The organism is Flavobacterium alkalisoli (genome assembly GCF_008000935.1).
GTDB lineage: Bacteria > Bacteroidota > Bacteroidia > Flavobacteriales > Flavobacteriaceae > Flavobacterium > Flavobacterium alkalisoli.
The window spans coordinates 2,821,965-2,879,635 of the sequence record NZ_CP042831.1 but is presented as its reverse complement, the minus strand read 5'-3'; the positions used below and the strand labels follow the sequence as shown (position 1 = coordinate 2,879,635).

Below are 57,671 nucleotides of genomic sequence, written 5' to 3'. Positions count from 1 at the left end.
TCCTTACACCCGGTTCAACATTTTGTGCACCAAGCATAAGTAGTTCTTTTGCTAGTATCTCTTCAAAACCAAAAAAGGTTTTGGCAATCATTATATAATTATTTTCCATAATCCCGTCTCAAATTCTTGGCAAAAATAAACTAAATTTGCGGGTACATTTAATGAATATGCAAAAAGAAACAAATAACTGGTTTGCATCCTGGTTCGATACACCCTATTACCACATACTTTATAAAGACCGTGACTATGAAGAGGCTCAACTCTTTATGGATAATATTACACACTATTTAAACCTGCCCGAAAACGCTAAAATACTTGATTTGGCCTGCGGAAAAGGACGTCATTCCATATACCTTAATCAGTTAGGTTATGATGTAACGGGTGCCGATTTGTCAGAAAACAGTATTGCGATAGCATCAAAACACAGTAATGAGAAACTTCATTTTAAGGTTCATGACATGCGTGAACCTTTTGAAGAGAAGTTTGATGCCATATTCAACCTGTTTACCAGTTTTGGTTATTTTGAAAACGATGACGATAACCTAACCACACTAAAAGCAATACACAACAGCCTTACCGAATATGGTTTTGCAGTTATAGACTTTATGAATACTCATAAAGTAATTGCTAATTTAGTACCTCAGGAAACAAAAACTGTGGACGGTATAAATTTTCACATTAAACGATATGTGGAAGACAATCATATTATAAAGGAAATAGATTTTGAAGATAAAGGGCAGCATTTTCATTACACTGAAAAAGTAAAAGCCCTTACTCTTGAAGATTTTGAAACCATGATGGAAGAAGCCGGCATTTACCTGCTTGACATTTTTGGCGATTACAAACTGCATAAGTTTTTCAAAAATGATTCTGAACGTTTAATTATGATCTTTAAATAACCCTATGATATATTATTTATTGCCATTACTATCGGTAATTTTAGGTTATGCCATGGCTTTGATATTAAAGCCAAGTAACCGTAAAAATCTTAAGCTGTTATTAGCTTTTAGTGGTTCTTTTCTTTTATCGCTTACGGTTATGCACCTGCTTCCCGAAGTTTATGAGGGCAGTTTGCATGCACATCACGGGCACGACCATGAGCATCACAATAGTCCCATAGGACTATTCATTATGGCAGGTATTGTTTTCCAGATAATACTTGAATATTTCTCTAAAGGTGCAGAACACGGACATGTACATGGCGGTCACGACCACGACCATCAAAAAATGCCATGGTTATTATTTATAAGCCTTTGTATTCACGCATTATTAGAAGGTATGCCTGTTAGCCATCATAATGATATGGCTTGGGGAATTGCCATTCACCATTTCCCTATCGCTATTATATTGACGGCTTTCTTTATGAACAGCGGACTTAACAAAACAATTGTTATGCTGTTTATGGTGGTATTTGCTTTAATGACACCACTTGGTACACTTCTTTCAGAACAATTACATTTTATAGAACATTACTTTACCGAAATATCGGCAGTTGTAATAGGTATACTTTTCCATATTTCATCTACCATTATTTTTGAAAGTAACGAAGGGCACAAGTTTAACCTTGCCAAACTTTTAGTAATTATACTGGGAGTTATAATGGCTTATTTTATGTAAATTTACCTGAAAACACAGTAATTCATGTCTTTTACAAAAACTACGGAGCAAAGTTCAAAATATGAACATCTTGAAAAGATGTCGGTAATTCAGTTGCTTCAAAACATCAATAACGAAGATAAAACCGTACCTCTGGCTGTAGAAAAAGCATTACCTCAAATTGAGGCTTTGGTACAGCAGATTATTCCTCGAATGAAAGATGGCGGTCGCCTGTTCTATATTGGCGCAGGTACCAGCGGAAGGCTTGGTATTGTTGATGCATCGGAATGTCCTCCTACTTTTGGTGTTCCTTTCGACTGGGTTATAGGCCTTATTGCCGGAGGTGATACTGCCATAAGAAAAGCAGTTGAATTTGCCGAAGATGACCGCGAACAGGCCTGGAAAGATTTATCTGAATATAACATTAACGACAAAGATACCGTAGTAGGTATAGCTGCATCGGGCACTACCCCTTATGTTATTGGCGGACTTGAAATGTGTAATAAAAACAAGATCCTTACCGGATGTATTACCTGCAATGAAGGTAGCCCTTTATCGCAAACAGCACAATTACCTGTTGAAGTTGTAGTAGGCCCTGAGTTTGTAACCGGAAGTTCCCGAATGAAAGCAGGCACTGCACAAAAACTGGTATTAAACATGATATCTACTGCCGTGATGATTCAGTTAGGCCGTGTTAAGGGTAATAAAATGGTAGACATGCAGCTAAGTAACCATAAGCTTGTAGACCGGGGTGTACGTATGATTATGGATGAACTTAATATTCCTCGAGAAGAAGCTGAAAGCCTGCTGCAGGAACATAAAAACGTAAGAAAAGCGATAGAGCATTATGGCAACAAATAAAAAAATACTGGTAAAGGGATTAACTTATTTAGGCTGGGCATTACCCATGTTTTTTTTAGGGCCTGTAGTAATACACAGTTCGTTCAAAAATCAGGGACACCCCTTCTTTATTCCTGTACTGGGATTAGGGATAATTACCTGTATTGGCGCCATGATATTAATGTTTTTAGGCCTTAAAACCATCATGAAAAGTCTTTTTGAAAATGAAAAATAAAATGAGATTTCTATTACTGTCATTACCTTTTACTTTTATATCCTGCTACCAACAGGAGCGTAACTGTAGCGACTTTAAAACCGGCAAATTTAAATTTGAACAGGAAATAGATGGTAAAACACACACAACTATATTTGAAAGAACCGAAGAATTAGAGATTGACACTTACGAAGGTAAGAGTGATACTTCTTCCATCCGATGGATAAACGACTGTGAGTACATCGTACAGAAAATGAACCCTAAAAATATGCAGGAAAAAAAGGCCGTGCATATGAAAATACTAACTACAAAAGGCGATTCTTATACTTTTGAATATTCTTTTGTGGGAGATACCAATAAACAAAAAGGAACCGTAACAAAACTTAACTAAACCTATGGAAGTATTTTTAAATCCAAATGCGTGGATTGCATTATTAACCCTTACATTTCTTGAAATAGTATTAGGTATAGACAATATCATTTTCATATCTATTGTAACAGGAAAACTACCGGAACAAGAAAGAAAAAAAGCTACCCGTTTGGGTTTATTCCTGGCTATGTTTATGCGTATTGCCCTTTTGTTTGGTGTTACGCTTCTTATAGCTATGAAAAAACCGGTTTTCAGCTTTGACTTCGGATGGTTTAGTGCCGATGTTACCGGGCAGGCTTTAGTGCTGTTAGTTGGTGGTTTATTCCTTATATATAAGAGTACAAAAGAAATTCACGAAAAAGTAGACCATAAAGGCGAAGAGGAAAAAAGCCTTGGCAGTGCTGCAAAAAAATCATTCACTAATGTTATTATTCAAATATTAATGATTGATATTATTTTCTCGGTTGATTCGATTCTTACCGCTGTAGGTATGACTAACGGAGTTGAAGGTGCATTAATAATAATGATTACAGCAGTTGTAATATCTGTAGGTGTCATGATGTTGTTTGCGGTTCCGGTAGGAAACTTTGTTAACGCAAATCCATCAATACAAATACTGGGGCTTGCATTCCTTATCCTTATCGGGTTTATGCTAATTACAGAAAGTATGCACCTTTCTCATGCACAATTGGCAGGAGAACATGTTGGTGCCATACCTAAAGGGTATCTATATTTTGCTATCGCCTTTTCGGTTTGTGTAGAATTCCTTAATATGAAAATGAGGAAGAAAAAAGAATAATAAAATTATTTATCCTCTTAATTATAAAAGCTGTCACAATGACGGCTTTTTTTTATAAAAATCATAATTATTTGATTTACAGCAAAATATTTCACTATTAGTTAAAAACATTTTTATATTTTTAACAAACAATTAACTAATAGTCAAACAAACCATAACTATGCTGAAAAATAAAATAATTACAGTTATACTATGTATAGTCTGTTGTCAAAAAGGATTTTCTCAGGAATTTGATGAAATATTTACTAATGTTGAATCTGTTAATTACATATACATATCAGGTTCATTTTTAATAGATGATGAAACAAGTGTCATACCGCTCATTAATTTTGATTCATGTGAGGAAGTTGCTACTCATTTTTCAGTAACTACTCAATACGAAAACGGAAAAGTTATAGCTATTGGTGACGAATATTTGTTTTTAGATAACAATATTGTTCTGGGTGATAACCTGCAGTTTTTAATTAATGTAATAGACTGGCTCAATCCAGGTACAGGCAGAGTTACTCTTAAAGAAGAATTTATTGGTAATAATAACACTACAATACTTCAAAACAGCTTTTCTGAAAATAATTACATATTTAATACGTTCACAGGTAACATAACAACCTCTGCCCTTTTAAATACTGATATATTAATTTTAGCTAACGACTGGAATGAACTCGAACTTTATTCAACTGCTGAATTAGAAGTACTAGAGAGTTTTGTAGCTAATGGAGGCTCTCTATTATTAGCAGGAAATCCAGGTCTTTATATTGGGGAAATTGAACAATATTCAATGAATCAGGTTGCTAACTTGTTCGGCTTTGAAATAACGGAAAGTGAAACAACCTCTTACGAATTTCAGATTTTTTATCCCGAAACATTAAATCCATACTGTACTTCACCTTACTTTAATACTAATATTCCTCGTGGTGATAATCTAAGAATATTCAGAATGGCAGTTTCTACAATTGGAGAGTTTACCGAAAATAATGGAGGAGTAAACAACACTAGCCAGTTAATTGATGAATGGCTTGATACTATTAATGAAATTTATGGTAGAGAGTATTGTATGAGATTTGAACTTATACCTAATAATGATCTTTTGATTTTTGAAAACTCAGAAACCGATCCTTGGGAAACAATACCTGATGGTGCTGCTGGATGTACTGATGTTGAAGTAATACTTAACAATCAGCAAAGTATAATTGATGAAATTATAGGTGCCGAAAATTATGATTTAAGCCATGTTATTGCAACTTTTCCATATCAGGGAGGCGGATGTGCTGCTGACTTTAAACGTGCGATATCAGGAGATTTAAATATTTCTGTATGCAGGCATGAAATTGGTCACCAGTTTAGTCAGGCACATACTATAAATAATGAAAGTAATAACTATGAGCCCGAAAATGGCAACTGGACAATTCAGGGGGGAAATGATTATGGTTATGCTCACGGAGTATCATATCATCAACTCGCTCAGTTTTTATTAACAATTCCGTCTGTAGGTACTCAAATCCCCACAGGTAACACCATACCAACAATAAATGTTGGCCCTGATGTTGTAATCCCTATAAGTACTCCTTTTGCAATAACCGCAATAGCTGAAGATCCCGATCCTAATGATAATTTAACTTATGTATGGGATAACTTTAATCCTGCCCCACAACAATTTATACCAGTGCCGGACGATACAAAAGGGGCTTTATTCATGCGCTTAACTCCCGGTCCGATTCCTTCAAGAACATTTCCAAAAATCAGTGATGTAATAGCTAATAATAACAGTAATGCTCAGGAACAGTTACCTACACATCCACGCAATATGGATATAAGGGTTACAGTTAACGACAACCATAAAATGGAATATAACGGGCAAATGATTAATGCCAGCGGTATCAATTCTGATGATATAAGAATTATAGTTGCAGATGCAGGACCTTTTCAGGTGACAAGTCAAAATACTGATGGTATAGTTTATGCCGGAGGATCAACCCAGATAATAACATGGGATGTAAACGGTACAGATGTAGCCCCCGTTAACACACAGGATGTGTCAATTACCCTTTCTGATGACGGAGGTTATACCTACCCTGTTACCCTTTTAAGTAGTACTCCTAATAATGGTAGTGCAACAGTAGTATTACCTGATATTAATATTGAGAATGCAAGGATAAGAGTGGCCGCAAATAATAGTATCTATTTTGATATTAATACTGTTGATTTTAAAATTCAATCCACTTTATCTGTAGAGAAAGCACCTTTAGATTCTTTGGTAAACATCTACCCTAACCCAAGTAAAGACTATTTTATTATTGAGTTTACTACTCCTGTTAATTTTGATGCTAAACTATATGATGTAGCAGGGCGTACAGTAACACAACAATTTAACCAGGATAAGTTTGATGTGAGGAGTTTATCTCAGGGAACCTATATACTTGAAATTACAGATTTAGAAACTTCACAAAAAACAATACGAAAGATATTTATAGAAAGATAAAAAAAAGCAGCCTGATGGCTGCTTTTTTTTTTAATCGAGTGATAACGTTATCTGTCCGTCATCATCAAGTGTTATGGTATTGCTTTCATCAGTAAGATCTACTTCATCCTTCACTTCCATTTCCTCGGCAATTTCCTCTTCAGGCTCTTCATAAGGCAATGATTCCAACAGATTGATTTGCTTTACCTTATCTGCCGTTAACTGATTACCTAAGGCTTTTATACCTTTTACAGCTATAAAGTCCTCAAGATTTACTTCAATGTTATCTTTCTGCACTCCTTTTACTTTGGAGAATATAACCTCTGCAACCGGCCTGTAATCAGTAGATACTATTTCCAGTTGCGAATTAGGATGTTCAGTTATAAATATTTCTTCTTTGTTTTCGTTCTCTACCAAAAAACGTTTCACATAGTAGCGTGATTTTTCGCCATCATAATAAATAGCGGAAATCGGCTTTTTAGGAATCCATTTTTCAAGTACTATCATTCCTTCCTCAAAGTGAGTGGAAAGTTCAGGAACAATGGTTTTTAGCTTACCTGACTGATTAATGATAAGCAGCCTGTCATTTGGCCTGAATTCACCAAGCAACTCTCCCCTTCCGTCTACATTAAGACGCTGCACGGTATCATCAAACCAAATCCTTCTTGGTTTAAGGGTTGAAATACCTTTCTCCTTAAGCTCAATTCTCTTAATAGGATATTTGGTAACCGTATTTCCTCTGGATGCCCTTCCTTTTATGGCTAGTGTAGCAAAGTCAAGATCAAGTTTCAGCTTTTTAATGCTTCCTACCTGCCTTAATAATATGGTAACCACTTCTGCCTCTCCGTTAGGGTTTCCTGAAAAATACAGTATCTGCGATCCTTTAGTTCCCTGAGTTAAATCATAGGCTTTATCCCTGGTAATACTGGTAACATTAAAACGCTTAACATATGATGGCCCCGACTTACCATCTCGGTAAATCATATTGTATATGGTGCGCTTATCGTTCTTGTTAAATACCGCTACATAAATAATGTCTTTACCCACAAAGGTCTTAACATCTACTTTTGTAATCATCATGTTACCATCACGAAGGAAAACAATTACATCATCAATATCCGAACAATCAGCAACATATTCGTCCTTCTTAAGTCCGGTACCTATAAATCCTTCTTCACGATTTACATATAACTTGGTATTACGTAAAACCACTTTGGTAGCTTCAATATTATCAAAGCTTCTCAGTTCTGTTTTACGCTCCCTGCCTTTGCCATATTTATCCTTAAGGCTTTGGAAATAATTTATAGCAAATTCAATTATATGATCTAAATGGTGTTTTACCTGTTCTATCTCACCTTCTAAGGCTTCAATCTTTTCCTGAGCCTTGTCTATGTCAAACTTAGAGATACGTTTAATACGTATTTCGGTAAGCCTCACAATATCTTCTTCGGTAACGGCACGTTTAAGGTGTTTGGTAAAAGGCTTTAAACCTTCATCAATAGCCTTAATTACACCTTCCCAGGTTTCCTCTTCCTCAATAAGACGGTAAATCCTGTTTTCTATAAATATACGCTCAAGCGACTGGAAATGCCATTGCTCTTCCAACTCGTCTAGCTGAATCTCAAGTTCTCGCTTAAGCATATCCACCGTACGGTGTGTAGAAATCTTAAGCATGTTGCTTACGCCTATAAACAGTGGTTTGTGGTCTTCAATAACACAGCCAAGCGGCGCTATAGAAGTTTCACAGGCGGTAAAGGCAAATAATGCATCTATGGTTTTATCAGGAGATACTCCGGCAGGCAGGTGTATAAGTATTTCTACATCTGCTGCTGTGTTATCCTCTATCTTACGTATTTTGATTTTACCCTTTTCATTCGCTTTCAAAATACTGTCTATCAAAGAAGACGTATTAGTAGTAAATGGAATTTGGGTAATTACCAGTGTACTTTTATCCAGTTGCGATATTTTGGCACGTACCCTTACACGGCCGCCCCTCATACCGTCGTTGTAGTTCGAAATATCGGCTACACCACCCGTAGGAAAGTCAGGATAAATTGTAAACGGTTTGTTCTTTAATATTTTTATGGAAGCATCTATAAGCTCGATAAAGTTATGCGGAAGTACCTTGGTAGATAAACCTACCGCAATACCCTCTGCTCCCTGTGCAAGCAAAAGCGGAAACTTAACCGGAAGGTTTACCGGTTCATTTTTACGTCCGTCATACGATGCCTGCCATGTGGTAATTTTAGGGCTGTACAATACCTCTAAGGCAAATTTTGAAAGACGTGCCTCAATATAACGGGGTGCAGCAGCACCATCGCCTGTAAGGATATTACCCCAGTTACCCTGAGTATCTATAAGCAGGTCCTTTTGCCCTATCTGCACCATGGCATCACCAATACTGGCATCACCGTGAGGGTGATACTGCATGGTATGTCCTACCACGTTAGCCACCTTGTTGTAACGGCCATCGTCCAGTTCTTTAAGGGAATGCATTATCCTTCGTTGTACCGGTTTAAAACCATCTTCAATGGCTGGTACTGCACGTTCCAGGATAACATAGGAAGCATAATCCAGGAACCAGTCTTTGTACATACCCGTTACCTTGGTAATGGTATCCTGAGACTCCGGATTATCCGACTTTTCGTAAAAATGTTCGCCTTCTATAGGCTCTAAATTTTCTTCGTCCATGTATTTACTGCCTTAAGTCTTCATTTTCGCCAAAATATGTTATTCCGGCTTCTTTAAAAATATCTGCTAACTTATCAATCCTATCCGTAAAAAAAATATTGTATTTAAACCCTTCACTTTCAGCAGAAGTCGCACATGATAAGCAAACTTCAAGAAAGGCTATAATCTTCTCTTTAGTATCGTAAAACAAAATAAGATGTCGCGGTAAAAAACACATCCAACTGTAACCTTCAGGGTCTGATTCCTCTACAAATAAAAAATGATAGAGTTTTTCTGTTAATTCAGCATTTAAAATAACCCTGTCTATAAAATGTGAAGAATCAAGAAGTAATTCACCTTTCTCTATTATACCTCCTTTCTCATGCCACTTAAATCTCATCGGATATGATATTACCTCTATTTTACTTGCTTTTAAAAAAGGGGTTTTATTCCTATTTATCCACCACATCAAGTTCAACTTTAAGGTTATTGATAATAAACTCCTGCCTATCCGGTGTGTTTTTACCCATATAGAATTCCAGTAAGGTTTCTACAGAGGTAGCTTTATCCATAAGTACAGGGTCCAGCCTGATGTCCTGCCCTATGAAATGCTGAAACTCATCAGGTGAAATCTCTCCAAGTCCTTTGAATCGTGTTATTTCAGGTTTACCTTTCAGTTTTTCAATAGCATTACGTCGTTCTTCGTCTGAATAGCAGTATATCGTTTCCTTTTTGTTCCTTACACGGAATAAAGGGGTTTGTAATATATACAAATGGTTTTCCTTTATAAGCTCAGGGAAGAACTGAAGGAAGAACGTAATTAACAGCAGGCGTATGTGCATACCGTCAACATCGGCATCTGTTGCAATTACAATGTTGTTGTAACGCAGGTTTTCCATATCCTCCTCAATATCAAGAGCAGCCTGTAAAAGGTTAAACTCCTCGTTCTCATATACGATCTTCTTGGTCATGCCATATGAGTTAAGAGGCTTACCCCTTAAACTGAAAACCGCCTGTGTATTTACATCCCTTGATTTTGTAATAGATCCCGAAGCCGAGTCTCCCTCTGTAATAAATAAGGTACTCTCAAGGCTTCGCGGGTTTTTGGCATCGGTAAGATGCACCCTGCAGTCGCGTAGCTTTTTATTATGCAAACTGGCTTTTTTAGCCCTGTCCCTTGCTAATTTACGAATACCCGAAAGTTCCTTACGCTCGCGTTCTGCCTGTAATATTTTTCTAAGCAGGGCTTCTGCCACATCCGGGTTACGGTGCAGGAAGTTATCCAGCTTTGTTTTAATAAAGTCGTTTACAAAAGTACGCACCGTAGGCTGATTAGGCCCCATATCGGTAGAACCCAGTTTGGTTTTGGTCTGCGATTCAAATACGGGCTCCTCTACCTTAACGCTTATCGCGCTAACAATAGATTTACGAATATCGGCCGCTTCAAAGTTCTTGTTGTAAAACTCTTTTATAGTACGCACTATAGCCTCACGGAAAGCCCCAAGGTGTGTACCACCCTGTGTAGTGTTCTGTCCGTTTACAAATGAATAATACTCTTCACTGTATTGGGTTTTACTGTGCGTCATGGCTATCTCTATATCATCATCCTTAAGATGGATTATAGGATAGATCCTGTCGTCTTCGTTTATTGTTTCTCCAAGAAGGTCTTTAAGCCCTTCATCAGAGTAATATTTCTCACCATTGTAAATTATTGTAAGCCCTGTATTCAGGTAACAATAATTCTTAAGCATTTTTACAATGTACTCGTTACGATACTTGTAGTTTTTAAAAATTGTATCATCGGCCAAAAAGGTTACTTTAGTACCTTTTCGTTTAGTAGTTTCTGCAAGGTCTTCCTCCAGGGTAAGTTCACCTGCAGAGAATTCGGCAGCCTTAATCTGGTTATCCCTTACTGACTCTACCCTAAAATAGCTGGATAGCGCATTTACCGCCTTAGTACCCACACCATTTAGACCTACCGATTTTTTAAATGCTTTTGAGTCGTACTTACCACCGGTATTCATTTTAGACACTACGTCTACCACTTTACCCAAAGGAATACCACGACCGTAGTCGCGAACACTCACGGTCTTGTCTTTTACGGTAACCTCAATGGTTTTTCCGGTTCCCATAACAAACTCATCTATACAGTTGTCTATAACCTCCTTAAGTAGGATGTAGATACCGTCATCAGGTGAAGAGCCATCTCCAAGCTTACCAATATACATACCGGGACGCATACGGATATGTTCCTTCCAGTCTAATGAGCGAATGTTGTCTTCGGTGTACTGATTCTGCTCCAGCATAAAATTTATGGATTTTCTGCTAATATATTATATATAAGGGTAAAATGAAAGTGGTACGAAAGAAACTTATTAAGAGACTAATAACTTTTCGTGCATTATTTGTTTTTTAACTGTTATCCCCTGTTTATGCGGTATGCCAATACCGATTTTTCATTAATATACAGCATTAAATAACCGTTTGAGCCTGCCTCAAGCGGAACTTTAAATTCGGCAATATTGTCATTAAAAACAGGCTTTACCAACTTAAACTGTTTACTCTTGCTAAAAGCATATACAACAGTATCCTGTGGTTTTATATTCCTAATTTTAAACAGCAGGGTATTAGCTCTTCTGTCGGTAATCATTCCCTGTTGTGGGCTGAGCAATTCATATTTCCCTTTATGATAATTACCAAAATACAGTGGCAGTCCTGCAAAATCATTTTCGGTTTTATCGGTTAAAAGCCATTTCTTTTCATCGGGAAAATGGTTTAAAAAGAATATATCAGGATTCGTAAAAAAGTAGCTGTCGTTAAAATTATACTCAAACCTAAGTGGGCTGCCTGTAGCTGTTCCCGCTCCCCATGTTAAGTCTAAAAGTTTCCATTCACCGTTAATTTTTACGGCATTCCAGGCATGGTCTTTTGCGCCCGGTCCATCACCTATATGTGCTATATGCGACTTGGATGTTCCCGGTATTATTACCGCTTCAAGCCCTGTCCTTTCGGCTATAGCCACAAACAAGGCACAATACCCCTGACAAACCCCTTTTTGGGTCTTTAAGGTACGCTTAGCAAGGTCTTCATTAAGCTCCTTTAGTTTTTCAAGTTTTTCTGCCTCAGTACGATAAGAAAAACCTACAGGCCGTTCGTTAACACCATATTTGCCAATATCATAAACTACATGATGGGCTACCCAGGTAAATATAGCCCGGCCCTTTTCATCATCTTTGGTGAAATCAGCATTTATCCTATCTGCAAACTTATCGAGAGAAGAAAATGAATCAGGATATGCCCCTACTTTAGAGTCAACATGAGAAAAGTCCTGAGCATGTAAAGAAAAGCCCAGAAACAAAACAATTAACACTGTAAATCTAAAAAAAGGTTTTTTCATAGTCCTAAATAAAACAAGAATCCTGCCAGTTATTTATACTTATTCAGTATTGCCTTATCATACGTCGTCCAAAGACAGGCTTTTTGGTTAGCAGCCTTAAGAGCACAGTTTGTCCAGGTGTTACAAGTATAAAAAAGATTGTACTTGCCCTCCCCCTCGTAAAAAGCATCATATTGCCCATAACTGCGGTTGGCTATCCAGATTACCTCTCCGTTTTCATCATATTGAAAACTTCTCTCGATGTAATCAACCAACTTTCTGTAATCTTCTTTTGTTATGGTAAGCTTTACACAGTCATCATCCTGATTTACCGTTTTGTAAAACCTTGTATGCATTGCAGATGTACCCATATAAAATGCAGCCCTAAAGGCAGTACTTGCCTTTAAGTCACTCCATTTGGGGGTGTTAAGATAAAAACCTTTATCTCCCCAGCCAAAAGCCACATACTTAGCTAAGGTATCATTGGCTTTAGTTTCACTATAAAGTATTTGCCCTGTCCAGTCTTTTACATCATTCTTTACAGGCACTATAATATCGGTATGCACCCCGTTAGAGTTCACATACACAACAATATCTCCTTTTTCAGCATCAGTGTTTACCGGAATATAGGATAACACAAGAGTTGCAATTATGTAGACCGCTATAAAACATAACAATCCTATAATAAACTTCTTAATGATTTTAAAAATACCTTTAAGCGTTTTGCTCATAGTCAAAGTTGCGTATAATATCCTTTAACGCAGCATCATACTCTTTATTGGATATCTCTCCCGTCTCGACATCAAAATTTTCATCGAAGGAAGGCAACGAGAATGTAGCTTTAATATTACCGCCATACCACTTAAGGCTTATTTGTGCAGCTTCGAGCGAACTTGCACCACCTCTTTTACCAGGTGAAGTAGACATAAGCAATAAAGGTACATTAGCAAAGACTTCCTTCTTTTGACGAGAAGCCCAATCATATATGTTTTTAAAGGCAACAGTCATACCCGCATTATGCTCTGCCACAGAAATAACAAGAATATCTGCCGTCTCAATTTTTTCTAGAAACTTCCCTGCCAGTTCCGGCTTACCTATTTCCTTCTCCTTATCCACGCTAAATAAAGGCAGCTCATAATCGTTAAGATCCAGTATCTCAACGTCGCCTCCTTCAAACAGGTTTGCGGCATAGGTTGCCAGTTTTTTATTTATCGAATTTTTGCTGCTGCTTCCGCCAAAGGCAAGTATTTTCATAATAAAGGCTTTTATTGATTATTGATAAAGTTATTAAAACATTGGACATTTTTTTATTTACTTATGCCAAAATTATTATAAATAAAGACTTTTATATGCACTCACTCCTTTTGCCTTATATAAATATTACTATTAAAAGTTCCTTTTGAAAGTAGCTTAACAAACTCCCTTCGTGTAGGTTGTAAAAACACCTTAGTTGTATCCTTATTAATAGTAATATCTTTCACTATCGGTTTCAACATCTTACAATCTTCCTTGTCCGAAAAATAACTCCATATAAGAGTATCCTTTTGCATGGATAACATCCTTACATTCCAATAAACCGAATCTTTCTTATTAAGCACAAGGCTTCCCTTTATATGCTTTAGTTTATCATTCTCCGAAATACCAAAAACGGTATCTCTTATCATTGTGCTAAAATAAATGGTATCGCCTTTCTGTTTTGCCTCATAAACCGTTTTTAAACCATTCTCGACAAGAATAAGTTTTCCATCACTATAAACTACAGAATCTTTTAAAGAGCTTAGTTCTGATTTATTTATACTTCCTTTTATAGGGTATTCATAATAGATATACTTATCCGCTATACACAGGTCACGTTCCTGACCGGTAATTTTATACACTCCCCTGAATTTTAAAGGAAAAGAATTTAATTCAGAATCCATAACAGGCTGGGCATCCTTAAAATAAAACTCAACTCCATACAGTTCATGCATAGCAGATTCTTTGCAGGAAATAATTAATATAATAGTAAAGAATAAAAATGTAATTTTTTTCATCAATATTGAATTTCATCAAATATAAAAAAAGCCCTGCTGGTTTGCAGGGCTTTTTTTATTTCTGTTTTCTATATCATTATACGTTAAATCTAAAGTGCATTACATCACCATCCTTAACGATATATTCTTTACCTTCTACTCTTAGTTTTCCGGCTTCTTTTACTTTAGATTCAGAACCATAGGTTACATAGTCATCATAAGCAATAACCTCTGCACGGATAAAACCTTTCTCAAAATCAGAGTGTATAACACCAGCTGCCTGAGGAGCGGTATCACCAATATTAATAGTCCATGCACGAACTTCTTTTACACCCGCAGTAAAATAAGTTTGTAGGGTAAGAAGTTTATAAGCAGAGCGAATTAATGCACTTGCACCCGGTTCTTTTAGACCAAGGTCTTCAAGAAACATCTGGCGCTCTTCATAAGTTTCAAGTTCAGTAATGTCAGCCTCAGTACCTACAGCAAGGAACATAACCTCTGCATTTTCATCCTTTACCATTTCACGTACTTTCTCTACATAGGCATTACCTGTAGCAGCAGCACCTTCATCTACATTACATACATAAAGTACCGGCTTAGTAGTAATAAGTTGGAAAAGCTCCATTAACTCTTCCTCATCCTGATTTTGAGGCTGTACAGTTCTTGCCGACTTACCCTGTAAAAGTGCTTCTCTTATTCTTTCAAGCAAAGCTGCTTCTACCTGAGCTTCCTTATTTCCTGTTTTAGCAGTTTTCTTAGCTTTTTCAAGACGTTTCTCAACCGTCTCAAGATCTTTAAGCTGAAGCTCTATATCAATAGTCTCTTTATCTCTTATAGGATTTACACTACCGTCTACGTGAACTATATTGTCGTTATCAAAACAACGTAGTACGTGGATAATAGCGTTACACTCCCTTATGTTTCCTAAAAACTGGTTTCCTAAACCTTCACCTTTACTCGCTCCTTTTACAAGACCGGCAATATCAACAATTTCTACAGTTGCAGGAATTACACGCTCCGGGTTAACAAGTTCTTCAAGCTTTTGAAGTCTCGGGTCCGGTACGTTTACTACACCAACATTAGGCTCTATAGTACAAAACGGAAAGTTTGCACTTTGTGCTTTTGCATTAGATAAACAATTGAAAAGTGTCGATTTTCCAACATTTGGCAATCCTACAATACCTGCTTTCATTATTAAGTGATTTTTTAAGGGTGCAAATATAAGTTTTTGAAATTAAATAACAGGGCGCCCGCTGTCAATTTAATTCTAAGTTTTACCAATACTTTAGGTTTATCTAAAAATATATTTAACATCTGGCTATTAACTTTGTAAAATAACCTAAAGCTATGAGATTATGAAAAAGCTAATAACAATGATGGTGCTTACATTAGGTTTTACGCTTAATGCACAAAACACCAACGTAACAAAGGAAACCAAAACAACAACCGTCACGGTTGATGACGGTACAACAGAACCTAAGAAAATTGTAAAAACCCAAAAAACAGAAGCGGTACAGGATATCGAACTTAAAAATGCTGAATCCAGAGCATTAAACAAAGACATTAAGCCTACCCCTGTTAAAGTTACAGAAACCACTACTGTAGCCGGAGACTACATTCCGCCAACAGAAATTGGTAAGAAAATAAGTTATATATATGATGACAGGACTTATACCCTTGTAGCAGACAAAACCGGGTACCATATAATGAACCCGGCTAACAAGGATGTAGGTGTAATGAGAAGGACATCAAACAATAACTATATATATAGAACTAAAGACAAGATTTCTGTAAGCTATTTTGATGCTCAGGGAAATCTTGTTATTGAGACATATGATGATAAGTCAGACAATATTACCATAGAAAGGTATACAAGAGTAAAACAGTAAATTACCCAAAAATTGCTATTAAAAAATCCCCACAATAGTCGGGGATTTTTTATGCTTATCAAATTCTCGACAAAAACATTTAAATTCTAATTAATACATCATCTCTATCCTTTTTTTAATTATAAGCCAACAGGTTATATAATTTTGAATAAAAAAAGGACACAATGAAAAATACTATTACTTTACTGTCTGCTCTTTTTATGAGCATATTATCTCAGGCACAGGAACCAACATTTACATGGGTTACTACTCCTGAATTTGAATTAAGTTTTAATCCGGAAATGGTAGGCTACGTTAATGCCATAGACAATTCAGGAAACATATATATGGCTGGGTTCATGAATAACGGTACTCCTTGCTCACCGGAAATAATGGGAAATCTTCTGTACAATAAGTATGATACAGAAGGAGAAATAATTTTCTCCAAAACATTTAATGGTACAGGTGCTATTTTTAATTTAAAAATTGATACTGACGACAACACAATTATGGCACTTGGATTTCAGGATAACATAACAATTAATAATACTACTATCACCGCGCCAATACCTTTTCAGACAAAGTTATTACTAATAAAATTAGATAGTAACGGAGAACTGCTTTGGTATTATGAACCTGTTATGGAAAATGCCGAAGAATGGGATGTTGTAACAGACTTTAGAGGTATTACCACTGATAGTAATAACAATATCTATATAGCTTACGACAACTTTTTTAATTCCTTTATTACAAAACTAACATCTGAAGGTGATGAGCTGTTTACAATTACACAGAACAATGTAAACAGAATCACTTCTGTTAGCGTAGATCCAAGTGGTAATATTTATGCTGCGGGATCTTGTGCAACAATAAATGCAACTTATGCGGGTGTAGCGGTATCTCCATCAGGACAGAACTTTGCCTACAACACCTATGTTGTAAAATATAGCAGCACTGGTGAATACCAGTGGTTAAAATATGTAGAAGACATTACCTGTCCTACACCTCAGGTTGTTGCTTATAGTGATAATGAAATTTACTTCAGCTCATATCTTACCGGCAATCTAATGTTCGATGATATAACAACTGATGGAGGGAACGCTTTTGTTGATTTTTTCCTTGCTAAACTTAATGCTATAGGTACATACCAGTGGGTAAGAGAAGTTCCCGGAACCACAGGGAACGCAGAGTTAGGCAACAGAAATTACCTTAATACGGATAGTGAGGGTAACATATACATAAGCGGAAAAACAAGATGGGAAACCGACTGGGGCAATGGAATTGTAACAAATACAGAGGGTTTTAGCAGTGATGCTTTAATTTTAAAGTACACCCCACAAGGAAATCTTACACTTGTAAAAACTATAACCGGAAGTGGGGAAAGCAGGGTTGATAATATTGTTATAAATGACTCCGGAGATATTTTTGTTACAGGAATAAGCTATGGCACTACCCTTTTTGACAATATAGAGTATGAATTTGACGAGTTTACAAACTTTAGCTATATGGCAAAATTGAGTACCAACTCATTAGGTGTAGAACAAAACAATATTACCGGTGTTGCCATATATCCTAACCCATCTGCCAACTATATACATATTAATGGTATACAGGAAAACAGTAAAGGATCTATATACAATACACTAGGCCAAAAGGTAAAGGATTTTGAAATCCAGCCTAATGAAAGTATTGACATTAGCGATTTATCCAAAGGGACATACATTATAAAACCTGAAGGATACTCCTCTATCAAATTCATTAAAATTTAGAACTGCTAATCTGTATATACTGCCCTTTATGTTTTTGAAGAACATAAAGGGCTTTTTTTGTCTTACACGCTTTTTTTCACAATACTCAACATTATTTTATACCCTTTTTTAGCTAAATAAGTATTTAAAAAATACTATTTTTCTTATAATTTTTATTTTTTAATAAAATTAACAAACAAATAATACAATAAAGCCAAAATGTTAATTTAAGGTAAAAATTTAGTAAATTAACAATTAACACCTCTTAATCCATATTTTAAATAACAAATATTCAATTTTAGCATTTTATATTAATAATTTTAAAATCCTAAACTTTTTAACATATTTTGTTATTTATAACACAAAAAATCATTATCTAACTTTATAGTTATTTTTTGTTTAATTTCTTCATATTAAAGCTACAGTGTGATAATTAACACAAAATGTGCCTTAATTTTTTATAAATTTAAAACCCTTTTAACAAACTAAATATTAATCTATGAGAAAAATTACATTCTTAATTTTTTTATCATTAATTTCCATGTGTTCTTTTGCACAGTTGCCGGATGCACCCGAAGACTTTGAAGGAACATTTCCGCCTGCCGGATGGAATGTTTATGATAATGGTTTTGGAACCTTAAAAGATTGGGTACAGACACCAGGCGGTACAGCCGAACCATTCCCTGCCTACGAGGGCACTTACTCTGCAATGGTAGACAGAGAAAACGTGCCGGATACCGATCCGACACCACAAGACTGGTTAGTTACCCCTCTTGTAACTTTGCCTGATAACCCACAGTTACTTTTTTATTCTCGTTTGGGTGTAAATGGTGATCAGGGTGGTCTTTACCGTATAATGGTATCTACAGACCCAGACCCTTCTAACTTAGCCGCTTATACACAAATAACTCAGTGGACTGAAACACAAATCAACCCTGTACAGCAGGAATATACCGAAAAAACTGTACAACTTACAGGTCTTGGCGGGCAGTCTGTATATCTGGCCTTCGTAATGATAGGTGACGATGACGACAGATGGCTTATTGACTATGTAAGAATTGTTGAAGAATGTTTACCTCCCACTGCCTTAACAGTTGCTAATATCGGGCTAGACTCTGCAGAATTAAACTGGACAAGCCCGACAGGTGTTACTTCATGGGAAATTGAAGTAATAGAAGCCGCTTTACCTTCAACAGGTATAGGAGAAGTTTACTCAGACCTCCTTCCTTATACTGCAGAAAATCTTGATCCTGATACAAACTATAAATTTTATGTGCGTTCTGTTTGTGGTGTAGGAAACTACAGTGCATGGGCAGGTCCGCTAAACTTTAGTACGGCAGCCCTTGGCGAAACTTGCGGGGCTCCTATAGAAATAACGACATTGCCTTATTCTACTACAGATAACACCTCAAACTATGGAGACGACTACAGTGGTTCACCGGGGGCATCAGGCTGTGGTACAACAAACAATTATCTTAATGGTGATGATGTAGTATATGCTTATACTGCAACTGCCGATGGAGTAATTAGTATAAATATGACAGGTACAGGCAATGCTGCCGGTATTTTTGTTTATGATGATTGTGCAGATATTGGTGTTAACTGTTTAGCTGGTGGAGTGGGTAACGCTACAACACCTGTTTCCCTTCCAACAGTATCAGTATTATCAGGAACAACATATTATATAGTAATTTCTACTTGGGCTACACCTCAGTCTACACCTTATACATTAACAGTACAGGTTGTAAACTGTCCTCCTCCTACAAACTTATCTGCAACAAATATTGATAATGACTCAGCAGATCTTTCATGGAACGCAAATGGTTCAACAGAATGGGAAATTGTTGTTCAACCTGTAGGTACAGGTATACCTGCCGGATCGGGCACAGGCATCACTGTTAACAGTAACTATAATGTAACAGCTACAACCGGAGGTACTCCGTTTACAGAAGCTACTACATATGAGTACTATGTAAGAGGCGATTGTGGTAACGGTACATTTAGTGCATGGGCAGGTCCATATATATTTATGACAACTCAGCTTCCTGCAGCCATGGACTTTACTGATGGTTTTGAAGCTGCATCCGGATGGAGTTTAAGTAACGGTACAGCGCCTAACCAATGGGTAATAGGTAATGCCGTAAATAATGGAGGTAGTAACTCCTTATATATAACAAATGATGCAGGTGTTTCAAATTCATTTACAAATACTGTTACTTCAGTAGTACATGCATATAGAGATATCCAGATGCCTGCAACTGTAGATCAGTTACTTCTTTCTTATGACTGGAGAGCAGTTGGTGAATCTTGCTGTGACTATCTAAGAGTATGGGTAGTACCTGCAACATTTGTACCTACAGCGGGCACACAAATTACTGCGGCTGCAAGTGGAGGAACTCAGTTTGGTGGTAACCAAAACATGAACTCAAACTTCCTTACGGCAAACTATGTAGTTAATGCTACTGCTTATTCAGGTCAGGTAATGCGTTTAATTTTTGAGTGGAGAAACGATGGCAGTATTGGTGCTAACCCTCCTGCTGCGGTAGATAATGTTAACCTTTCGGTTATTACATGTCCTGCTCCTACTAACCTAGTTCTTAATGATCTGCAAATAGATCAGGCAACAATTTCATGGACGGGACCTTCATCAGTTTCACCTACTTTTGATTACTATCTATCAACAACAAATACACCTCCAACAGATGCTACAGTTCCTACTGATAACGTACCTGGAACAACTGCTGTTTTAGATCCTCTTGACGATTCTACAGGTTATTTTGTTTGGGTAAGAAGCAATTGCGGAACAGACGATTATAGCTTCTGGGTTGGACCATTAGCATTTAATACACCACAAGTCCCTGCCGACTTAAATTTCTTCGATGATTTTGAAGACGGCACGGTAGAATGGACATTAAATAACGGTACACAAACAAACAAATGGATTGTTGGTACCGCAACAAGTAATGGTACTGGAAGCTCTTTATACATAACTAACGATAACGGCGTATCAAATGCATTTACAAATAACAGCACTTCGGTAGTACATGCATATAGAGATTTACAAATGCCTGCTACTGCAGTAAGTGAAATAAGTGTTTCTTTCGACTGGAAAGCAGTAGGTGAATCATGCTGTGACTATTTAAGAGTTTGGATGGTTCCTATAACCTTCACACCTACTCCGGGAACTATGATTACCGGCGCTAGTGGTGGTACACAAATTTCTCCGGGTAACCTTAATATGAATGCAAACTGGACAACTGCTAATTATGTTGTAGATGCTTCCGGTTACGCACCAGGACAAATAGTTCGACTTATTTTTGAATGGAGAAATGACGGTAGTGTTGGTACAAACCCTCCTGCAGCTGTAGATAATGTTAATGTATCTGTAATAACTTGTCCTGCACCGGATGGTTTAGCAGTTTCTAATGTTACAGAAGATTCTGCTACAGTTTCTTGGAACCCACCTGCAGACTTACCTGATAGTTATGATTATTATCTTTCTACATCAAATACCTCTCCGGCTCCGGATGCGGTAGTAACAGATAACGTAGATCCTACAACTGTAGATTTAGATGGCTTAACCCCTTCAACTACATACTATATTTGGGTAAGAAGTAATTGTGGAACGGATGACTACAGTTTCTGGGTAGGTCCGTTAGTATTCAATACAACACAAATCCCTGCCGACACTAATTTCTATGATGATTTTGAAGGTCCTGTAGAATGGACTCTTAATAATGGTACTCAACCAAACCAATGGGTAGTTGGTACTGCGGTAAGTAACAGCCCTACAAGTTCACTTTACATTTCTAATGACAGTGGAACAAGTAATGCTTATACAAACAATTCATCGTCAACAGTACATGCATATAGAGATATCGCAATTCCTGCTACAGGTGTTGGTGAGGCTATTCTTCAGTTCGATTGGCTTGCAATGGGAGAAAGCTGCTGTGACTATTTAAAAGCATGGATAGTGCCGGTTACTTACACTCCTACTCCTGGTACAATGATAACAACTACAAATAGTGGGGGTATTCAGTACGGAGGTAACTTTAACCAAAGTAGTAGCTGGACTACAGAAACATATATATTTGATGCTTCTCCTTATCAGGGTCAAACTTTACGTTTAGTATTCGAATGGAGAAATGACGGTAGTGTGGGTACAAACCCTCCAGCGGCTGTAGATAATGTAATCTTACAGATCCTTACATGTCCGGCTCCTGTAGATTTACTTTCTTCAGGAATGCAGGGTACATCATTTGTAGAGCTTTCATGGACTCCTGTAGGAAGTGAAACACAATGGGAAGTTGTTGTACAGCCTATGGGTACCGGTAACCCGGGTCAAACTCCTGCAGAATCAGTAATTGTTACTGATAACCCTACTTATACACTTGATATAGAAGAAGGTGAATATTATGAATATTATGTAAGAGCTATTTGTAGCGAGTCAGATATAAGTCTATGGGCAGGACCACTTGTATTCTCTATCTTTAATCCACCTGGATGTGCAAATGTAGAGGTATTCGATCCTGAACTTGAGATATTACTTCCTAATAGTGAAATCGTAATTTGTCCGGAAGAAGACAACTGTATTCCTCTTACTGCAAATTACCTACAAACAGGAGAAACTTCTTCATACGAAATAGAAAGCATTGACTATGCTCCGCCGTTCCCGTTCACGGGTGGTACTCCGGTATCAGTTGGTACGGACGACGTTTGGTCTCCACTTGTACAACTTCCTTTTGATTTCTGTTTCTTTGGAGAAATCTATTCAGAGGTTCTTGTAGGTTCAAACGGAGTAGTGACATTTAATACAGGTAACCCAAGCGGATATTGTCCTTGGTCATTTAACCAAACAATCCCTAATACAGGATTCCCTATCCTAAACGCTATCTATGGTGTTTATCAGGATATCGACCCAAGCATTAATAACGACAACGTTGACCCGGATATTAACTTCCAGGTATTAGGTAACTACCCTTGTCGTGCACTTGTTGTAAACTTCTCTGAGGTAGCTCAGTTTAGCGGCGCTTGTAACAACGATCCTGCTATTGGCGGACAAACTACTCAGATTGTTCTTTATGAAATATCAAACGTAATTGAGATTTATATTGGTAACAGAATTCCTTGTACTTCTTGGCAAAATGGTGCCGGTGTTGTAGGTCTTCAAAATGCCGGTGGTACTGTAGCTTTTGTTCCGGATGGAAGAAACACAGGTCCTTGGACAGCAACTGAAGAGGCTTGGAGATTTACTCCAAACGGAACTTCAAACGTTGTTTTTGAGTGGCTTCAGGATGGTGTATCATACAGTGATCAGGAAGAGATTACTGTTTGTGTAACCGAGCCTACAACAATGACAGCGCGTGCTACTTATACAAACTGTAACGGTGAATTATTAGTTAGAGATACTAGTGTATTGCTTCGTTTAGCTGAAGAGATTGAAGAGCAGGACCCTAATGACCTTGCTGTATGTAATACTACAGGAAGTGCTACATTTAACCTGCCGGATAGTATGGTAGATATTATTGCAGGACTTGAAAATCCTGAAAACTTTACATTTACTTACTATTTAACTGAGGCAGCAGCAAATCTTGGAGGTGAAGATAATTTACCGGACTCTTACACTACAACTACTAACCAGACTATCTATGTAAGGGTACAGGAAAATGGCAGCGATTGTTTTACAGTTTGGTCATTTGATCTTATTATTGAAAACAACCCGCCTCAATTCACTTTAGACGGAGACTTTGACGTGTGTGAAGGCGAAACAGTTACGGTAACGGTTACTCCTATTAATTTTGACCTTACTGAAGCTACATATAGCTGGACATTTGAAGGTGCTGCATTACCAGATACAGGAAGCACTATTACCGCTACAGAAAGTGGTATATATGAAGTTGTGATAGACCGCAACGGATGTACTGCCAGTGAAGCCGTTCAGGTAACTATTACTCCTCTTCCTGTTGCAGATGTTATGACAGATGTTACTTCTTGTGACAGTTATGTGTTACCGGAATTAAGTGCAGGAAACAACTACTACACAGGTCCTGCAGGTTCAGGTGATATGCTTACAGCTGGTACTGAGTTAACATCTGGACAGATGGTTTATATCTATGCTCAGGTTGAAGGTACTGACTGTTCAGACGAGAGCAGCTTTACAATAACTGTTGTTCCTACTCCGGTACTTGGAATAACAGGTGGCTGTGAAGGCGGATTATATATTCTTGAGGTTTCTCTTGATGATAATTATACTGAAAACACGGTTACTATCGAATGGACAGGGCCTAACGGATCTACGATAGGCACAGGTCTTACAGTTACAGCTGAAGAGATAGGAGACTATATGGTAACAGTAACTCCTCTGGGTGGTGATATCTGTTCTTCTGTTCTTGTACAGAGTGTTGAAAGTATAGCATGTTTAATCCCTCGTGGTATTTCGCCAAATGAAGATGGTATGAACGATAACTTCGACCTTAGAGGATTTGGTGTAACCAAGCTAAGCATCTTTAACCGTTACGGTAAAGAGGTTTACAGTAAAACAGATTATACTAACGAGTGGTATGGACTTGACGAACACGGAAAAGAACTTCCTACAGGTACTTATTTCTACTCACTTGAGTTAAATGATGGTACCAGCAAAACGGGTTGGGTTTACATCAACAGAGAAGACTAAGATATAATAAAGGTATGGCAAAGGAGCCCTTATGGGCTCCCCTGTCTTCCTTTGCCTAACAAAAAAGAAAACACACACATGAGAAAAATATACCTTGCCGCTTTGGTGGCATTGTGTGGCCTTGCTGATGTTTCTGCACAGCAGGACCCGCACTATACGCAGTACATGTATAACATGAACGTGATCAACCCTGCCTATGCGGGCTCGAAGGAGAATTTGTCCTTTGGGTTATTGTACCGCAAACAGTGGGTTGACATCCAGGATTCCCCAACCACGGCAACCTTCTCAGGGCACAGCCCTGTAGGTAAGAATGTGGGATTGGGCCTATCTGTAATCAACGACCAGATCGGTCCTGTAAAGGAGACCAACACCTATGCGGACTTCTCCTACACCCTTAACTTAGGTGGAGAGCACCGCCTTGCCCTTGGCCTTAAGGCCGGAGCAACGTTCCACGATGTGGGGCTATACAGTGACATCGGTAACGGATATGTACCGGCGCCGGGCGACCCTGCCTTCAGTGAGAACGTTAACAACACCTATTTCAACATAGGTGCAGGATTCTTCTACTACACCCAGAAGTACTATGTGGCCTTCTCGGTACCGAACATGCTTAAGAGCAAGCACCTTGACCTTACCCAAAGCGGAACTGACCTTCAGTTCGGATCGGAAGTTCAGCACTACTTCCTAACGGGGGGTTACGTATTCCAGTTATCGGATAACGTAAAGCTAAAACCCTCTTTCATGTTAAAATCAGCCTTCAACGTATCGCCTTCTATAGACGGTTCACTGAATGCGCTGTTCTTTGAGCGCTTTGAGATCGGGGCCACCTACAGGCTTGATGACTCTTTTGGTGGTATGGTCAACTACAGGATTACCCCTAACCTTAGGCTGGGTTATGCCTATGACCATATTGTTTCCGACCTTAACATCACTACCCCAGCCTCGCATGAGGTAATGCTGTTATTCGATTTGAACTTCCCTAAGAAAGTATCACGTTCACCACGTTATTTCTAACCTAAAAGCGACCAAGAAAAATGAAGAACCTATATATCAGTTTAAGTTTTATGCTGGCAGCACAGTTTGCCATGGCACAGAGCAGGGAAACCGAGAAGGCGGACAAGCTGTATGCCAGGATGGAATATGTTGATGCCGCCAATGAATATATGAAGCTATCAGGCAAGAGCGACCCTTATGTTTACAGGCAGCTGGCCGAGAGCTACTACAATGTCTTTAACAGCAAGGAGGCGGTAAAATGGTATGCCAAGGCTACCGAGAGCCAGCAGGAAGCTGAGATCTATTACCACTATGCCCAGATGCTTAAGGCCGAAGGCAGGTATGAGGAGGCTAATGCGCAGATGCGTAAGTTTGCCCAGTTAAAGCCGAATGACGAGAGGTCTGTGGCCTTTATGAAAGACCCTGACTACCTTCCGAAATTAAGGAACCAGACAAGATTGTTTGATGAGAAGAAGCTGGACATCAACGATGAGAAGTACAGCTCCTTTGGTGCGGTACTTACCGATGACAACAACTTCTACTTCACCAGCGCAAGAAATACGGCAAGGAAGACCTACGGGGCTAACGAACAGCCGTTCCTTGATATGTACATGGCTACCTATAATGCCGACGGTACCCTTAGTGAGCCGACCCCTATTGCCGATGTGAACAGCAAATGGCACGACGGCCCTGCAGCGGTAAGCGCAGACGGTAACACGATGTATTTCTCCAGCGAGAGCTTTAAGGAGAGCAAACAGTTTGAGAGGGATAAGGACAACAACCTTAAACTGGGCCAGGTATACCTTTACAAGGCTACCAAGGCTGACGGCAAATGGGGTAACATCCAGCCGCTTCCTTTCAACGAGAAGACCTACTCAACAGGTAACCCTGCCATCAGTGCAGACGGCAAGACGCTTTACTTTGTTTCGAACCGTCCGGGAGGCCAGGGCGGCAACGATATCTGGAAGGTGGAGGTTAAGGGCAACAACACCTATGGTGAGCCACAGAACCTTGGGGATAAGATCAACACCCCAGCCAATGACAATTTCCCATACATCACCTCAGAGGGCAAGCTGTACTTCTCCTCAGACGGAAGGAAAGGCTTTGGAGCACTGGACGTGTTTTGGTGGACCTGAAGAAAGGAACAGAAGTAATGAACGTTGGCTTACCAATCAACTCAGGACAGGATGACTTTGCCTTCAGTTTCAATGACCGGAAGAACATCGGTTTCTTCAGCAGTAACAGGACAGGTGTTGACCAGCTTTACAGCGCAACGCCAATCTGTGGCGTTGAGGCTATTGTAATGGTAAGGGATGCCAACACGGGCAAACCGCTGGCAAGCGCCAGGGTATCGATCCTTGATGAGAGGAACAATGTTATTGAGACCAGGACTGCAGATGCAGGAGGTAAGGTAGTTTACAATGTTGATTGTGACAGGGCCTATACCATCCAGGCCAGCATGACGGGTTATGAGCAGAACAGCTTCCCGATTGCCAAAACCCATGGTGGTGAGGTGAACGTTATGGCTGACCTGAAACCGATCGAGGAGATTATTGATAGAGAAGTAATTACCCTTAACGACATCTTCTTTGAATTTGATAAGAGCAACATCACCAAAGAGGCTGCCTTTGAGCTAGACAAGTTAGTAGAGGTAATGAAGAGCCATCCGGAGATGACGATCATGGTTAAGGCACACACCGATAACCGTGGTAGTGACCAGTACAACATGAACCTTTCTAACAGAAGGGCAAAATCTACTGTTCAGTATGTAATCTCCAAAGGCATTGCCAAGGAGCGCATCTCAGGACAGGGTTATGGTGAGAGCCAGCCACTTGTTGACTGTAAAGACAAATGTACAGAGGAAGAGCATGCTAAGAACAGACGCTCTGAGTTTGTAATCGTGAAAAAATAGAGGACTTAACAAACCACCAATAAAAAGCAGCCCAATGGGCTGCTTTTTTCATTTTATTTATTTGTAAATTAGTAGGATAAAAAATCATATTATGCTATCAGGAAAACAATTAAGGAAAGTAGCAATAGTAGGCTATAACAGAATTCCTTTTGCAAGACAAAACACGACTTATGCTAATGCCGGAAATAAGGACATGATGACAGCGGCATTAGGCGGATTAATTGACAAATACAACCTTGCAGGAAAGCAGTTGGGTGAAGTTGCCGGAGGTGCTGTTATAAAACATAGTTGGGAAATAAACCTAATGCGTGAATGTGTATTGGCCTCATCTCTTGACCCAAAAACTCCTGCGTGTGATATAGAACAGGCTTGTAATACCGGTATAGAATCGGCAGTGTATATAGCTAATAAAATAGCCTTAGGCCAATTGGATTGTGGTATCGCAGGAGGAGTAGACTCTACAAGTAATGTTCCTCTAGTCCTTAATGAACATATTCGTTCTATACTGTTATCTGTAAGGCGAAGCAAATCCACAATGGATAAAATAAAGAAACTGTTACAGATAAATTTAAAAGACTTTACCCCTATCGCCCCAATGAATATAGAGCCCGGAACGGGACTATCTATGGGCGGACATACAGAATACACGGCTAAATATTATAAAATATCAAGAGAAGATCAGGACCGGTTTTCTCTGGAAAGCCATCAAAAAATGGCTTCTGCTTTAGACAGGGGCTTTTTTGACGATATGATAACACCATATAAAGGATTGCTATTTGATAATAACATGCGAAGAGATAGTTCTATCGAAAAACTGGCCAAATTAAAACCAGCTTTCGATAAAGAGAACGGCAGCCTTACAGCAGGTAACTCTTCTCCCCTAACCGATGGCGCTTCATGTATATTACTTGCAAGTGAAGAATGGGCACAGCAAAACAACTTACCGATACTGGCTTATATAACTCATGCCGAAATAGCCGCTATAGAATACATTCAAAACAAACATAACCTGTTACTTTCTGCTATTTATGCTGCTCCAAAAATGTTGAAGAAAGCAGGAATGAAACTTCAGGATTTTGACTTTTATGAAATTCATGAGGCTTTTGCTGCGCAAGTATTGGCAACATTAAAAATTTGGGAAAGCCCTGAACTTACTAAAGAATTTGGTTTAGAAGAAAACCTTGGAGCTATAGACCGTTCTAAACTGAACGTTAACGGAAGTAGCCTCGCGGCAGGGCATCCTTTTGCAGCAACAGGAGGCCGAATACTGGCAACTATGGCAAAACTACTTAACGAAAAAGGTTCCGGTAAAGGATTTATATCTGTATGTGCTGCAGGCGGACAGGGAATAACAGTGATACTTGAAAAATAAAAAAAGCCGGTATAATCCGGCTCTTTTATTATTTGTTTTCCACGTATTCCTGCAGGGCACCCAAAAAGTGAGTCCATCCTCCATTGAAAGAATCTCTTGTAAAATCCTTGTGAGGAGGAAATGTTTCCAGTCCTTTATGGATTAATACAAGTTTGGTTTTATCACCTTCAGGAAAGAGTTCCCATGTAACATAAGACATCCCTTCCCTATCTTCATATTTCCAGCTGTAAGTAATCTTTTTACCTTCATCCACTTCAGTAACTTCGCAAAGATGTATATAATCGTCTTCTCCTTCACACCCTGCTGCGAATTGAAATTTGAATCCTACTCTTGGTTCAAAAGCTTCAAGGTCAAAATACCATTGCCTCATTTTGCTGACATCGGTAATAGCAGTCCATACCCTGTCTGCAGTAGCATTGTAAGTGCGTTCTAAAGTTAATGGTTTAGTTGTTGTTTCCATATTTATATTATTTAGCTTGTTCGTTTTCAAGAAAGCTGCCCAAAGCATCCAGTTTTTGATTCCAAAATTCTTTATAACGTTCTGTCCATTCTGCAACCTCTTTGAGTTTTTTCAGCTCGGCACGACAATATCGTTCCCTACCCTGTTGCTTTATAACAACAAGTCCGCATTCGGTAAGTATCTTAATATGCTTGGATATAGCAGGTCGGCTAATAGAAAAATTATCTGCCACGGCATTAAGGTTAAGCTCCTTTTTTGCCAGCATATTAATTATTTCCCTGCGCGTAGGATCGGCAATTGCCTGAAAAACATCTCTTCTCATTTATTACATTTATTTTTTAAATCTAAAGTCAAAAGCCCCTTTTCTTAAGTGTATTCCATATTCAAGCCAGGCTTTTAGGCAGGCCAAAAAATTAGCCCAGCCTTCTGTATTTTCTTTTAACCATTTTATACCTCCCTCATTATTTTCCATTCCTTTTTCGGTTATGGTAATTACGGTTGCATTTTCTTCATAAGGCTCAAGATTCATCTCAATAAGGGTTTTTATATCACCTATATCCCATCGATAAGAAATATACTTATCCTTCACTATCTTTCCTACCTCAACAGGAACATCAATATCCTTTATTTCAGGAAAGTGCCATATAAGGTTAATTCCCTCTTCCATCCTTCCTGTACTGTCGTTAATAAAATAATTTGACATTTGAACAGGATTAACTATCGCTTCATATACTTCAGATACAGGCTTTAAAACCTGTACAGCTGCTTTAATTTCAAGATTTTTTGATTCCATATAATTAATTTTGACTGATTTTAAGTAACCGATTGGTTACAAATATAAGAAACCTTTTGGTTACACAATGTAAAAGTTTAAATTTTTTACATTTGTGCAAATTAAAATCGATGCATCATCACTTTTTACTATATAAGCCTTTCGGTTACCTTAGTCAGTTTATCTATAATTTAAAACGTAACAAAAAACTTTTGGGAGAATTACATGATTTTCCTGAAGGTACAATGGCTATAGGCAGACTTGATGAGGATTCTGAAGGATTAATTATACTCACTACCGATGGTATGATGAGCGAAATTGTTAGAAGTAAGAAAGTTGAAAAGGAATATTATGCACAGGTTGATGGCGATATAACTGATGAATCGGTTCAACAGTTACAAAACGGTGTGGAAATTGGCTTTAAGGGTAAAAAGTATATTACACTACCCTGCAAAGCATTTAAGATAAATGGTGTTCCTGATTTACCCGAAAGAGGAAAGAAAATAAGAGATGAACGCCACGGCCCCACCTCGTGGGTTAGTATTACTGTTACTGAAGGTAAATTTAGGCAGGTACGAAAGATGACATCGGCTGTGGGGTTTCCAACATTACGATTAGTGAGAGTACGAATTGGTAATATTCAATTGGGCAATCTGCAACCGGGAGAAGCAATTGAGATTACAGAAATTAACGTGTAATCTATTTCCTGTTTTTAACAACTGTCATTTTTGTAAGTATTTTAGGAAAACTTTAAAATTATACTGTTCAAATTATCCTACTTTTAGGGTAACAAATGAACTCCCGGATAAAGAAATACCTGCGCAAGAGTATAAAGATTATACTTTGGATTATTGGCTCTGTAATAGGGCTATTCCTTCTTATTGTTTTGCTTTTACAAATACCTTATATTCAGAATAAAGTAAAAGATAAAGCCATAACCTATTTGGAAAACAAAATAGGTACTGAAGTTAAACTCGATAAAATTGAAATTGGACTTTCTAAAAAAGTAATTCTTGAAGGTGTTTACTTTGAAAGCCAGCAGGGAGATACATTATTGGCGGGAGAAAAAGTAGCAGTAAACATAAGCTTGTTTAAACTGTTAAGCAATGAACTTGAAATAAACTCTGTAGACCTACAGGGTATAGTTGCCAATATAAGAAGAGATAAGGATTCAGTTTTTAATTTTGACTATATCATTAAAGCTTTCTCCAGTGATAAGCCGACAGATACTACTTCGGCTCCCATGAAAATATCGGTAAACAAAATTAACCTTGACCGGATAAGGGTAGTTTATAAAGATGATATCTCTAAAAATGACATCGCGGCAAACCTTACCCATTTTGATACCCGTTTCAAAAAATTTGATCTTGACAGCCTCGATTTTGACATCCCGGAAATAAACCTCGACGGACTAAAACTTACTCTTGAACAGGGTATGCTTGATGAAATAGCTAAAAGTTCGCAAAAAGTTACTGAAGAAGCCTCTAAACAACCTGATTTAAAGCTTAACTTAAAAGATATTAATATTGCCAATATTGATATTGGATACGATAATAAAGAGAGTAAACTTGATACTAAACTTGTTTTAAAGAAACTAAAAATTAAGGTTAATGAGGTGAACCTGAAAACCCAACTTATAGATTTAGAAGAGCTTCAGCTTAATGATGTTACAGGTCAGCTTGCATTGGGAAAATTTGAAAAACAGGTAAAAGAAAATCTACCTGAACAACCTGAAGCTGTAGCTTCAAGCAATTGGAAATTCAGGCTAAATAATACCAATATTAAAAATGTAGCCTTTAAGTTTGACGATAACAACTCTGCACCTGTTAACAAAGGGATTGATTATAAACACCTTGATATAAGTAACTTTAATCTTGAGGCTGAAAATCTGGCTTATGCTACAGACAGTATCTCGGGCAATATAGATGCATTTACAGTAACAGATAAAAGCGGAGTAGACATCCAGAAGCTTACAGTAGACTTTAAATACACAGATAAAGGGGCACAACTTAACAATCTGTATATCAAAACACCTCAAACTGAATTAAGAGATAAAATAATAGTGTCCTACCCTTCCATAGCTTCGTTAAGTGAGGATATAAATAAAATGACAGTAGATGCCAATTTAAAAGGAAGCCGAATAGGTTTTAAAGATATATTGCTGTTTGTGCCTACCCTTGCCGATACCAATCCGTTTAAAAGCGATCCTAACGGTATTATGTATATCAATAGTCAAATAAAAGGTAGCGTTGGTAATCTTACTATTCCTAATCTTGAAGTAAGAGGTATAGGTAACACAGTTATTGAGGCAAGTGGAAGGATAACCGGACTTCCTGATATCGAGAAGACTTACTTTGATATGGATATAAGGAAACTATATACCACTTCTGAAGATGTGGCCCTGTTTTTACCGGAAGGTACACTACCCGACAATATACAGTTGCCTGAACAATTAGCCGCAAAAGTAAAATTTAAGGGTACTATAGAAAACTTCAGTACCGATTTTAACCTCAACAGCAGTTACGGGAAAGCTAATGTAAAGGCTGTTTTTGACCGAAGGGTTAAAGACGCAGAGACATATGATGCCGATGCAGTCTTTACCGATTTTGATTTGGGCAGTCTTTTAAAGAACGATTCCATTGGTAAAATAAGTCTTAAAGCTAAAGTTAAAGGAAAAGGACTTAATCCTCAAACAGCCAATGCTAAAGTAAATGCAAACCTAATCTCAGCAGAATATAACAGCTACATCTATAAAGACCTTGTAGTAGACGGTACAATTAATAACGGACAGTTTGATGCTACCGCCTCTATGGACGACCCGAATATTGATTTTGATTTGGTAGCCAATGGCGGATTTAACGGTAAATATCCTAAAGGGACAATTAAGCTGAATGCCGATTTAATAGACCTCAACAAACTAAACCTCCATGCAGGTCCGCTTAAAATGCGTGGTAATATAGATGCTGATATAACCGACTCAAATCCTGCTAACCTAAACGGTTCGGTAGTCGTGTATAATTTCATGTTTGCCACTCCTAAAAACGAAATAATACTCGATACCATAAAAGCATTTGCAGTATCAACTCCGGAAAGGGACTCTATTTCCCTACATTCCCAAATTGTAGATGCATCACTTGTAGGTAAATACAATCTGGCAGAGCTAAGTACAGCAATAAAAAAAACCGTATCAAAATACTATGATATTACATTAGGGGAAGAAAAACCGGTTGCCGAAGAACAGTATTTCGATTTTAATATGAGGATAGATAACGATCCTATTATCTATCAACTTGTGCCGGAGATAACAAGAATTGAGCCTATTGAGCTCAAAGGTTCTTATAACAGTACAAAGGATAGTCTTGTTGTAAAAGGCTCTATACCACGACTTGTATATGGTGCCAATACCATTTCCGGTGGAAATATTGACATCTCAACACAAAAAGACAGTTTAACATATAGTGTGGTTATTGACGAAGTTCAAAACGAACAGTTCGTATTGCCACACACCAGCATAACAGGTAACTTAAAAGACAATACCCTTACTTACAGATTACAGGTATTAGACCGTAAAGATGAAGAACATTATCTGGTTGCCGGCGAACTGCGCTCTAAAGAAAACAATACAGAAATATCTCTTTATCCTGAAGGTTTAAAGCTGAATTATGAAACCTGGAATGTTGCTGAGGATAATGTTATCCGTTTAGGTAAAGATGGTATATATGCCAATAATTTTGAATTAACCAATGAGGGAAGTACTATTAAGCTACAGTCTCAGGAAGATGTACCTAACTCCCCTATTAATGTTGAACTTGATGACTTTAAGATTGAGACATTTACCAACATGATTCAAAAAGAAGAGCTTAAATTAAGCGGTACATTAAACGGTGAGGCAGAACTTCGAGACCTAAATACCAATCCTGTGTTTACTTCAAACCTGAATATAGCAAACTTTGCGGTTAGTAAAGATACCATTGGTGATATTAAAATAAAGGTAGACAATACAGTTGCCAATACTTATACTGCCGATGTAAACATTACAGGAAACGGAAATGAGGTAAACCTGGACGGTACCTATACCTCAACTACAAAAAGTTTTGATCTTAATCTGGACATGCAAAAGCTTAATATGAGCAGTGTACAGGCATTTACTTTTGGACAGCTTAAAGATGGTAAAGGTTATCTTTCCGGTAATTTTACGGTTACAGGAACTGCAGATGCACCAAATGTAAACGGAAATCTTGATTTTAATGATATAGGCTTTAGGGTAACTCAGCTTAACTCCTATTTCAGTTCTATGAACGATAACATCCGTTTTAGTGATAGCGGTATCAGCCTTAATAATTTCAGTATTGAGGATGAGGATAAAAACCTGATGATATTAAACGGGGATATAAACACAACCAACTATAAGGAATATGCCTTTAATATGACTGTAGATGCCGAAAACTTTAAAGCAGTAAGCTCTACAGAAAAGGATAACGATATATACTATGGTACTTTATATTTTGATACCCATTTAAACCTTACCGGAACTTTGGAAAACCCTGTTGTAGACGGTAACCTTAATATCGATGAGGATACCGATTTTACAGTAGTATTACCTCAGCCTGATCCGGGTATAGCAGACAGGGAAGGTATTGTAGAATTTGTAGATGAGGATAATGTAGAGTTACAACAACGTATTAAAATAGAGGAAACCGTAAACCAAAGTGATGTAACAGGTATTGATGTTGCTGTTGCCATACAGGTAAACAAAGAGGCAGAACTTAACCTTATAATCGATAAAGGTAATGGTGATTACCTTGAACTTAAAGGTGAGGCAAAACTAAACGGAGGTATAGACCCATCTGGTAAAACCACACTTACCGGACGTTATGAGTTTAGCGATGGTGCCTACAGGATGTCTTTCAACTTCCTGAAAAGAAAATTTGACATCCAGAAAAACAGCTATATTTTATGGACAGGATCCCCTACCGATGCGACTATAGATATTACGGCTGTTTATCAGGTAAAGGCTGCTCCTATCGATTTATTGGGCAATGAGCTTTCCACTGCATCACCTTCCATAAGGAATACGTATAAACAAAAGATTCCTTTCAATACTATACTTAAAATGAAGGGCGAGCTTTTAAGTCCGGAACTTTCATTTGATATCGTTCTTCCTGAAGGAAACTATGGGGTATCAACAAACATCATAAACAACACCCAAACAAAACTGGCTCAGTTAAGGCAACAGCCTTCTGATATGAATAAACAGGTATTTGCCCTGTTACTTTTAAATCACTTTATAAACGAGAATCCGTTCTCGAGTGAAGCCGGAACAAGTACAGAGGCTATTGCAAGGCAAAGTGTAAGCGAACTGCTTTCACAACAGCTGAACAACCTTACCAGCGATCTTATAAATGGCTTTGAGCTTAATTTTGACTTAGAGTCCACCGAAGACTACACAACAGGCCAACGTGAAAACCGTACAGATCTTAACGTTGGGGTTTCTAAACAACTTTTAAATGACAGGTTAAAAGTGACTGTAGGTAGTTCCTTTGGTATAGAAGGTCCGCAGCAGGCAAATGAGGAAACTACAAACATAGCCGGAGACGTATCCCTTGACTACCAGTTAACCAAAGACGGCCGCTATATGCTGAGGGCCTACAGAAAAGATGAATATCAGGTTGCTATACAGGGACAGGTAATTGAAACAGGGGTTTCTTTTATAATCACTATGGATTATAATAAGTTTAAAGAGCTTTTCCATACTACTGAAGAAGAGAAAGAAATAAAACGCAGGGAAAAAGAACTTAGACAACGCCAAAAAGAAGAGGAAAAACAGGAAGAGGAACGCGAAGCCCGTGAAGAAAGAGAAAGAAAAGCCGCTAAAAAAGAAAAAGAGAATAATGAAGATTAAGCCTAAATACTATCTTTTAACAGTACTACTGCTAATTATATACGGTTGTAGCAATACCCGTTATTTAAACGACGGAGAAATGCTTTATACAGGTGCCGAGGTAAAAGTGGAAGATACAGTAATGACTAGGCGTGAAAGAAAGGATATGGAGGCCAATATGGAAGAACTGGCAAGGCCTAAAACAAACAGAAAAATATTAGGGCTTAGGGTTAAACTATATATATACAACATTGCAGGTGAACCAAAAAAAGACAGCGGATTTAGGTACTGGTTACGTAATAAGGTTGGCGAACCTCCAGTACTCTTTAGTCAGGTGGATTTAGATTATAATGCTGATGTATTGCAAAACCATGCAGAAAACAACGGTTATTTTAAAGCACGTGTTTCGGCAGATTCAACTTCTTCAGGTAAGAAAAAAGTAGAGGCTGTTTATACAGTTACTCCTAAACAACAATACAAAATAAGGAATGTCATATTCCCTAGTGATTCTTCCCTAACACGATTAGACAGTGCAGTTGCTAAAACCAAGAGAAGGACAAGGTTAAGAAAAGGACGCCCTTATGATCTGGATGTTGTTAAGGATGAACGCGACAGGATAGATGAACGCCTAAAACAAAAAGGGTACTATTACTTTAACCCCGATTATATCCTTGTAAAGGTAGACAGTACTGTTGGAGACCATCAGGTTGATATGAGGGTAATCGTTAAAGACGAAGCTCCGGAAAAAGCTAAAAGGCAATATACCATAAACAATATTTATATATTCCCTAATTACTCGCTTAACGATACCAGAGATACAATTAACGTAAAAAATATAGTAAAGGACTCTGTACAGCAATACAAGGACTTTACCATAATAGATCCTCAAAATACATTTAAACCTATAATTTACGACAGGACATTATATTTCCATAAAGGAGATTTATACAACAGGACAGATCATAACCTATCCTTAAGCAGACTTATCAGTTTAGGTACGTTCCGATTTGTAAAGAATGAGTTCAGGGTGAGCGATAGCCTTGAAAATTCCCTTGATGCTTATTACTACCTTACCCCTATGCCTAAAAAGTCAATTCGTACTGAGCTTTCGGCTAAAACCAATTCGGCTAACTACACTGGTTCCGATCTAACAGTTAACTGGAGTAACCGTAATACCTTTAGAGCTGCAGAGCTTCTTTCACTTTCTGTTTACGGCGGATTTGAAGTACAAATGGCAGGACAAAATAAAGGTTATAATGTTTACAGGGTGGGTAGCGAGGTTAGCCTAGTGTGGCCAAGGTTTATCACGCCGTTCAGAGTAGAGGCTCCCAGTGCTTTTGTACCAAAAACCAGGGCTCTTGTTAACTATGAGTTTCAAAAAAGGATTCATCTTTATGCTTTAAACTCCTTTAAGGCACAATTCAGTTATTTATGGAAAGAATCTACGACCAAAGAACACCTTCTTAATGTTTTTGATGTTAACTATGTGAGTCCAAACAGCGTTTCTGATGAATATCAGCAAATGGCAAATAACAATCCAAGTATACAAAGAGTTATTGACAAGCAGTTTATTTTTGGACCGTCTTACTCCTATACATTTACAAACACCATGCGTAAATACAAAAGACATACGGTTTATTATAAAGGCTCTTTAGAACTTGCAGGGACAATATTCGGTTTGGCTGGTGGCGCTAATGTTAAAAAAGGCGACACTATTACTTTCCTTAATGTACCTTTTAGCCAGTATGCAAAAACAGAACATGAATTTAGGTATTTTATGCGTTTAGGACGCGATTCTAAAATTGCTACCAGAGCTATAGTAGGTATTGGTGTGCCTTATGGTAATTCCTCTGAGTTGCCTTATGTAAAGCAATTCTTCTCTGGTGGTACAAACAGTTTACGTGCCTTTAGGGCAAGATCTGTTGGTCCTGGTAGTTATTATCCCGAAGATATTGACCCTAACTCTTTTGTACCGGATGAGTCAGGAGATATTAAACTGGAGCTAAATGCTGAATACAGGGCAAAGCTATACAGTGTAATTCATGGTGCCGTTTTTGTAGACGCCGGTAACGTATGGCTTTGGAACAGTAATGAAGAGAATCCAGGAGGTAAGTTTACTTCCGATTTTATGAGCCAACTAGCTGTAGGTACAGGTTTGGGATTACGCCTTGATCTCGACTTTTTGGTACTGCGTTTAGACGGGGCTTTCCCTATACGTAAACCATGGCTACCGGCAGGCAATCGTTGGGTTATTGATGATGTGGATTTTGGCAGTAAAACATGGCGTAAGGATAATTTAGTATTTAACCTTGCCATTGGGTATCCTTTCTAATTTTATATATTTGGAAAGTAAACCAATGCCTAATCATGAAAAAGCTCCTTAAAGTCTTAGTCTGCTTAATTTCATTTATTTCTTCCTCTCAGGAAGCAGAACACTTTAAAACTTCCGATTTTAATGTGGCTATCTTCCCTGCAGAGTATGAAGACCTGTTACCACCAAACAGGTTTACCCCTTCTCATGAACAGGTTATAACAGCCGAAAAAGTATTGAAAACCAAACTGGAAAAATTAAATTATCTGCTAACCAATCAGTCTTCTTCACCGGTTATTCATAAAAACCTGAATAAATATCTTAGACAGTATTTTGGTTATATAAATGAAAAGGGGCAACATATACTGCTTATTAATTGCTTTTGGAAAAATGCAGACCAGTCTGATAAAAAATACTGGCTCAATGGCAGGATTAGTGTGTTGGACGGGGGAAGCTTTTACTGGAATGTAAAATATAACCTTGATACAGGAGAATTGTTTGATCTTGAGGTTAACGGATATGCATAAAATATAAACAAATATAAATGGATAACATTATTACCTACACTAAAAAGGCACCTATAGCAAAAACTGTTTTCGCATATGCATTAATGCTTTTAGGACTTGTACAATTAGCTTCGGGCGGTATCGTTATAGGAGTGGTTTTAATAGCATTAGGTATAGGACTAAATACAAAATATGGTTCTGAAATAAACCTTTCTGCAAAACAGTACAGAACAATTAAGTCTGTTTTCGGAATAACTATAGGTAACTGGAAACCTCTTCCCGAATTTGAATATGTGTCTGTTTTCAGGACAAAGGAAAATCAGACAGTACGTGTAGTAACGGCTGAAGCTACCTCATCATCAGAAATAATACTGCTTAATTTATTTTATAACAGAAATAAGCATATTACTTTTTACAAGACAGATAATAAGGAAGATGCTTTTAAAGTGGCAGAACACTTTAAACTTGCTTTGGACATCGATATACTTGACGCAACAGAAAACGAAAAAAGGTGGCTATAATTATATAGTCACTTTTTTTATTTGATCGTATAATTATTCGTACCTATGAATTGTATCAATCAGCTATAAACCCTTTATTTATAAAGGAATGACAGATACATGACATCTAAATGTCGGGGTAAAGGCGAGGCGGATAGGATACTTTTGCTTCATAATTAAAAACAAAAATCATGAAGAATCAATCAATTGCCGAAAGATTAAAGTACCAGAGAAAAATCAAAGGATTGTCTCAGGAAGAACTATCCCTAAGAACAAATGTTACCGTGCGTACCATACAACGTATAGAGAGCGCAGAGGTAAATCCGCACCTTAATACCATTAAATTGCTTGCCGCTGCCTTAGATATTGAAGTTAATGATTTGCTTCCTTTAGATGACCCTAAGGAGGAAACCATAAAAAAGAAATGGCTGCTACTGATGCATGCCACTCCCCTTTTAGGACTTGTTATTCCGTTATGTAATGTGTTAGTCCCTCTTTTCCTTTGGATACATAAAAGGGAAGACAATCCTGTTTATGATGAACATGGCATAAAAATCATCAATTTCCAGATTTCAATATTAATATATGCTCTGTTATCATTTGTTGCCTTAATTACTGTAGAAGGTTTTGGGTTCTTTATATTTATACTTACCACACCTTTATGTATTGCAATAGTTATATTCAACGTAATCTACGTACTAAAAAAGGATAAATGCTATTACCCTTTATCCATTCCGTTTTTAAATTTCAAAAAAAACACAGCCTCTAAGGCAATTGTCCTTATTCTGCTTACGGCATTTGTTACAAGCTGTAATACTAAAAGTACCGATACTATTGAGCGCTTAGACGGAAGTACAATTTCAAAAGATTCTGTTACTTACAAAATTGACCATATTACAAAAGAAGCTCATGTAACAGGAATGGCTGTGGCAATTTTCAATAACAATCAAACAGTATACGAACATGTAACCGGATATAAGGATGCATCAAAAAAACTAATATTAACCGATTCGACCAATATTTATGGGGCATCACTTAGTAAAGCAGTGTTTGCAGTCTTAACCTTGAAAATGGTTGAAGACGGCATTATTGACCTTGATACTCCACTGGAAACTTACCTGCCTAAAAAGATTTATGAATACGAACCACAAACTAAATGGCATGATAATTATAATGATTTAAGATCAGACAGCCTTTATCATAAAATAACTGCCCGTATGTGCCTGGCCCATACCACCGGTTTTGCTAACTGGAGATTTTATGAGCCTGATATGAAACTAAAAGTACACGGCATCCCCGGAGCAGAATACTCTTATAGTGGTGAAGGTTTTGTTTACCTGCAGGTAGTATTAGAAAAGATTACCGGTAAAAACCTTGAAGAGTTGGTTCAGCAATATATTTTCAAACCATTAGAGATGAATCATTCTGCTTTTGAATGGAAACCTGAATTTGAAAATGATTTTGCTTACGGACATAATAAAGAAGAAAGTCTTTATGAGAAAGATAAGGACAATGAGCCAAGAGGAGCCAGTACAATGGAAACCACTTTTAGTGATTATATGAAGTTTTTAACCGCAGTATTCAACAACAAAATAATCAGTAAAGAATCTACAGCAGAAATGTTTCGCCCACAGGTAAAAATAAATTCCGTTACCCAATTTGGTGAAGGTGCCAAACTTACATCCAATAAGTATGATGATATAAAACTTAGCTACGGGCTTGGATGGGGTTATCTGGAAACGCCCTATGGAATCGGTCTTTTTAAAGGAGGTCACGGTGACGGATTCCAACACTACTCCATTATCTTTCCGCAATCCGGAAAAGGTATGTTGATTATGAGTAATTCTGATAATGCAGAGAGCATTTTTAAAGAACTGCTGGAATACGGCATTACCGATAAATACATACCATGGGAATGGTTTAAGTATATACCTTACAACTAATAAAAAAGGGAATAGTTAAGATATTCCCTTTTTATTTGTATAGTTAATTAATTGCTCCCTTCTTTTTATTGGGTCTTATAATCATTCGCAACGACTGATCCTGGGAGAAGTAAGCAATCATCCAGTTCCATGCTGTAGCAATCCTGTTACGGTAGCCTATAAGTGACATTAAGTGAATAAACAACCACATTAACCAGGCAATAAATCCTTTAAAGTGTAATTTAGGTTTTGGAATATCAACCACAGCTTTGTTTTTACCAATAATAGCCATAGAACCTTTATCGTTATAACTAAACGGTTTTAAGGCCTCTCCCTTAATCATTCTCTTAAAGTTTTTGGCTAACTGTTCCCCCTGTTGTATGGCTGTTTGTGCCAACTGCGGGTGGCCTTCAGGGAAATTAGGGTCGGTATGCATAATACAAGTGTCACCTATGGCATAAATATTATCCATTCCCTGCAATTTATTATGCTCATTAACAATCATACGCCTGCCACGTCCGTAGCTTTCCTGTGGTATACCTTCAAATACTCTTGAATATACTCCGGCTGCCCAAATAAGGTTTTTGGTAGTAATTGTTTCTCCGTTTGAAAAGTGAACCACATCATCTACATAATCGGTAACTCGGGTGTTAAGCTTAACAATAACCCCCAGTTTGGTCAAGGCATCATACGTATCCTTTTGAGATTTTTCACTCATTGGGCCTAACAGGCTTGGCCCGCCATCCACAAGATATATATTACTTACTGTTGTAGAAAGTTCCGGATACTCTTTACGTAAAATACCATTACGCATTTCGGCAAACATCCCCGATACCTCTACCCCTGTAGGCCCTCCTCCTGCTACTACAATGGTAAGATATTTTCGGCGCTCTTTGCTGTTTTTGCATATTGCTGCCTTTTCCATGCGCTGTAAAAGCTTATTACGCATTTCTATGGCATCATTAAGCGTTTTCATAGGGATGGCATTATTCTTTACGTTTTCCATCCCAAAATAGTTAGTCTCTGCCCCTGTGGCAAAAACAAGTTTGTCGTACTCCAACTCTCCATTGTGAAGTATCACTTTATTTTCGGAAGGACTTACGGAAAGGAATTCTCCCATACGGAATTGTATGTTCCCCTTTTTCCTGAATAACTTTCTGAAAGGATAACTGATACTGGACGGTTCAAGGTAAGCAGTAGCCACCTGATATATTAGCGGAGGAAAAAAGTTATAATTGTTTTTATCTACCAGTGTTACTTTAAAGTTGTTGTCTTTGGCTAGATTATTAGCAAGATTAATTCCTGCAAAACCACCACCTATTATTACAATCCTCATAGATGAATTTTTTAGTAAATATTTGATAATAAAGGGCTTTATAATAAGCTTAATTACACTATAAAGTTACTTTATAATTAGTTAGCAGCAATACTTAATACACTCTATTTGTAAGATTTATGAAAACTTTGGGTTTTTAAATTGTAAGCTTTAATTTACACTTAAAAAGTAAAAATATTGAACGAATATCCTTATAGTAATGTTAATATTATAGTATTTAATACTGGTGGTTTTTAATTTTAATATTCTAATCCCATCCCTATGATAGCATATTCGAAAAGACAACTCATTAAATCGTCCGGTAAAGTACTCAAAGATACCTTTACAGGTTTTATGAATGATAAAGGATTGAAGCTTAGCGCATCCTTATCTTATTATACTGTCTTTTCCTTGGCACCCCTGTTATTACTGATTATTTCGCTTACGGGAATCTTCTTTGGAAGGGAGGCCGTTGAAGGAAGGGTCTTTACCGAAATAAATGGTTTGATAGGCTCTAATGCCGCTTCACAAATACAGGAAATAATTCAGAACCTTGAACTATCGGGGAAAACAAATATTTCAATGATTATAGGAGCTGTTACTCTTGTTGTTGGAGCAACCACAGTATTTGGGGAAATACAGGATTCCATAAACATTATATGGAACCTAAAGGCAAAGCCAAAACGCGGGTGGTTAAAATTCTTAAAAACAAGATTACTTTCAGGGTCTATCATTATAGGATTAGGATTTTTACTTATCGTGTCTCTATTAATAAACGGGGTTTTATTAGCTTTAAACGATATACTTAAAGGTTATTTCCCTCAGGTAGCAGTTATATTCCTTAATGTTGCCGATATAGCTATAAACTTTGGTGTTATAACTGTTTTATTCGGAACAATATTTAAAGTATTACCGGATGCTAAAATAACATGGAAGGATGTGCGTGCCGGAGCATTCTTTACTGCCTGCTTATTTATGCTTGGACGATATCTTATAGGCTTATATATAGAAACTACAGCTGCAGGGTCACCTTACGGAGCTGCAGGGTCTATTATAGTAATACTTTTATGGGTGTATTTTTCGGCAGCTATTCTTTACATTGGCGCTGAATTTACGAAAGCTTATGCAGAGCATATTGGCGCAAAAATAAGGCCTGCGGAATATGCTGTATATGTTGAGGAAAAAGAGACCGAGAAGAATGTGAAAGTATTACCATTAGATTCCTATAGAAGTGGTGGTAATTTATATGTATAAATAAGTAAAGGCTTTCTCTTATAAGAAAAAGCCTTTGTTAACTAACCAACTATTAAGTGTATTTATACGTTTAGCCTGCCTTCACGGCTACCATCGTCTATAGATTTTCCTACTACTGCCCCGGCAGCCCATCTAAGCATAGTTATCATTTTTCCTTCTTTAGTATCCCAGTAATATGCTTCAGTTGGCTCAACTTTAATTATTGTTACATCCGGATCGTTTTTCCCTTCTTCAAACCAGGTTTTGGCAATAGGAGTCCAAACCTCTTCAATATGAGCTTTATCCTTATATATTACTGCCTTGCCAAATAAAGAAAGAAAATGCGCATCAGCATTTTTGGCAAACATAAGCTGAACCTCATTATCGTGTTTTATTTCAAAGTTCTTATTGCTTTTAGCTGAACTTATAAACCAAAGATTTCCTTTATCATCTACTTCCTGTAAACTCATAGGCCTTGTTGGTATTGGTCTTACCGAAAGCTCTGTACAAAACATACAAATCTTAATGTCTTCAGCCAGTTCTTTAATTTTGGCTATCGCCTCCTGTTGTGAAAGGTTTTCAAAATTTCCCATAATATTTCTTTTTTAAGCTGTTTTTTCAGATACCCAGTCAATCGCTTTTTGATACTCAGGTTTATGAAAACCTCTGTATTCACCCGGCATCACTTTACTAAAAGTATCAGTAAACTTAATTACCGTTTCAGAATCAGAAACTATGGCAGCCCTGTTCCACTTGGTAATATTGTTAATACCTAAAAGAGCATCCTGAAGCCAGGCACCCGCAGTAAAATCTTTTGGAGAATTATCAAGAAATAATAAGTAGTTTAGCTTACCTGTTTTATCTACAAGTTCAGCTACTTTTTGTTTTACGATATCAAAATCATCTTTTGTTACCTCTCCCGATGAGTGAAAACCAACCATATTAGATGGCAGGTTTGGAATTTGAGTAATCATAGCGTTGTTTTTTTTGTTTTACTCAAAGTTACCTCTTATAAAACAGGAGCTATGTTATTGATATCATAAACATTATAGAAAGTTATTATAAAACTACAGGGTTTTGACCATTATAAAATCTTCCATTAAATAACCATTGCCAATATTTATATCTTCCTGTCCTGTATTTACAAAACCTATGTTCTCATAAAAACCTACAGCCTTATTAAAACGGTTCACATTAAGGGAAATCTGTGCATTACCTTTTTCCTTTGCTATTGCAGATATTTCATCAATCATGGCACGGCCCACTCCTTTTCCCTGAGTTTGCGGAAGTACATATATTTTATGAATCTTGGTAACAGGTGTATTATTATAGTTAAGCTCGTAAGAAGCGAAGCCTAAATACCCACTTTCATCCTTTATGAGTATAAAATGATGCCCTTTTCTTTCAATCTGCTCATTATAAGCTTTTTGACTGTACATCATTTCAAACATATACTCTATTTGTTGCGGAGTAAGAATATTTTTATATGTTTGCGGCCATACATTTTCGGCCAGGGAGTGTATTAAATTAAAGTCGTTTAGGCCGGCTTTTATTATTTCCATATATGCTGTTAGTTATTTAAACCCCTTATAAATAAAGGGTTTTCAGTATAGTGATAAAGGTATAAAAAATTATTGGCACAGTAATTGGTTATTACTAATCAAACAACAAGAAATTAATTTTTTGGGCAAATAAATACTTTGAGACTATGAAAACGAGATTATTACATATAGCCCTTTTTGTTTTACTTTGTGTAAACAACATTTTTGCTCAGGACGTTACAACTGTACGTGCAAACAATACAGATATAAGCGACAACTTAGACTTAAGGGCGGTTGCCACCATATTTGGTGAATCGAGCGATTTGGAAGATTTTGAAAGAAGGTTAAATGACCCCGATCTTCAAATATCTAACCTAGACCTTAACGGAGATAATTATGTAGACTATATTAGAGTGATAGAGGCAACACAAAGCAATACTCACTTAATTATATTACAATCGGTTTTAGGACCCGATACTTATCAGGATATTGCAACTGTTGAAGTTGAAAGAAGCGGAAACGATGTTCAGGTACAGGTGGTAGGTGACGTTTATATGTACGGTACAAACTATATATATGAACCGGTATATGTTACAAGACCCGTTATATTTGATGTATTTTGGGCAATATCATACCGCCCGTACTACTCACCTTGGTATTGGGGTTACTACCCTACTTACTATAGCTACTGGGCTCCTTATCCGGTATACAGATACAGAAACCATGTACACGTATATGTAAACGTAAACAATACATGTAATTATGTAACTACCAGAAGAAGCTCACGTGCGGTATCAATGCACAGTGCAAGAAGATCTAACGGATATGAAAGAATGCACCCTGACCGTTCGTTTGCAACCCGTACCAATTCAACAAACAGGTATGCTTTAGAACAATCAAGGGAAAATGTAAGAGTAGAAAGATCTTCAACAGCATCGAGAAACTCTTATAACAGTTCTTCACGATCTACAGCAGATTACAGCAGAGGCAGAAGCATTAACTCTTCCAGAACGGATAATAATGGTAATGTAAGGACTACAACTCCTTCAAGAAGCAGTGCTATCAGCAGTTCTTCAAGAGATAATAATCAGGGAACTGTAAGATCAAGAGGTAACAGTAATGTAGTAAGGTCTAATCCTTCTACCAACAACAGCAGGTCTTATGATGCTACACCTTCAAGAAGCAGCTCTCCAAGTGTAAGAACTGAACCTTCTAGAAATAGCAGTCCTTCGGTAAGAAGTTCGTCGCCTTCAAGAAGCAGTAGCCCATCTGTAAGGAGTACACCTTCAAGTTCGAGAAGCAGCTCACCAAGCATGAGATCTTCTTCACCTTCAAGAAACAGTTCACCTGCCCCTTCAAGGTCATCAAACGGTAGAAATTCAAGAGGTTAATTAATTATATTCTATTTTATAAAAAAACACTGCTTAGGCAGTGTTTTTTTATTGTACTCTTTTTGTATTTATGGCTTCTACCCATTCGTCTTTCCCACAAACCGAACAATTTGCATGAGTAGGTTCCAGTTCCTGTGTGTTGGCACAAAACGTACAGGCATAAATTCCTGATTTTGGAATGTTAGTACTTTTAAGGTTAAACAACTGAGGGCGTATAGGTAATCCATACTTTATATCAACATCCTCATAAAAATATACACTTATGGCACCGTTAGTTTCTATGTAGGCATTTTTAACCTGTCCTAAATGCTCTATGGATTTTAACCTTAATTCAGCAAAAAACTCATCTTTTGCTAAATCTTCTTTTTCAAAATTATGAATGGAAAATTGTCCGTCTTCCACAAAACATTGTACTTTACCTTCCATAAAGATTTCAAATCTCTTGCTCTTGCCTAAAAGCACAGTTACTACCTTATACATTAATAATATACAGGCAAAAACCGTTATGGCGGGAATAATACCTACATCCTCATAAAACATAGGATCGCCGGCTGCAGATCCTAAGGATATAATAATTACCACTTCAAAAACAGAAAGCTGCTTTACCCCTCTCTTCCCTGTTAGTTTTAAGGTAATTAAAACCATTATAAACATTACAACTGTTCTAAATATAACTTCCAGTAGAAAAGAAACAGGCAGGTCATTAAAAAGCAACCTTTTCCATTCAAAAATTTCATTCATAAGTATAGCATTTATGTAACTATCTTAAAAGTACTACTAATATTTTCCCAGTTAACAAACATTAGCACAACTTTAGTACACCATTAAAACACCCTCTGTTTTCTATAGGCTAACTTTATGGTATTAAATAAATTACTAACCATAAAAAATAAAAATCATGAGTAAGAGAGTAGCCATACTGGCAACTAACGGATTTGAGGAGAGCGAACTACAATCGCCTAAGGAATATTTAGAACAACAGGGATGGACGGCAGAAATTGTTAGTCCGGAAAGCGGTACAATTAAGTCATGGACCAATGGTAACTGGGGAAAAGAATTTAATGTAGATAAAACTGTAGATGAAGTATCGTCATCAGATTATCATGCATTAGTTCTTCCGGGAGGTGTAATTAACCCTGACCTTTTAAGGAGAAATGAAAAAGCAGTAAACTTTGTAAAAGACTTTTTCGAAGAGAAAAAACCGGTAGCCGCTATTTGCCACGGACCACAAATGCTTATTGAAGCAGGTGTTGTTGACGGAAGAAAACTAACTTCTTTCAAATCGGTAAAAACAGATCTTGTTAATGCAGGTGCCAACTGGATAGATGAAGAGGTTGTTGTAGATAACGGACTTGTAACAAGCCGTACTCCTAAAGACCTGCCTGCCTTTAATAAAAAAATGGTTGAGGAAATTAAAGAAGGTAAACACGAACTTCAAAGAGCTTAAAGAAACCTGATTAAGGTTAATACTTTAATTCGTGGAAAGCTTTTAGATATTGCATCTGAAAGCTTTCTTTTTTTATTTTTACTCAAAAGATAATAACCATGAAAACCATTTACTTATTCATAGTCCTTTGTATGACAACATATACCAATGCCCAATTAAAACCTGTAGCGTATAATGACGGTAACCAAAAGCTTAATGGTTTTGCTGCTGTGCCTGCAAAACCAAATAAAAACAACAAACCCGGCATACTTATATTACCTGCCTGGAAAGGTATAGGTAATCACTCTAAAGAAGTAGCCAAACAACTGGCCGATATGGGATATTATGCTTTTATAGCCGATATTTACGGAGAAGGCAACTACCCTACCAATACTCAGGAAGCAGGTAAACAGGCAGGGTACTATAAAAATAATTATGAAGCTTACCAAAAAAGGATTTCACTGGCTCTGGAGCAACTTATTAAATCCGGTGCAGAAGCAGATAACATTGTTATGATAGGTTATTGCTTTGGAGGTACAGGAGTACTTGAAGCAGCCAGAGCAGGAATGCCTGTAAGAGGTGTGGTCTCTTTTCATGGCGGATTAGGAAAGGATGCCTCAAGACCTGATAATATAATAAACACAAAAGTATTGGTATTGCATGGCGTTGATGACCCTCATGTTTCTGAAAAGGAAATAGAAGCTTTTCAAAAAGAAATGGACAACAGCAAGGCCGACTGGCAAATGATATATTACAGTGGTGCAGTACACGCATTTACTGAGAAAGAAGCCGGAAATGACAACTCTAAAGGAGCAGCATATAATGAAAAGGCAGACAAAAGAAGCTGGCAGCACTTTATGTTGTTTTTAAAGGAAGTACTTAAATAGAATTCTACTTTTTTAATAATTAAAGAAATTATTAAAAATTCAATAAAAATAACTGTAAAGCCAAACTTTTGTGTTTGGCTTTTTTATTTGATTTAACATTTTTTCATAGTTTTAACATCCAAACAACTAATTGCTAACTATACCTAATTATTAACACTATGTCAGGTACACTTCGTCACGATAATGAATGCGAAAATTGCGGCTACACTGTAGATATAGCTTTTTGCTCCCAATGTGGACAGAAAAATGTTGAAACCCGCCAGACCTTCCCTAAACTTGTTGGGCACTTTGCAGAAGATTTAACCCATTATGATACTGCTTTTTGGCGTACACTAAGAGACTTGCTTTTTAGACCGGGAAGAGTTACTAAAACATACCTAGAAGGTAAAAGACAAAAGTATGTACCACCTGTTAAGTTGTACATTTTTATAAGCTTTGTAACCTTCTTTTTACCTAACCTTTATCCGGAATTTGAGGATTCAGAAGAAATACATCATGCAGATCCTCAATTACTTGTAGAAAAAAATGTTTCAATTGAAGAAAAAATAAATACCGAGCAAAATGTTTTTTTAGGTAATATAACATTTAGTGGGGACGAATTTCTTATAAAAAGCCCCATGACTTATAAGTCTTTAAAAGAAATGGATTCGATTGAAGCAATAAAACCTGAGCATCTTAAATTAAGTCCTTTTGAATATAAACTAGGTAAAAAAATTTTAAAGTTATATGAACATAACACCCCTGTTCAGGTAGGAGAAAAGTTTATTGAATCAATTAACCATAACATTCCAAAAGCAATATTCGTATATATGCCAATTTTTGCATTTATATTATGGGTTTTTCATGGGAAAAAAAGATGGTACTTTTTTGATCACGGCATTTTTACTCTCAATTATTTTTCCTTCTTATTGTTATCTACTTTAATATTGGTTACTGTCGGGCATTTCCTTACTGAAATTGACTCTAACTTCTTCAGTATATTGGTAGGTATATTTGTATTACTTACCCTAGTATGGACAGTGTATTATTTTTATAGGGCACATAGAAAAATGTATCATGAAAAATTTATAATAAACTTTATAAAATGTACAGCAATGATTTTAATAAACTTTGCTGCCGTAGTAATGCTAACGATTTTGTTTATGACTTTTACCTTTTATAATCTTCATTAATATTCCTATCTTTAAGTCTTAAATCAATAAAATACTATATGAATAAGCTTTTTATGCTCTCTTTAAGCTGCCTTGTATTATCCTGTGGCAGTACAAATAATAAAAATAAGGACTATGTTCCTGAGTATATGAATACTATAACGGCTGCCAACTTAAAGAAGGATCTTTATGTAGTGGCATCTGACGAGATGCAGGGCCGTAATACAGGGGAAGAAGGGCAAAAAAAAGCTGGTAAATACCTAATTAGCCAGTATGAGGAAAATGGTATTTCATATCCTAAAGGTGCTGATGGATGGTATCAGCCGGTACCTTCAGAATTTATGCAACGTGCTTTTAGTCCTAAACTAAATGATTCAGAAAATATATGGGCCTATATTGAAGGCACAGAAAAACCGGATGAAGTTCTTGTAATATCTGCTCACTACGACCACGTAGGTATGAAAAATGGAGAGGTTTACAATGGTGCAGATGATGATGGTTCCGGAACCGTAGCTTTACTGCAAATTGCAAAAGCTTTTATGGAAGCCAAAAAAGCAGGGCACGGACCAAAACGTTCCATTCTTTTTCTACATGTTACGGGAGAGGAACACGGGCTTCACGGTTCACGCTATTATTCAACAAATCCGCTCTTCCCTATCGCAAATACAATTGCCGATCTAAACGTAGACATGATAGGTCGTAGGGACGATGAGCATAAAGACAATGGTAACTATGTTTATGTTATCGGGTCAGACAGGTTAAGTACAGACCTTCATAACATAAACGAAGAGGCTAATAACAAATACACACATCTTAACCTTGACTATAAATATAATGACAGAAAAGATCCTAACCAGTTCTATTTCAGGTCAGACCACTACAACTTTGCAAAAAAAGGTATTCCTATTATATTTTATTTTAACGGTGTACATGACGATTATCACATGCCAACCGATACCCCTGATAAAATAGAATACGACCTATTAGCAAAAAGAGCTCAGCTTGTGTTTGCCACAGCCTGGGAGCTTGCAAACAGAGATGAAAGACCGGTAGTAGACAAGGACGGTAAATAGATAAAATAAAAAACTCCGCTAAATGCGGAGTTTTTTATTTCTTATGTTTTTTAGAAAAACTATTACTAACAAAAAGTATAACTTTACTTTTATCCTTCTTTTTAAATATCTCCCAATTGATAATAACCCCTACAACGCAAATAGCCATAAGTGTAACCAGGAGAGAAATATAAATTACATCGTTAAGGCTATTAACATAGCTAATCTTGATACTAAAAAAGTATAACGATATAATAAAAACAATAATTGACAGCAGTAGTGAGAACAGCTTCATTTTTCTTTTCTTTAGCGATAAATAATTAAATAAGAGTGTAAAGCTGGTGGGGTAAAATGCATGCTTTTCTTTACCTGCAAACTTTAGCTTGCTCCTACTCCATTACATACATATATCGGGCAAAATTAGAAATTATTATCTACTATTAACTTTTTTTTCTGATAAATTTTCTGACTTTAACATACGTTAATACCCCTTACAATTCGGTTACTTTTGGTTTAAAAAAGTTTACGTAAAAAAAACTTTCCGGGTTTATTCCCTGTTCTACTATCACATTATGAATGTCTGCTGTTTTATCTGCATCATTATGCTCATTTAACTGAAGAAACTCCAAAAACTCCGAAAAATTTTCAAACTTAAAGCTAAGTCTGGTTTTTAAGGAATATTCGGTAATATTAAACTGAACAGTTCCCATTTCTATACCGGCTTCCTCAAAAGCGTTTAGTATAACTTTAAAATTCTCTTTCATACTGTTTAATTTATAACCGTTTATTGCTTATTAAGTAAAGTATCTATCGTAATTTTCATCGCTTCTATCGTTTGCCATTGTGCCTCTATGGTTTTTTGTAACGCCCTGTTCTCTGCCTTATATAAATCGGCCTCATCTACAGTACCGTTTGTTCCCGAAGCAGATATATGTGTGGTTTGTTTAGTTGTAAGATCTTCATTTATAAATTCATCCAGAGTAAGGCTATATTTATCACATATATTTTGAAGAATTTCAATTTTAGGATGTGAAATCCCTCTTATATATGTTCCCACTACACTTTTTTTAAGTCCGAATTCGGCCCCAAAATCATCCTGAGACATATTAAATTTATCACACAAATATTTAATATTAGAACCAATATAATCCACGTTATCAGTAATTTAATTTTTAAAAATACGATGGGAAAAAATCTGTAATATAAAGATAATCAATTTTTTAAAGGAAATAAAAAAAGCTTCGGGCACTACTACGAAGCTTTTTTCTGTAATAAAATGGAGATTGTAACCTCTACATTTTGTCATCTTCAACAATCTGTACTTTTCCAATAGGTACATCCCCGTTTCTATCCTTAACAATAAGTACGCCAAAAATATTTAGCGGAATATCAACAGGTTCTCCTGATTTCTTTATTTCTTCTAAAACGTGCTCATAATCTGCAATATTCAATATGAGAGAATCACCCTTGTCAATTTTCTTTGCAAACAGATAATCCCTTATTGCAGAAACACTTACTCTTTTTCCTAAACTTACATATTCTGACATAATCATGCAATTAATGCTATATATCACAAATGTAAGTACACCTGAAACAAAAGTATGCTAAAATTTTATTAATTGTTTAAAATTTTAAGATTAAAGAAAATCAAAAATCCGAAAATTAATAAACTTTAGTTAAATATAAATTAGATTTCTATTAAAACAAATTATGAAGATGTTTTTTTGTGTAATTTTAGAAAAAAAGTTTTAAATATATGAAGAAGCATTTAATATCTGCCCTTTTAATGATAACCTGCATAGCGTCAGTAATATCATGTAAAAAGAAAACCGAAGAACAAAAAGAAATGGATGAAATTGCACGTGCAGATGTGCATGACCATGATAATATAATACCTATAGACACTACAAATTTTGATGCCTTTTTTGCTAAGTACCCCAAGTTTAAAGACTTTGAAGGAGAAGTAAGAAAACTTTACCAAAAACACGACCATTATATTTGGCACGACAAAAAAGGACTTATAGAGTTTGCCGATGTACTGCATCATCTTTCTTCTAATCTTGAGGAAGAAGGTGTAAAGAAAAATATACCTTATAAGGATACTCTGGATCAGTTGTTTTATAAAGGAAATAATGAGCCCGATATAGAATCGGAACTTTTGGTAAGTTCAATGTATTTTTACTATGCAAAAAATGTACTTCAGGGACTTGATCCTGAACAAAGTAAAGAAACAGGATGGTACCTGCCTCGTGACAGGGTAGACTATGTGAGTTACCTGGACACACTTATGAAAAAACCTGAACTTATTAAAAAGGACAAGGAAGAAGTATTTACACAATACTATAATCTTCGTAAAGGTCTTGAAAAATACAGGATTATTCAGAAAAAAGGTGGTTGGGGCAAAATCACTCTTGATCAAGGTGTAAAATCAATTAAGGTTGGAGACTCTGCACAAGCCGTAGCACAGGTTAGAAACAGGCTGTTTATAGAAGGATATATGAGTAACGACTCTAAAAGCACTGTTTTTGACAACGAACTGCTTAAGGCTATAAATACTTATGAAAGTGTGCATCACAGGGATCCTGACAGTACTATTACCAGCTCTATAGTAAACGAACTTAACATTCCTGTTGAAGAGCGTATTAAAACTATAACGGTTAATATGGAGCGTTGCAGATGGGTACCGGCAGCTATCAATAGTGAAAAAGAATATATAGCCGTAAACATCCCGTCGTACAGATTATTCTATTTCAGGGATAAAGATACTGTATTGGTATCAAAAGTTGTAGTGGGGAAAGCACTTCATAAAACTGTTATTTTTAGCGGAGAAATGAGTTATATAGTATTTAGCCCTTACTGGAATGTGCCGCAAAGTATCCTTAAAAATGAGATTGAACCTGCTATTGCCAAAAACCCTAACTACCTTGCACAACATAATATGGAGTGGAACGGTAAGAGCGTAAGGCAAAAACCGGGTAAGAACAATTCACTTGGGCTTGTAAAATTTATGTTCCCTAACTCAAACAACATATACCTGCATGATACACCTGCAAAAAGCCTTTTCAATAAAGAGGACAGGGCCTTTAGCCATGGTTGCGTAAGGGTACAAAAAGCTCGGGAGCTTGCTATTGCCATAACAGGAAAAGATGGTGGCTGGACAGAAAAACAGGTTGATGCAGCCATGCATAAAAGCACAGAAAACAGCTATACGTTAAAAAAGAAGATTCCGGTATACCTAACCTACTTTACTGCATGGGCAGATAAAAACGGTAATGTGGTATTCTTTGATGATGTATACGATCGTGATGACCGACTATCAAGTATGCTATATATGTAAAAATTAAAAGCCCCTTAATCAAGGGGCTTTTTTAATATTATTTAGTTAAACACTTCCTGCAGGTGATTATGGTATTCCTCCATATCCTTTTGAACGTTGGCATTCTTTTCAATATCATGAAAATGAATACTTTTTAACGGCTCCATACCTGTAAAAGCATTCATCCTGTGAAAACCAAACAACGGGCCTTCATCTACAGTTTTCTCCATAAAGAATTCTCCCGGTAAGGTAAAAGCTTCCTTAGGGGCATTCCATGATGTGGTAAGCATGTATTTTCTTCCGTGAAGCATCCCTCCTGTACCATAATTAACAGCAGGATTATCAGAACTGCGTCCGTCACTTTTATAAATACCTTTTGCATGACCTGCTGTAAAAACCTCATCTATATACTTTTTAAAATCATGAGGTAACTGAAACCACCATATAGGGGTATGATAAATTATCACATCGGCCCATGTAAATTTATTTACCTCTTCATCAGCATCATACCCCTCCCCTATATTAGTAAGCTTTATTTCAAATTCCGGGTGGTTATTAAAAAAACTAACTGTTTCATTAGTAACTGTTTCATTGAATTTCCCACCTGAGTGTCCAAACTTTTGCCCCCCGTTTATTACAAATATTTTCTTCATGTTCTTTACTTTATAAAATTTCACACTGCAAAGTTATGACGGCTATAAGTATTATAAAAATAACATAATTCATACATTTGCATTATAATTATAATAGATAAATTATGGTAAATTTAGAATGGTACCGCACTTTTAAAACCATATATAAAACAGGTACGTTAACAGGCGCTGCCGAAGAGCTCTTTATATCTCAGCCCGGAGTGAGCCTGCATTTAAGCTCACTGGAGAACTATACAGGTTATAAACTTTTTGAAAGACGGGGCCGCCGAATGATACCTACCGAAAGAGGAAAAGCATTATACAATTTTATTACCGAAGCTATAGGTAAACTGGAAGAAGCAGAGAAAAGCTTTCAGCGAAGTACCGAAAAGCACACACCTACCATAAGTATAGGTATGTGTTTTGAAACTTTTCAAACCACACTTGAACCATATATTGCTACCCTTCCTTTTAATATTATTATCAAGTTTGGTGAGTACCCTGAAATGGTAGACAGTCTTGAGAAAGGTATACTGGATTTAATTATTACACCACAGGCGGTAACAAGTAAGGATATAGAATACGAACCTTTTTCATCTGAAACCATAATTCTTGTTGGCGGCAATCAAACCGATGAAAAGACATTTCAGAATCTTCTAAAAGATAATGATATAACTGAAATCGAAAGTTGGTTAAAAAGTGAAAAATGGTATGGTACTACCGGAGATATGGAACATTTAAGGCGATTCTGGCAATTAAACTTTAATAAACATCCTGATTTCAGGCCCAATTATATTGTACCAAACCTTAACTCTATAGTAAGGTGTCTTAGCAGCGGTGTAGGACTGGCAGTTATACCAGACTTTTTATGTAAAAAGGAGATTGAAAACGGGCAGGTAAAGATGCTTTGGGAAGGCAACAGTAAAGTAATAAATACTTTAAATTTCGGAACCCGAAAAAAAACAATCTATGCCGATGAGATAGAAAGTATTAAAAAAATCTTTAGGGAAGTTATGGGCTAATCACATCTATGCATTTGTAAAACCTTTTGGAATAATGATCAGAATTAAGCTCGCTAATGGTAACGGCATATTCTGATCCGGAAGAGGCATGTATAAATTTAGAATCCATACCGTTTGCTTCACATACTATTCCTAAATGACCAATAGAGTTACTGTCCTGATATCCATAAAACACTAATACATCCCCTTTCCTGAACTCTTCAGGCTCAAGGTGTGTACCCAAATCCTTAAAATCAGAGGAACTACGGGGTAAATCTATTTTGAAATTGGCAAATACAAAATTTACGAACCCCGAACAGTCAAATCCTTTTTCGGGTGTGTTTCCTGCATAACAATAAGGTGTACCCATATATTGTTTTGCAAATTCAATAATAGAATCCCTCTTAGAAGATTTAGATTCAACAACATTCATCTCCACCCTGTTTTCTGATATAACATCACTATTAGTTGCCGATTCTTTTTTATCGCCACAGGACATTATAATAAACAATGCGAATAGCCCTACATTTTTAATCCATACATTCATTTGCTCTCGTTTTCTGTAAGTTATAAAATATAAGTCCTAATTATCCTAAAATTATTATAACATTCATAGTGATTTAGATTTCTTAAAATTTTCTTAAGAATATGATTTGCACATATTTGTAAGCTCAATCTATCCGTTAATTTGTATAAATTTATTCTTATGAAAAAAGCACTGTTATCACTACTACTATTTATAAGTGCAACCTGCCTTGCCCAGGACTGGAAATACAATGTAGATGAGGCAAAAGCCCTTGCGGAAAGAGAAAACAAAAACATAGTTTTGGTATTCTCGGGATCAGACTGGTGTGCACCATGTATTAAACTTGACAGGAATATATGGCAATCGGATGAATTTAAGAATGAATCATCCAGAAAATGGGTTCTTCTGAAAGCAGATTTTCCTAAAAAGAAACAAAATGCGCTCCCGCAGCCACAACAGGAGCATAACGACAAGCTGGCAGAAAAATACAATCAGGAGGGCAACTTCCCGCTGGTAGTTGTTATAGACAAAACCGGAAAAGTACTAGGCAAAACCGGATTTAAGAATATAAGCCCTAAAGAATATATTGCATTATTGCATTCGTTTGAAAAATAACATGAAAAACAAATTATTGCTTCTGTTTACACTGTGTTTTATAAGCAGTTACGGTCAGATAGCCCATAAAAGACAACTGTCTATGCTTGGCAGTCCTTTTGAGGTTACCGTAGTTGCAAAAGACACCCTGCAGGCAAATAAATATATAGACCTTGCCGTAGCAGAAGTAAAACGTATTGAAAATATTATATCAGACTGGATCCCCTCCACGCAGATTTCGGTAATTAATGATAACGCCGGAATAAAGCCCGTAAAGGTTAGCGACGAACTGATGGCACTTGTAGAAAGAGCAATCAGGATTTCTAAGCTAACCGATGGGGCTTTTGACATTT

General features: G+C 36.9%; 52 protein-coding genes (2 of these 52 cut by a window edge). 30 read left to right on the top strand and 22 right to left on the bottom strand.

The genetic code is table 11. The annotated features are described in order from the left end of the window. Window positions 1-109: the 5' end (the start) of a THUMP domain-containing class I SAM-dependent RNA methyltransferase gene (locus tag FUA48_RS13165; protein WP_147583956.1), read on the bottom strand. Its footprint begins 1,061 nt before the window's first position; the window shows 109 of its 1,170 coding nt (coding positions 1-109); it begins with the start codon at window positions 107-109; the stop codon falls past the left edge of the window. Between the two features lie 58 nt (window positions 110-167). Between FUA48_RS13165 and FUA48_RS13160 the strand changes: the two genes are divergently transcribed. From FUA48_RS13160 to FUA48_RS13130, 7 genes are all read left to right on the top strand, one after another. Beyond that, a complete protein-coding gene (locus FUA48_RS13160; RefSeq protein ID WP_168196985.1) occupies window positions 168-899 on the top strand; it encodes an SAM-dependent methyltransferase in 732 nt (243 codons plus the stop codon). A 7-nt stretch (window positions 900-906) separates the two neighbouring features. Beyond that, on the top strand, window positions 907-1,617 hold the full coding sequence (locus FUA48_RS13155) for a ZIP family metal transporter (protein ID WP_147585003.1): 711 nt from the start codon (window positions 907-909) through the stop codon (window positions 1,615-1,617). 24 nt (window positions 1,618-1,641) lie between these two features. Then, window positions 1,642-2,457: an N-acetylmuramic acid 6-phosphate etherase gene (gene murQ, locus FUA48_RS13150; protein ID WP_147583954.1), complete on the top strand. Its 816-nt coding sequence runs from the start codon at window positions 1,642-1,644 to the stop codon at window positions 2,455-2,457. Continuing rightward, a complete protein-coding gene (locus FUA48_RS13145) occupies window positions 2,444-2,671 on the top strand; it encodes a DUF6095 family protein (RefSeq protein WP_147583953.1) in 228 nt (75 codons plus the stop codon). Before murQ ends, FUA48_RS13145 begins: the two co-directional genes overlap by 14 nt. A gap of 1 nt (window position 2,672) precedes the next feature. Then, complete coding sequence (locus FUA48_RS13140; protein WP_240732462.1) at window positions 2,673-3,041, top strand: DNA topoisomerase IV; 369 nt, start codon at window positions 2,673-2,675, stop codon at window positions 3,039-3,041. Window positions 3,042-3,045: 4 nt separating this feature from the next. Continuing rightward, window positions 3,046-3,819, top strand: coding sequence for a TerC family protein (locus FUA48_RS13135; RefSeq protein ID WP_147583951.1), 774 nt, complete (start codon window positions 3,046-3,048; stop codon window positions 3,817-3,819). A 160-nt stretch (window positions 3,820-3,979) separates the two neighbouring features. Beyond that, window positions 3,980-6,298, top strand: coding sequence for a reprolysin-like metallopeptidase (locus FUA48_RS13130; protein ID WP_147583950.1), 2,319 nt, complete (start codon window positions 3,980-3,982; stop codon window positions 6,296-6,298). Window positions 6,299-6,328: 30 nt separating this feature from the next. Here FUA48_RS13130 and FUA48_RS13125 read toward each other — a convergent pair whose 3' ends face one another. The 8 genes from FUA48_RS13125 to ychF all read right to left on the bottom strand — a co-directional run bounded on the left by FUA48_RS13125 (window position 6,329) and on the right by ychF (window position 15,527). Continuing rightward, entirely contained in the window at window positions 6,329-8,968 is a 2,640-nt protein-coding gene (locus tag FUA48_RS13125; protein WP_147583949.1) for a DNA gyrase/topoisomerase IV subunit A, read from the bottom strand. Window positions 8,969-8,972: 4 nt separating this feature from the next. Continuing rightward, on the bottom strand, window positions 8,973-9,416 hold the full coding sequence (locus FUA48_RS13120) for a hypothetical protein (protein WP_147583948.1): 444 nt from the start codon (window positions 9,414-9,416) through the stop codon (window positions 8,973-8,975). After that, on the bottom strand, window positions 9,400-11,253 hold the full coding sequence (locus tag FUA48_RS13115) for a DNA topoisomerase IV subunit B (protein WP_147583947.1): 1,854 nt from the start codon (window positions 11,251-11,253) through the stop codon (window positions 9,400-9,402). Before FUA48_RS13115 ends, FUA48_RS13120 begins: the two co-directional genes overlap by 17 nt. Window positions 11,254-11,366: 113 nt before the next feature. Continuing rightward, window positions 11,367-12,344, bottom strand: a complete 978-nt coding sequence (locus tag FUA48_RS13110) for a transglutaminase domain-containing protein (RefSeq protein ID WP_147583946.1) — start codon at window positions 12,342-12,344, stop codon at window positions 11,367-11,369. A 29-nt stretch (window positions 12,345-12,373) separates the two neighbouring features. Beyond that, on the bottom strand, window positions 12,374-13,054 hold the full coding sequence (locus FUA48_RS13105) for a TIGR02117 family protein (protein WP_147583945.1): 681 nt from the start codon (window positions 13,052-13,054) through the stop codon (window positions 12,374-12,376). Next, on the bottom strand, window positions 13,038-13,577 hold the full coding sequence (locus FUA48_RS13100; RefSeq protein WP_147583944.1) for an NADPH-dependent FMN reductase: 540 nt from the start codon (window positions 13,575-13,577) through the stop codon (window positions 13,038-13,040). Before FUA48_RS13100 ends, FUA48_RS13105 begins: the two co-directional genes overlap by 17 nt. A gap of 101 nt (window positions 13,578-13,678) precedes the next feature. Beyond that, complete coding sequence (locus FUA48_RS13095) at window positions 13,679-14,356, bottom strand: hypothetical protein (protein ID WP_147583943.1); 678 nt, start codon at window positions 14,354-14,356, stop codon at window positions 13,679-13,681. Between the two features lie 76 nt (window positions 14,357-14,432). Continuing rightward, window positions 14,433-15,527: a redox-regulated ATPase YchF gene (gene ychF / locus FUA48_RS13090; RefSeq protein WP_147583942.1), complete on the bottom strand. Its 1,095-nt coding sequence runs from the start codon at window positions 15,525-15,527 to the stop codon at window positions 14,433-14,435. Window positions 15,528-15,690: 163 nt separating this feature from the next. On the opposite strand from ychF, the gene FUA48_RS13085 reads away from it, so the two are divergent. From FUA48_RS13085 to FUA48_RS13060, 7 genes are all read left to right on the top strand, one after another. Next, window positions 15,691-16,224 carry a hypothetical protein gene (locus FUA48_RS13085; protein ID WP_147583941.1) on the top strand — a complete coding sequence of 178 codons (534 nt, stop codon included), beginning with the start codon at window positions 15,691-15,693 and terminating at the stop codon, window positions 16,222-16,224. 164 nt (window positions 16,225-16,388) lie between these two features. Next, on the top strand, window positions 16,389-17,972 hold the full coding sequence (locus FUA48_RS13080) for a T9SS type A sorting domain-containing protein (RefSeq protein WP_147583940.1): 1,584 nt from the start codon (window positions 16,389-16,391) through the stop codon (window positions 17,970-17,972). Window positions 17,973-18,450: 478 nt separating this feature from the next. Continuing rightward, complete coding sequence (locus tag FUA48_RS13075) at window positions 18,451-24,624, top strand: fibronectin type III domain-containing protein (protein WP_147583939.1); 6,174 nt, start codon at window positions 18,451-18,453, stop codon at window positions 24,622-24,624. Between the two features lie 78 nt (window positions 24,625-24,702). Continuing rightward, window positions 24,703-25,638 carry a PorP/SprF family type IX secretion system membrane protein gene (locus tag FUA48_RS13070; protein WP_147583938.1) on the top strand — a complete coding sequence of 312 codons (936 nt, stop codon included), beginning with the start codon at window positions 24,703-24,705 and terminating at the stop codon, window positions 25,636-25,638. A gap of 20 nt (window positions 25,639-25,658) precedes the next feature. Continuing rightward, window positions 25,659-26,753 carry a hypothetical protein gene (locus tag FUA48_RS18555; protein ID WP_240732460.1) on the top strand — a complete coding sequence of 365 codons (1,095 nt, stop codon included), beginning with the start codon at window positions 25,659-25,661 and terminating at the stop codon, window positions 26,751-26,753. A 17-nt stretch (window positions 26,754-26,770) separates the two neighbouring features. Beyond that, window positions 26,771-27,529: an OmpA family protein gene (locus tag FUA48_RS18550; RefSeq protein ID WP_240732458.1), complete on the top strand. Its 759-nt coding sequence runs from the start codon at window positions 26,771-26,773 to the stop codon at window positions 27,527-27,529. Window positions 27,530-27,620: 91 nt separating this feature from the next. Then, on the top strand, window positions 27,621-28,901 hold the full coding sequence (locus FUA48_RS13060; RefSeq protein WP_147583937.1) for an acetyl-CoA C-acetyltransferase: 1,281 nt from the start codon (window positions 27,621-27,623) through the stop codon (window positions 28,899-28,901). Between the two features lie 28 nt (window positions 28,902-28,929). Here the strand turns inward: FUA48_RS13060 and FUA48_RS13055 are convergent, their stop codons facing one another. Genes FUA48_RS13055 through FUA48_RS13045 form a run of 3 tightly spaced genes read right to left on the bottom strand, consistent with a single transcriptional unit; the run spans window position 28,930 to window position 30,154 of the window. After that, window positions 28,930-29,361, bottom strand: coding sequence for an SRPBCC family protein (locus FUA48_RS13055; RefSeq protein WP_147583936.1), 432 nt, complete (start codon window positions 29,359-29,361; stop codon window positions 28,930-28,932). Window positions 29,362-29,368: 7 nt separating this feature from the next. Further along, window positions 29,369-29,683 (bottom strand): ArsR/SmtB family transcription factor, encoded by a 315-nt coding sequence (locus FUA48_RS13050; protein ID WP_147583935.1) that lies wholly within the window; start codon window positions 29,681-29,683, stop codon window positions 29,369-29,371. A gap of 9 nt (window positions 29,684-29,692) precedes the next feature. Next, entirely contained in the window at window positions 29,693-30,154 is a 462-nt protein-coding gene (locus tag FUA48_RS13045; protein WP_147583934.1) for an SRPBCC domain-containing protein, read from the bottom strand. 110 nt (window positions 30,155-30,264) lie between these two features. On the opposite strand from FUA48_RS13045, the gene FUA48_RS13040 reads away from it, so the two are divergent. From FUA48_RS13040 to FUA48_RS13015, 6 genes are all read left to right on the top strand, one after another. Then, window positions 30,265-30,831 carry a pseudouridine synthase gene (locus FUA48_RS13040; protein ID WP_147583933.1) on the top strand — a complete coding sequence of 189 codons (567 nt, stop codon included), beginning with the start codon at window positions 30,265-30,267 and terminating at the stop codon, window positions 30,829-30,831. 95 nt (window positions 30,832-30,926) lie between these two features. Beyond that, entirely contained in the window at window positions 30,927-36,035 is a 5,109-nt protein-coding gene (locus FUA48_RS13035) for a translocation/assembly module TamB domain-containing protein (protein ID WP_147583932.1), read from the top strand. Beyond that, entirely contained in the window at window positions 36,025-38,346 is a 2,322-nt protein-coding gene (gene tamL, locus FUA48_RS13030; RefSeq protein WP_147583931.1) for a translocation and assembly module lipoprotein TamL, read from the top strand. The genes FUA48_RS13035 and tamL overlap by 11 nt, the downstream gene beginning before the upstream one ends. A gap of 35 nt (window positions 38,347-38,381) precedes the next feature. Then, the gene (locus FUA48_RS13025) at window positions 38,382-38,852 is read left to right on the top strand and encodes a hypothetical protein (RefSeq protein ID WP_147583930.1); all 471 of its coding nucleotides are present in this window, start codon (window positions 38,382-38,384) and stop codon (window positions 38,850-38,852) included. A gap of 17 nt (window positions 38,853-38,869) precedes the next feature. After that, entirely contained in the window at window positions 38,870-39,352 is a 483-nt protein-coding gene (locus FUA48_RS13020; RefSeq protein ID WP_147583929.1) for a hypothetical protein, read from the top strand. Window positions 39,353-39,522: 170 nt separating this feature from the next. Continuing rightward, on the top strand, window positions 39,523-41,274 hold the full coding sequence (locus FUA48_RS13015) for a serine hydrolase (RefSeq protein WP_147583928.1): 1,752 nt from the start codon (window positions 39,523-39,525) through the stop codon (window positions 41,272-41,274). Window positions 41,275-41,317: 43 nt separating this feature from the next. Here the strand turns inward: FUA48_RS13015 and FUA48_RS13010 are convergent, their stop codons facing one another. Continuing rightward, window positions 41,318-42,589 carry an NAD(P)/FAD-dependent oxidoreductase gene (locus FUA48_RS13010; protein ID WP_147583927.1) on the bottom strand — a complete coding sequence of 424 codons (1,272 nt, stop codon included), beginning with the start codon at window positions 42,587-42,589 and terminating at the stop codon, window positions 41,318-41,320. 261 nt (window positions 42,590-42,850) lie between these two features. On the opposite strand from FUA48_RS13010, the gene FUA48_RS13005 reads away from it, so the two are divergent. Beyond that, window positions 42,851-43,822 (top strand): YihY/virulence factor BrkB family protein, encoded by a 972-nt coding sequence (locus FUA48_RS13005; protein ID WP_147583926.1) that lies wholly within the window; start codon window positions 42,851-42,853, stop codon window positions 43,820-43,822. Between the two features lie 62 nt (window positions 43,823-43,884). Here the strand turns inward: FUA48_RS13005 and FUA48_RS13000 are convergent, their stop codons facing one another. The 3 genes from FUA48_RS13000 to FUA48_RS12990 all read right to left on the bottom strand — a co-directional run bounded on the left by FUA48_RS13000 (window position 43,885) and on the right by FUA48_RS12990 (window position 45,363). Next, window positions 43,885-44,394, bottom strand: a complete 510-nt coding sequence (locus tag FUA48_RS13000; protein WP_147583925.1) for a pyridoxamine 5'-phosphate oxidase family protein — start codon at window positions 44,392-44,394, stop codon at window positions 43,885-43,887. A gap of 12 nt (window positions 44,395-44,406) precedes the next feature. Beyond that, window positions 44,407-44,775 (bottom strand): SpoIIAA family protein, encoded by a 369-nt coding sequence (locus tag FUA48_RS12995; protein ID WP_147583924.1) that lies wholly within the window; start codon window positions 44,773-44,775, stop codon window positions 44,407-44,409. A gap of 93 nt (window positions 44,776-44,868) precedes the next feature. Next, a complete protein-coding gene (locus tag FUA48_RS12990) occupies window positions 44,869-45,363 on the bottom strand; it encodes a GNAT family N-acetyltransferase (protein ID WP_147583923.1) in 495 nt (164 codons plus the stop codon). 146 nt (window positions 45,364-45,509) lie between these two features. Here FUA48_RS12990 and FUA48_RS12985 point away from each other — a divergent pair, with 146 nt between their 5' ends. Continuing rightward, the gene (locus tag FUA48_RS12985; protein WP_147583922.1) at window positions 45,510-46,733 is read left to right on the top strand and encodes a DUF3300 domain-containing protein; all 1,224 of its coding nucleotides are present in this window, start codon (window positions 45,510-45,512) and stop codon (window positions 46,731-46,733) included. Between the two features lie 48 nt (window positions 46,734-46,781). Here the strand turns inward: FUA48_RS12985 and FUA48_RS12980 are convergent, their stop codons facing one another. Next, window positions 46,782-47,474, bottom strand: coding sequence for a DUF421 domain-containing protein (locus tag FUA48_RS12980; RefSeq protein WP_147583921.1), 693 nt, complete (start codon window positions 47,472-47,474; stop codon window positions 46,782-46,784). 157 nt (window positions 47,475-47,631) lie between these two features. Here FUA48_RS12980 and FUA48_RS12975 point away from each other — a divergent pair, with 157 nt between their 5' ends. The 4 genes from FUA48_RS12975 (at window position 47,632) to FUA48_RS12960 (ending at window position 51,270) form a co-directional block, all read left to right on the top strand. Next, window positions 47,632-48,180, top strand: a complete 549-nt coding sequence (locus tag FUA48_RS12975) for a type 1 glutamine amidotransferase domain-containing protein (protein ID WP_147583920.1) — start codon at window positions 47,632-47,634, stop codon at window positions 48,178-48,180. Window positions 48,181-48,278: 98 nt separating this feature from the next. Next, the gene (locus tag FUA48_RS12970; protein WP_147583919.1) at window positions 48,279-49,046 is read left to right on the top strand and encodes a dienelactone hydrolase family protein; all 768 of its coding nucleotides are present in this window, start codon (window positions 48,279-48,281) and stop codon (window positions 49,044-49,046) included. 158 nt (window positions 49,047-49,204) lie between these two features. Then, complete coding sequence (locus FUA48_RS12965) at window positions 49,205-50,218, top strand: DUF3667 domain-containing protein (RefSeq protein ID WP_147583918.1); 1,014 nt, start codon at window positions 49,205-49,207, stop codon at window positions 50,216-50,218. A 38-nt stretch (window positions 50,219-50,256) separates the two neighbouring features. Then, window positions 50,257-51,270, top strand: coding sequence for a M28 family metallopeptidase (locus tag FUA48_RS12960; RefSeq protein ID WP_147583917.1), 1,014 nt, complete (start codon window positions 50,257-50,259; stop codon window positions 51,268-51,270). A gap of 470 nt (window positions 51,271-51,740) precedes the next feature. On the opposite strand, the gene FUA48_RS12955 is transcribed toward FUA48_RS12960, so the two are convergent. The 3 genes from FUA48_RS12955 to FUA48_RS12945 all read right to left on the bottom strand — a co-directional run bounded on the left by FUA48_RS12955 (window position 51,741) and on the right by FUA48_RS12945 (window position 52,796). Beyond that, window positions 51,741-52,013 (bottom strand): hypothetical protein, encoded by a 273-nt coding sequence (locus FUA48_RS12955; RefSeq protein WP_147583916.1) that lies wholly within the window; start codon window positions 52,011-52,013, stop codon window positions 51,741-51,743. A gap of 20 nt (window positions 52,014-52,033) precedes the next feature. Beyond that, window positions 52,034-52,372 (bottom strand): helix-turn-helix domain-containing protein, encoded by a 339-nt coding sequence (locus tag FUA48_RS12950; RefSeq protein ID WP_147583915.1) that lies wholly within the window; start codon window positions 52,370-52,372, stop codon window positions 52,034-52,036. A 169-nt stretch (window positions 52,373-52,541) separates the two neighbouring features. Then, window positions 52,542-52,796 (bottom strand): hypothetical protein, encoded by a 255-nt coding sequence (locus FUA48_RS12945; protein ID WP_129751449.1) that lies wholly within the window; start codon window positions 52,794-52,796, stop codon window positions 52,542-52,544. Between the two features lie 209 nt (window positions 52,797-53,005). Between FUA48_RS12945 and FUA48_RS12940 the strand changes: the two genes are divergently transcribed. Continuing rightward, on the top strand, window positions 53,006-54,586 hold the full coding sequence (locus tag FUA48_RS12940) for a L,D-transpeptidase family protein (protein ID WP_147583914.1): 1,581 nt from the start codon (window positions 53,006-53,008) through the stop codon (window positions 54,584-54,586). Between the two features lie 41 nt (window positions 54,587-54,627). On the opposite strand, the gene FUA48_RS12935 is transcribed toward FUA48_RS12940, so the two are convergent. Next, window positions 54,628-55,218 (bottom strand): NAD(P)H-dependent oxidoreductase, encoded by a 591-nt coding sequence (locus FUA48_RS12935; protein WP_147583913.1) that lies wholly within the window; start codon window positions 55,216-55,218, stop codon window positions 54,628-54,630. Between the two features lie 104 nt (window positions 55,219-55,322). On the opposite strand from FUA48_RS12935, the gene FUA48_RS12930 reads away from it, so the two are divergent. Continuing rightward, window positions 55,323-56,219 (top strand): LysR family transcriptional regulator, encoded by an 897-nt coding sequence (locus FUA48_RS12930; protein WP_147583912.1) that lies wholly within the window; start codon window positions 55,323-55,325, stop codon window positions 56,217-56,219. On the opposite strand, the gene FUA48_RS12925 is transcribed toward FUA48_RS12930, so the two are convergent. Then, entirely contained in the window at window positions 56,209-56,745 is a 537-nt protein-coding gene (locus FUA48_RS12925) for a C40 family peptidase (RefSeq protein ID WP_240732457.1), read from the bottom strand. The genes FUA48_RS12930 and FUA48_RS12925 overlap by 11 nt on opposite strands. Before the next feature lie 159 nt (window positions 56,746-56,904). On the opposite strand from FUA48_RS12925, the gene FUA48_RS12920 reads away from it, so the two are divergent. Together FUA48_RS12920 and FUA48_RS12915 are read left to right on the top strand one after the other, a co-directional pair. Next, window positions 56,905-57,339, top strand: coding sequence for a thioredoxin family protein (locus FUA48_RS12920; RefSeq protein ID WP_147583911.1), 435 nt, complete (start codon window positions 56,905-56,907; stop codon window positions 57,337-57,339). A gap of 1 nt (window position 57,340) precedes the next feature. Then, window positions 57,341-57,671: the 5' end (the start) of an FAD:protein FMN transferase gene (locus FUA48_RS12915; protein WP_147583910.1), read on the top strand. Its footprint extends 656 nt past the window's final position; 331 of the gene's 987 nt are visible here — the first part of the coding sequence; the start codon lies at window positions 57,341-57,343; the stop codon falls past the right edge of the window.

What these genes read in the sequence shown, in the direction of transcription:
- FUA48_RS12925 (WP_240732457.1), bottom strand. Translation starts at nt 56,745, where the DNA reads ATGAATGTATGGATTAAAAATGTAGGGCTATTCGCATTGTTTATTATA.
- FUA48_RS13115 (WP_147583947.1), bottom strand. Translation starts at nt 11,253, where the DNA reads ATGCTGGAGCAGAATCAGTACACCGAAGACAACATTCGCTCATTAGAC.
- FUA48_RS12970 (WP_147583919.1), top strand. Translation starts at nt 48,279, where the DNA reads ATGAAAACCATTTACTTATTCATAGTCCTTTGTATGACAACATATACC.
- FUA48_RS13120 (WP_147583948.1), bottom strand. Translation starts at nt 9,416, where the DNA reads ATGTGGTGGATAAATAGGAATAAAACCCCTTTTTTAAAAGCAAGTAAA.
- FUA48_RS12920 (WP_147583911.1), top strand. Translation starts at nt 56,905, where the DNA reads ATGAAAAAAGCACTGTTATCACTACTACTATTTATAAGTGCAACCTGC.
- ychF (WP_147583942.1), bottom strand. Translation starts at nt 15,527, where the DNA reads ATGAAAGCAGGTATTGTAGGATTGCCAAATGTTGGAAAATCGACACTT.
- FUA48_RS13070 (WP_147583938.1), top strand. Translation starts at nt 24,703, where the DNA reads ATGAGAAAAATATACCTTGCCGCTTTGGTGGCATTGTGTGGCCTTGCT.
- FUA48_RS13135 (WP_147583951.1), top strand. Translation starts at nt 3,046, where the DNA reads ATGGAAGTATTTTTAAATCCAAATGCGTGGATTGCATTATTAACCCTT.
- FUA48_RS12995 (WP_147583924.1), bottom strand. Translation starts at nt 44,775, where the DNA reads ATGATTACTCAAATTCCAAACCTGCCATCTAATATGGTTGGTTTTCAC.
- FUA48_RS13145 (WP_147583953.1), top strand. Translation starts at nt 2,444, where the DNA reads ATGGCAACAAATAAAAAAATACTGGTAAAGGGATTAACTTATTTAGGC.
- tamL (WP_147583931.1), top strand. Translation starts at nt 36,025, where the DNA reads ATGAAGATTAAGCCTAAATACTATCTTTTAACAGTACTACTGCTAATT.
- FUA48_RS12960 (WP_147583917.1), top strand. Translation starts at nt 50,257, where the DNA reads ATGAATAAGCTTTTTATGCTCTCTTTAAGCTGCCTTGTATTATCCTGT.
- FUA48_RS13015 (WP_147583928.1), top strand. Translation starts at nt 39,523, where the DNA reads ATGAAGAATCAATCAATTGCCGAAAGATTAAAGTACCAGAGAAAAATC.
- FUA48_RS13045 (WP_147583934.1), bottom strand. Translation starts at nt 30,154, where the DNA reads ATGGAATCAAAAAATCTTGAAATTAAAGCAGCTGTACAGGTTTTAAAG.
- FUA48_RS18550 (WP_240732458.1), top strand. Translation starts at nt 26,771, where the DNA reads ATGAACGTTGGCTTACCAATCAACTCAGGACAGGATGACTTTGCCTTC.
- FUA48_RS13020 (WP_147583929.1), top strand. Translation starts at nt 38,870, where the DNA reads ATGGATAACATTATTACCTACACTAAAAAGGCACCTATAGCAAAAACT.
- FUA48_RS12980 (WP_147583921.1), bottom strand. Translation starts at nt 47,474, where the DNA reads ATGAATGAAATTTTTGAATGGAAAAGGTTGCTTTTTAATGACCTGCCT.
- FUA48_RS12935 (WP_147583913.1), bottom strand. Translation starts at nt 55,218, where the DNA reads ATGAAGAAAATATTTGTAATAAACGGGGGGCAAAAGTTTGGACACTCA.
- FUA48_RS12940 (WP_147583914.1), top strand. Translation starts at nt 53,006, where the DNA reads ATGAAGAAGCATTTAATATCTGCCCTTTTAATGATAACCTGCATAGCG.
- FUA48_RS13160 (WP_168196985.1), top strand. Translation starts at nt 168, where the DNA reads ATGCAAAAAGAAACAAATAACTGGTTTGCATCCTGGTTCGATACACCC.
- FUA48_RS12930 (WP_147583912.1), top strand. Translation starts at nt 55,323, where the DNA reads ATGGTAAATTTAGAATGGTACCGCACTTTTAAAACCATATATAAAACA.
- FUA48_RS18555 (WP_240732460.1), top strand. Translation starts at nt 25,659, where the DNA reads ATGAAGAACCTATATATCAGTTTAAGTTTTATGCTGGCAGCACAGTTT.
- FUA48_RS13075 (WP_147583939.1), top strand. Translation starts at nt 18,451, where the DNA reads ATGAGAAAAATTACATTCTTAATTTTTTTATCATTAATTTCCATGTGT.
- FUA48_RS13010 (WP_147583927.1), bottom strand. Translation starts at nt 42,589, where the DNA reads ATGAGGATTGTAATAATAGGTGGTGGTTTTGCAGGAATTAATCTTGCT.
- FUA48_RS13025 (WP_147583930.1), top strand. Translation starts at nt 38,382, where the DNA reads ATGAAAAAGCTCCTTAAAGTCTTAGTCTGCTTAATTTCATTTATTTCT.
- FUA48_RS12965 (WP_147583918.1), top strand. Translation starts at nt 49,205, where the DNA reads ATGTCAGGTACACTTCGTCACGATAATGAATGCGAAAATTGCGGCTAC.
- FUA48_RS13050 (WP_147583935.1), bottom strand. Translation starts at nt 29,683, where the DNA reads ATGAGAAGAGATGTTTTTCAGGCAATTGCCGATCCTACGCGCAGGGAA.
- FUA48_RS13085 (WP_147583941.1), top strand. Translation starts at nt 15,691, where the DNA reads ATGAAAAAGCTAATAACAATGATGGTGCTTACATTAGGTTTTACGCTT.
- FUA48_RS12985 (WP_147583922.1), top strand. Translation starts at nt 45,510, where the DNA reads ATGAAAACGAGATTATTACATATAGCCCTTTTTGTTTTACTTTGTGTA.
- murQ (WP_147583954.1), top strand. Translation starts at nt 1,642, where the DNA reads ATGTCTTTTACAAAAACTACGGAGCAAAGTTCAAAATATGAACATCTT.
- FUA48_RS12945 (WP_129751449.1), bottom strand. Translation starts at nt 52,796, where the DNA reads ATGTCAGAATATGTAAGTTTAGGAAAAAGAGTAAGTGTTTCTGCAATA.
- FUA48_RS13040 (WP_147583933.1), top strand. Translation starts at nt 30,265, where the DNA reads ATGCATCATCACTTTTTACTATATAAGCCTTTCGGTTACCTTAGTCAG.
- FUA48_RS13140 (WP_240732462.1), top strand. Translation starts at nt 2,673, where the DNA reads ATGAGATTTCTATTACTGTCATTACCTTTTACTTTTATATCCTGCTAC.
- FUA48_RS13060 (WP_147583937.1), top strand. Translation starts at nt 27,621, where the DNA reads ATGCTATCAGGAAAACAATTAAGGAAAGTAGCAATAGTAGGCTATAAC.
- FUA48_RS13005 (WP_147583926.1), top strand. Translation starts at nt 42,851, where the DNA reads ATGATAGCATATTCGAAAAGACAACTCATTAAATCGTCCGGTAAAGTA.
- FUA48_RS13105 (WP_147583945.1), bottom strand. Translation starts at nt 13,054, where the DNA reads ATGAGCAAAACGCTTAAAGGTATTTTTAAAATCATTAAGAAGTTTATT.
- FUA48_RS13035 (WP_147583932.1), top strand. Translation starts at nt 30,927, where the DNA reads ATGAACTCCCGGATAAAGAAATACCTGCGCAAGAGTATAAAGATTATA.
- FUA48_RS13000 (WP_147583925.1), bottom strand. Translation starts at nt 44,394, where the DNA reads ATGGGAAATTTTGAAAACCTTTCACAACAGGAGGCGATAGCCAAAATT.
- FUA48_RS13055 (WP_147583936.1), bottom strand. Translation starts at nt 29,361, where the DNA reads ATGGAAACAACAACTAAACCATTAACTTTAGAACGCACTTACAATGCT.
- FUA48_RS13130 (WP_147583950.1), top strand. Translation starts at nt 3,980, where the DNA reads ATGCTGAAAAATAAAATAATTACAGTTATACTATGTATAGTCTGTTGT.
- FUA48_RS12990 (WP_147583923.1), bottom strand. Translation starts at nt 45,363, where the DNA reads ATGGAAATAATAAAAGCCGGCCTAAACGACTTTAATTTAATACACTCC.
- FUA48_RS13110 (WP_147583946.1), bottom strand. Translation starts at nt 12,344, where the DNA reads ATGAAAAAACCTTTTTTTAGATTTACAGTGTTAATTGTTTTGTTTCTG.
- FUA48_RS12975 (WP_147583920.1), top strand. Translation starts at nt 47,632, where the DNA reads ATGAGTAAGAGAGTAGCCATACTGGCAACTAACGGATTTGAGGAGAGC.
- FUA48_RS13080 (WP_147583940.1), top strand. Translation starts at nt 16,389, where the DNA reads ATGAAAAATACTATTACTTTACTGTCTGCTCTTTTTATGAGCATATTA.
- FUA48_RS13095 (WP_147583943.1), bottom strand. Translation starts at nt 14,356, where the DNA reads ATGAAAAAAATTACATTTTTATTCTTTACTATTATATTAATTATTTCC.
- FUA48_RS12955 (WP_147583916.1), bottom strand. Translation starts at nt 52,013, where the DNA reads ATGAAAGAGAATTTTAAAGTTATACTAAACGCTTTTGAGGAAGCCGGT.
- FUA48_RS13100 (WP_147583944.1), bottom strand. Translation starts at nt 13,577, where the DNA reads ATGAAAATACTTGCCTTTGGCGGAAGCAGCAGCAAAAATTCGATAAAT.
- FUA48_RS13125 (WP_147583949.1), bottom strand. Translation starts at nt 8,968, where the DNA reads ATGGACGAAGAAAATTTAGAGCCTATAGAAGGCGAACATTTTTACGAA.